The following is a 43,920-nucleotide window of genomic DNA, read 5'->3' as shown; positions in this document are numbered from 1 at the left end:
GGAGTCAGGAGTCAGGAGTCAGGAGTCAGGAGTCAGGAGTCAGGAGTCAGGAGTCAGGAGTCAGGAGTCAGGAGTCAGGAGTCAGGAGTCAGGAGTCAGGAGTCAGGAGTCAGGAGTCAGGAGTCAGAATAAAGATAAATATTTCCTGTTCCCTGTTAAGAGTTCCCTGTTCCCTGTTCCCTGTTCCCTGTTCCTAATAACTAATTTGCAAAGTAACAGATGCTTGTACTTCTTGTTCACCACCGACTATGGGGGTGGAAGCATCGGCGAGGTTTGCTTTAGCAATTTCAACCCGTTGTAACATTGGTGGTGGGGGCGCACTTGCCCCATTAATTTGAATACTCACTATTTCTTTTGGTTGAAAACCCAAGGTGTCAAGAACTGCATCGGCTTGTTGTTGGGCATCCTGGGTAGCTTTTTTTAATGCTTGTTTTTGGGCGTTGCTAATAGCTTCATCTGTGGCGACAAAACTAATACCATTAATTTGGGTTGCTCCGGTTTTGACTGCTTCATCTAATAATGTACCGACTTTATCGGTGGGAAAGCGAAAACTCACGGTGTTGCTGGCTGCATAACCTGTAATTCTTTGGACGTTGTTGGTATAACTATAAACTGGGTTTAGCCGCACTCCTGTGGTTTCTAATTTCTCGACATTGCGGCTTTTAAGTAAGGCGACTACGGCAGATGACTTGCGGGCGGCTTCTTTTTGTACTTCTTCGGCTGTTTTTCCTTGCACTTCTACACCTAAACTAACTTGTGATAAGGTGGTAGCAATTCTTTCTACTCCACTTCCGCTAACGGTTAAGGTGCGCCATAATTTGGCTTTTTCTTCGGCTGATGCTGGTAGGGCAAATATCATACATATTAATAAGGTGGAATAAAGAATTTTTCCCAGGTTCTTGATATGAAGGGAAGAAATTGATAAGGTATTTCTAGACATAAAATGCACACTCCTCAAAAAAATCAATCAATTATCTACTGTCAACTTTTAACAGTTAACAGTTACTAAAACATCTGGGAGATTTAACTCCTATTGATAGTTTGGCATTGTCTAAATACAAGTTTGGGTTGGTTACGTTTTTGGTAACAAATTAGTTAGTTAGTTATTGTTATTCAATTCTTTTTTATATTCTCGCCACTTTGGCATAAATTGATCCATTAAAGCTTGAAATTTAGCGTTATGGGTGCGTTCTAACAGGTGGGTAATTTCATGCACTACTACATATTCTAAACAATGAATAGGTTTTTTTGCGAGTTCTAAATTTAACCAAATGCGTTTAGCTTGTATATTGCAAGTTCCCCATTTTGTTCTCATGGTTTTTATTCCCCATTCGTTAATATTTACACCTATGATTTTTTCCCATTTAGCTATTAATGGGGGAATTTGTATTTTTAATTGTTGACGATACCAATTATTTAAGACTTTTTGCCGTTGTTCTGTATTACTTCCTGTTTTAATATATAAATCAATATATGTGTTATTTCTAATTTCTATTTGTGCATTACCAGGTTTTTCAATCACGTTTAATATATAGCTTTTACCTTGAAAGTAGTGATTTTCTCCTGATAAATATGCTATTTTTTCCGGTAGGTTGGAAAATTGATTATTAGGTTGATTATTAGGTTGATTATTAGGTTGATTATTAGATTTATTAGATTGATTATTAGATTGAAACTTAATTTGATGTTTTTTAATCCATGCTAATTTTTCAATTACAAATAATCGCAAGGATTCATCATTAATATGTAAAGGTGTGGCAATTCTTACTCTTCCATCTGGGGGATAAACTGCTAGATGTAGATTTTTAATGTCTTTTCTGACGACATCTATAGTTAATTCTCCGATAGTTATTTGATAGGTTTGCATAGTTTTTAAAGGAGTAAGGAGTCGTAGGGGCGAAGCATTCGGAAAATAACCTTGTCATCAAATTAATAATTGATCGCCCGAATGCTGAACACCTGTACAGGAATCAATAGTCATAGGGCGAAGCATTCGGAAAATAATCTTGTCGTCAAATTGAGAATTGATCGCCCGAATGCTGAACACCTGTACAGGAATCAATAGTCATAGGGCGAAGCATTCGGAAAATAACCTTGTCATCAAATTGAGAATTGATCGCCCGAATGCTGAACACCCTTACAGGAGTCGGGAGTCGTAGGGGCGAAGCATTCGGAAAATAATCTTGTCATCAAATTAATAATTTATCGCCCGAATGCTTCGCCCTTACAGGAAATAATCTTGTCGTCAAATTTATCATCAATCCCCCGAATGCTGAACACCTGTACAGGAATCAATAGTCATAGGGCGAAGCATTCGGAAAATAATCTTGTCGTCAAATTGAGAATTGATCGCCCGAATGCTTCGCCCCTACAGGAAATAATCTTGTCGTCAAATTAATAAATAATCACCAATCACCCATCACCAATCACCCATCACCTTAATATTCACTTTGCTGTTTAATTATCTCAAATATACTTTCTAAATCTTCCGGTTTGATATATTTCTTAATAGCGTTTTTAATTAACCTTTCTTTCATTTTGTTTCCCCTCCAACTATCTTGTTTACTATTCCTCACTGCTGCATCTATATCTAAAGCTAATTCTTCATTTTGATCTAAATTATCATATAATGATCTTTTAGCAGGTGTATCTAAACTCTCAGGATATTGGGATGATGTACTTGGTTGTTGAATTTGTTTAGCTAGGGCGACTATTTTTTGTAAGTATTCTTGATATGCTAGAGTTTCATCTTGACGGATCGCTATTAATTCATTTAATAAAATTGATATTTTCTCAAAGTATTTGGGGTTGGTGGGTTCTTGTTCTATGATTAACTTTCGCAGATTATTTTCTATGGTTTCTGCAACAGCAGTTTGATTATTTCTAATTCCTGGAGGTAAGCTATTTACTGCACTCACTCCATTGTTAACTATTAATTCTACTAAAGTCAAATTTTCAAAGTTGGCTAAAATTTGACTTTCTTTTGCACCAATATAACTATCTATCAGGTGACGCATATCATTTTGATAAACTTTAAAATCTATTTTATCACCGCTTGCTAGTTTAATTTCTTCTGAGACAATTTGATAATGTTTGACTTCTTGTTGAATATCAAAAATTTCTCTGGTTGTATATCCTGCGGTTTCTAGTTCGTTGGCAATATTAGCATATTTTCTGACTAGGGCAGCAACACTTTTATATAATACTAATCTTCTGGGTTCGGTGGTTTGTAAATCTTCTGGGTTTTGGGTATTGCCACAAAAATATTTAATATAATCTGGGGTATCATAAGGGTATTTTACAGGTTCACAAAGGGCTTTTACTGCTTCTCTGGCGGTTTCTAGGTCATTTTTGCCTTTTTCTAATCTATCAGTTAATAAGCCGTTTATATCATCGCTGTCATATTCACTAAATGCTGCTGATGTGTAATCATAAACTGATTTTTCTAAACTTTGAAATAGGTCTTTATAATCTATAATATAACCATATTCTTTGTCTGGTGTATGTAATCGGTTGACTCGACAAACTGCTTGAAATAAATCATGATCTCTCATGGATTTATCTATATATAAATATGTTGCTGGTGGTGCATCAAAACCAGTTAATAGTTTATTGACGACTATTAATAATTTCATCTTTTCAGGATGGTGAACAAAGTCGTTTTTTACCTCTGTTTCAAATTTGTCTGGTTTTTGTCCGTTGAGCATTTTTTGATAGATTTCATATTGATGTATTTTGTCGGTTTTTCCTTCACCTGTGGTTTCTCCTTTGATGCTTTGCAGTGAACCATCATAAGATGTAATAATGGCGCATTTGCTAAAACCTGCATTTTGGAAAATTTCATAATATTTACACGCTTCGTAAATACTTCCAGCTACTAAAATGGCGTTACCTTTACTATTTTGTAATCTGTCTTTTGTGCTAAAATCTAACATGATATCTTTGACTATGATCTCTAGTCGAGATTTGGAACTGAGGATTTTTTGCATTGTTCCCCAGCGTTTTTTGAGTTCTGCTTTTGCGGTTTCTGTTAGTTGTTTGGTTTTACTTTCAAACCATTGGTCAATTTTGCTTTGAGAGGTGATATACTGCTCTACATGACGAGCTTCATAACGTAAGTCTAAAACTACTTGATCTTCTACTGCTTCGTTAAATTTATAGGTGTGAATATAGTTACCAAAAACTTCGATGCTTTTTTGTTTGTCTTGTTTTAATAATGGTGTTCCTGTAAAACCGATAAATAAAGCATTTGGTAATATTTTTTTCATGGCTTTATGTAATTTACCGGACTGGGTGCGGTGACATTCATCGACAAATACATAAAATTCTCCCTGGGGTTGGAAGTTTTGCGGGAGGTTGCGTTTTATTTGTTTGATAAATTCTTCGTAGTCTTTTGATTCGTTGTTACTGTTATTTTTCCCGAATTTATGTATTAAGGAACAAATTAATGAGGGTGTGGTATTTTGTAATTGGGTAATGAGGTCTTGACTGCTTTGGGTGCGGTAAATGTTTTCATTGACACCTAAAAAAATACTTTCAATTTGTCCATCTAGTTCTTCGCGGTCTGTAATTATTAATACTCTGGCGTTGGGGTTATATTCTCGTATCCATTTGGTTAACCAGACCATTGTTAAGCTTTTTCCGCTGCCTTGGGTGTGCCAGATAATACCACCCTCTCGACGTTTGATATACTCTTGGGCGGCTTTTATACCTAAGTATTGATGAGAGCGACAAATTTTTTTAATACCGCTATCAAATAAGGTGAAGTCGTGGATAATTTCTAGAAAGCGGTGTTTTTCGCATAGTTGCAGCAGGTGTTGATCTAAGATGTTGGTAATATTTAGGGTGTTGGTAATTTCGCTGTGGGTGTCTTCTTTCCAGGTAAGATAATATTTTTCTGGGGTTTCAATTGTTCCATAACGTAGTCCTTGGGTGTCGTTACCTGCCATGACTAGCTGTATGGTGTTAAAGAAGGGTTTAATAAATATTGATTTTTGATTGTCTAGATTTTGGCGAATTGCTTCGGAAACGGGTACGGTGCTGCGTTTTAGTTCCAGCACTGCTAAAGCGATACCGTTAATATATAAAACTATATCTGGTCGTTTGGTGTTTTCCCCTTTGATGCTGACTTCTTCAGCGATGTAAAAGCTATTTTTTAAGGGTTCTTCCCAGTTGATCAGGTAAAGGGTTTGTGTGTTTTCCCCTGCTTCGGGTTTGATTTTGATACCGTAACGTAGGAGGGTGTATATTTCTTTGTTGATGTTGTAGAGGTTTTGGGTTTTGTCGTTGGTGTGTTTGGTTAGTTCGTGAAGTGCTTTGTTGATGAGGTCTGGTGGGTATTTTTGAATGTCTCGTAAAAATGTGGTGAGTAAGTCGGTTTCTATGTTGCTGTTGTTTGCGCGGTTGTACCAGTTTCCTATGTATTGATAACCTAGTTTTTGGGTGAGTAGTGCGATGACTCGGTTCTGGGTTGCGCGTTCTGGTTGTCCGACTTCGTTCATGGTTTTTACTGTTTATTTTTTAGTATATTATTTTTCGCGCAGAGTCGCAGAGGCGCAGAGAGGGGTTTTTGTAATAGACATAGTGCAAAAAGGTATAATTATTTTATGGCATGATATCATCTAATTTAAGTTTTAATTCTGGAAATAGTGGAGAAAAAATACTCTCTCCTAAGCGATATTTTTGTTGTTGATATACTCCATTAATTAATTGACAAATTGTTAATGTCGGTTTTTTTGGGTTGCCTATAAATTGTATTCCTCCTAATGCACGAAAGTCTACTATCCAATATTCTGGTATTTCTAAAAAGGCATATTCTTCTATTTTTTTGGCATAGTCATCTTGCCAGTTTGTACTGACAACTTCCGCAACTAATTTAATGGTTTTACCGTTACAAATTATTGGTTCTTTTTGCCAAAGTGGTTCTTGACTCAGTTGGTTTTATAAGCGGGTTCTGAACCTATAGGTTCTCCTAAGTCGATCCAGTATATATCACCTTGTTTGATTACCATTCTTTTTGTTGTATTTTCCCTTGATGATGTCTCATTTTTTCTAACATGATTTGTTCTGGTTCATCTAAACCATCTGCATAAGCTTCATTGATACTTTCTAATATTTGATGTTGTTTTTGACGGTGCAAATATTCCTCTATTGCAATAGCAAACAATTTACTGCGGGGTATTTTCATTGCTGTTGCTAATTCATTGACTTGATCATATAATGATTGTTCTATGGAAATGGCTGTTTTAATGCTGGTCATTTGGTTATACCTTTTGTATGATGTAGGGTATAACTTTATTTTACTGTGTTTTTATAATTTTGGCAATCAAGAAATTAATCAACAGATATTGTCAGGGTTTAGCATTGCTAAAACCCTACGGAAAATGTGGGTTTTCTACTATATGGGTTTCGCGCAAAGGTGCAAAGTCGCTAAGGAAGATCATATAATTATCAATTGTCAATTATCAATTATCAATTATTCTCGTTTTTCCTGTTAGTAGTTGTTGCATCATTCCCTGTTTGATGTTTTTGTATTTTTCTCTTTTCTTCTCTAATGCTTTTATTTCTTTATCCATTTCTGTAACGATATTTTTGTTTTTGATATACTCTAAAGCATCTGATAAAATACAACTATTCAATAATTTCTTCATATTCGTTGGTGTCTTCTACTTGGTTCATTTCTGCAAAAACATCTGCTAAGGTTTGGTTATCTAACCATTGATGACGTTCTTTGGTATAGTCTCCTTTTCCTGGACTTAGATATTGAATAAATCTAATTGTATCAGCTACTCCTAAAGATTTGATTAAAGCATCATAACCTTGTTTGATAATTTCATTGTGAGTTTTCATCATTATTTTCCTCTAGTTGTATTACTTCTGCTAACCATTGCACTGGGTTATTAATTCTAACATTCACTATAAGTAAATACGCGGTTGGTTTTGATCGTCAAAAGGACGATTTAAACAACAAACATCTAAATATATTTTATATTTTTTGTTCATATTTATCTATCCTCTAAATTTATTTTTAATCTCGTTTTTCCTGTTAGTAGTTGTTGCATCATTCCCTGTTTGATGTTTTTGTATTTTTCTCTTTTCTTTTCTAATGCTTCTATTTCTTCATCCATTTCTGTTAATATTTTGGCGATCGCTTTTTGTTCTGTAAGAGATGGTAAATGGATAAAAATTGAATAAAAATCATTGTGGTTCAAATCGGGAATTGTACTTGTTCCTGCTTTTGCAAGAATGATTTTTTGCGTTTTGTCTAAACGTAAGTAAGCTATTAAATAATTCTTGTCTAAAATTTTTCTATCAAAATTGATTTTAAAAAAGTTATTATGAAATACACCACTTACACCTGATACAACTATTCCCGTATTACCTGTTCTTGTCATTAAAACATCATCTTCATTACAACAAACGGAAGATGAATAATCATTAATATATTCTATATCTTTACCATTATTCAGAAATTGAATAGTAATATATTTTTTAGAGTTGGGTAATGGTTGCTTTAATCGCTGTTCAATTGCAATTTGTAACCCCTGATTTACAAAAGAAACATCTTTAAAAGTCTTCACCTCCCACTCACCACTAAAACCAGGTAAGCGTTTTTTACCTGTGAGTAATTCTTGCATTGTTCCCTGTTTGATGTTACGCTTTTTGGTGATGAGTTTATCTATTGCTGTAATTAGGTTATCTACATCACTAAGAGATTGAGCGATCGCTTTTTGTTCAGCAAGTGGGGGAAGGGTGATTTCAATACCTTTCAGTATTGCAGTATTAAGTGATGCCATTGTTTGACCAACTGCAACACTTCTAATTCTCTGTTTTGTTGATTCTTGAAGGAAATGATAACTCAAATATGCAGGAGCAATATTTTTATTATTAATTCTAATTCTTAGTAACCGACTAGAGAACAACCACCCATCTTCCAAATTTCTAATTAATGAATTTCTATCAACAGAACCTACACGACTAAAAACAATATCACCAGTTTTTAGAATATAAGAACTTAATCTATTTTTATCATAATCAGAAACCATTGGTAGATTTTTATGTACTACCCCCTTATCACTCAAATGTTCAACTGTAATAATGGGTGTACCATCATCAACATAATCTTTTTCGTGCAGAGATGAACCGAATGGTCCAGTTTTGACATCAGCAATATCCCCCAATCTCTTAACATCCCAATCTTCAGGAATAACCCCAACCTCAGAAACCTTAAAACCATCAGGAATACTCATAAAACCCCCCAAAAAACAAACAAAAAATCAAATCAATCTGCATTTATCCGCGTTCATCAGCGTTCCATTTATTGAAATAGTCGGGTCTAAAACCTTGCCTTTAAAGGCGAAAAGTTTTTTGATCGGGGTATATATAAATCCCCGTTACAAAAACGGCCTCCTGCCTCCTGCCTTCGTTATCCATCACCAAACAAACCCCATCTGTTGTAAATGCTGATCAACCAAACTCGTCAACTTATCCACCTCATCACTCAACTCTAATAAAGGAGTATCATAACGTTCACCTAACTCCTTAATTCTCTGCGTCAACCGTTGGGAAATACGATCCATTTCTGCATTTATCCCTTGTTTTAAAATCCCCATCCATTTATCATCCACCACCAAACTCTTAACTTCCTCCTCCGTCAACTCCCTATATTTCTTTAACACCTTATGATGTAATTCTTGGGTAGCGTCTTTAATTTTCTTATTCAAAATTGCTTCCGACTCGATCAATTGTAAATAGGATTTTAACACCTGCAACTCTTCCTTATCTGCAAATAAAGGATTTTTTTGGATTTCCTTAATTCTCACATTAATATTAGTCTTAGTAATTTTCCCACTGTCATTAGTCACTTCTTCTAATAAACCTTCCTCTCCTCCATATTCTTCTTGCATTTCTTCCTGTTGTCTGATTATATCATCTTTCTGATTTTCCAACTGTGCTATTTTACTTTGTTCCTGAGGAAAATAATTATTAATGATTAAATCTTCCGGTATCAATTCACAAACATAATCCATAATTGTACCTTTTTTATTGGTGATGGGTGTAAGTTCCGCTTTCCAACCATCTTCAACTATCATATACACATCATCCCCCATGACTTCCAACCAATAAGTTAACAGATATTGATAAACGTCATACTTATCTATTAAATTTTGTCCTGTAAATGCTGCAAGTAAATTCTCACCTAATTTATAGATAATTTCCCTGGGTTTATCTCCTGGTTGGATAGCTTTTAATAATGGTGTATGTTGTTTTTCCCAAGTTGTAAAAACCTGCTCTATTTTCTGACTATATTGGATAAATTCAGGATGATGAAAAATACAATTTTTAACTTCATTTGCAGCAATTTTTAACTGTTGATATCCGGGGTTTTCGGTTGGTGCAAATAATTCTTGTTGTAAGTTGGGGTAAACTTGCCAAAATTCCCCTAATGCTTGAATATCTTTCTCTGGTATTCCTCCCAATAAATGCGCTGCAATATCTTGAATGTCTTCCGCTTCTTGGGAGTCTATATAACGGGGAATATTCAAGTTAAAATCATTATCGGCAATTTCTGTTAACGACACCATGCGGGAATATTTAGCAATTTCTAATTGCTTATTAAACACATCCACAATTTTATGTATATCCTGTTCCCGCAAACGGTTTTTATTACCATCTTTGACAAATCCTTTACTAGCATCTATCATAAAAATGCCGGCAGATTTACCCGCGTTTTCTTTATCTATGACAATAATACAAGCTGGTATTCCTGTACCATAAAAAAGGTTAGGAGGTAAGCCGATTATACCTTTGATTATACCTTGATTAATGATTTTTTTTCTAATATCTGCCTCTGCATTACCCCGAAATAACACCCCATGAGGTAAAATTATCGCTCCTTTTCCCTGGGGTTTTAAGGAGGCAATTAAGTGTAATAAAAAAGCATAATCGCCGTTTTTTGCGGGAGGTATTCCATAATCTGAAAATCGTTGAAATTCATCTTTTTCTGGGTTAATTCCTGTACTCCAAGCTTTTGCCGAAAATGGAGGGTTAGCGACTGCAAAATCAAAGGTTTTTAAACTACCATCGCTATTTTTAAAGTGGGGAGTTGATAAGGTATTATCTTGTTTAATTTCTGCGGTAGGATGTCCATGTAATATCATATTCATCCGCGCTAGGGAGTAGGTAGCGTTATCCATTTCTTGCCCGAAAATGCTGATTTTAATCTCTGTTTCATCAGCAGCTTTTAATAATAATGAACCACTCCCACAGGTAGGATCATATATACTTTGTTGGGGACTGGTAACGCTGTTAATTCCAATGACTTTAGCAATGACGCGGGAAACTTCCGCAGGGGTGTAAAATTGTCCTTTACTTTTTCCTGACTGGGTGGCAAAGTTCCGCATTAAATATTCATAAGCATCGCCTAAAATATCATCTCCATCGGCGCGGTTTTTGCTAAAATTTAAGGCAGAATTTTCAAAGATGGCGACTAAGTTAGTTAGTCGTTCTTTCATTTCTTGGCCTTTTCCCAGTTTATCAGGATCGTTAAAATCGGCATCATTAAATATATTACCTAAGTCGTTAGCTTCGGCGAGATTTTGAATAATTAAATTGATTTTTTCGCCAATATCTTTTTTACCTTTTAAGTTCACAATATCCTGAAAACTGCCGCCTTGAGGTATTTCTATAAGTGCATCTTCAACGTCTGCATATTTATCAGATACGTATTTAACAAATAATAATACTAAAACATAGTTTTTATATTGGGAAGCATCCATACCCCCCCGCAGTTCATCGCAACTTTTCCATAAAGAACTGTAAAGTTCACTTTTCTTAATTGCCATTTTGTGTATCCTGGAGATGCCCGAATGAAAGAGTTGTTAGGAATTATGTTTTCATAATTGTATTCATTATATAGTATTATTAATTGATTTGTAAAGTCTGATTATTAACCCAATGTTTAACCCAATTTTTAACCCAATGTTTAAACCAATTTTTCACAGCTTTTCTAATTGCCCTTCTACCTTCGTTTCTATTTTCTTCTATCAATTTTGGTAATTCTCTAATTGGTAAACCAGGAAAAACTAAACTTGTTTCTGATTATATATATTCACCATTTTCTAAGAGATAAATCTTTAATTTTCCAGCATCATAACACCAAATTTCTGGTACTACCAAGCGGGCATAAATAGGAAAGCGATTTAAGGATTTACTGGTAAGCTGTTGTGCATTTAATTTGCATAAGTTTAACATTTTGTAGCTTTTCTACCAAATAGTTTTAATAGTGGTTAAAGCTTGAATCCTCAAATCACGAGTAACTAAAGGAATACCCAAAGAAAACGCCGTAGCTGCAATAATTCTATCAGGCATATCAGGAACTGTTACCCGATCAATTTGTCGAATTGCACCTGAAATATTACGATCCAAAGGTACAAGTATAATACCTACATTGGGATCATCCAAAGCATTTAAAATTCGTGTTAATACCTCTTCTGCAAAGCGTCCCTTCTCAACTAAATAAGCAATTTCTATAACCGTAATAGCTGAGATATAAATAGGATTACCTGTATTAACTGCTTGTTCTAATGCTGTTAATGCAGCTTCTGATAATCTCTGTAAATCAAAAACGTACCAAATTAAAGTATGTGTATCTGCAACCACTGATGTCATTAAATTATATCCCTTGGAAAATTACCCCACATTTCTTGACGCGCTTGATAAATATCTTCTTCACTAATATCTACTTTTAAATCAGCACATAATCCTCTAACATTCTGTAAAGGAGTTTTAAGAGTCATTTTTTGAGACAAAAATTCCGCAAAATCTAATAATTGCTGTTGTTTATCAACAGGTAAATGGCGTAACTTTTCTAACACAGATTGCTCAATATTCATTGAAAAATCTCCTGAATTTACTACATAGTATCACCTTACATCTTTGATTGTCGAGGCAATACCTCAGCCTAATAAATTAAAATACTGTTATAAAATTAAGGTGGGTTGAAAGGAGTGCTGCGATCGTACACAACATAAGTTATGTGTATTACCTGGAGATAAAATTTAAGGACAAATAATTTGGCAGCACAGCAATTTGGCAAGACAGACAACAATTTGTCAACGCAGACAAATTATTTGGCAAACGACAACAGAATAAATGGAGAATAGGAGACTCGAACCCCTGACCTCTGCGGTGCGATCGCAGCACTCTACCAACTGAGCTAATTCCCCTTGATCACATCCTATTTTAACACTCGGTCTTTATATTGTTCACATCTTGCTGCAAAAAAATTTCCTGTACCCGTTCTAATTCCAACTCTGTCAAATAGTCAACTGTCCAGTTAGCTTGACGCTGCAACATATGAAATGGGTAAGTATTGGCAACTCCTACAACTTGCATCTGAGCGCGTTTGGCTGCTTGAATACCCGCCGGAGTGTCTTCAATAGCTAAACATTCCTGACTTTGCAAATTTAAATCTGGATATACTTGATTTAATTTTTCTACAGCCAGCAAATAACCTTCTGGTTGGGGTTTACTGGTGGTGATGTCATCACCTGCGACGATAACCGTAAAATATTCAACCAGTTTAGCACGTTCCAGCACCAGTTGGATTTCTTGACGCAAAGCACCGCTAACTAAACCGAGTTTCAGGTTTTGCGATCGCACCTGAAAAATTAAATCTTCTATTCCCGAATACAAAGGCAATTTTTCCAGTTTTTCCAGTTCTTGTACATAAGCTTGGGCTTTACGTTGCAGCAATTCCATTAAATACTCTTCTGTAACCACTCTACCACGATTTTTGAGCAAATCTTGAAAACAAGCGCGATCGCTCCTTCCCAAACAACCTTGACGCTCATGCAGCTTTTGCGGTTGCAAATTTTCCTGCACTAGAATTTCATCTATTAATTTTAAATGAATTGGCTCATCTTTGATAATGACACCATTGAAATCGAATAAAACTACCTTTAAACTCATGCAAATACGCCAATGCCATAATAATTAAGATCCTCAACAATAATTATGATGTATTTTGGCGTGCATGACCAGCCCAGATACCGGGTAAAATTCCCAAATTTGATGGACTTTGTGCGTGAAAGGATAATCTATTCTCCCGACTTTTGTAGGGTTTAGCAATGCTAAACCCCTACGACTCCTTACCTTTATTCTTGATCTGGTCTAACACTTAAATATCTATCTTTGCGAATAGTATTGATCACAGTTTGAATGTAACTTTCTGCTGCTCCCAAAGTTTTTAATAAATGATTTCCTAACTCTAAAGCTGCTTCAAATTCAGGTTGTACAACTTCCTTCGCACCCATTTGGGTTAAAATATCAATTTCCTTGTTATTATGTGAACGAGCAATGACATCTAAATGGGGTGCAATAGTCAAAGCATTTTTTAAAAGTAAACGGGTACTAGCAGCGTCAGGAAGGGCGATCGCTAAAGCTTTAGCAGTGGCTAAATGTGCTTTTTCTAATACTAATTCTGAATCTGCATCACCAAAAATATAAGGTATTTGACGCATTCTTAATCTTTGTACAGATGCTTCGCTATTTTCAATAACTAAAACTGGATATCCTTCAGTTTGTAAGATATTAACAACTACTTGCCCTACTCTACCATAACCTGCTACCACTACATGATCAGTCATTATTTCTGGCATAGATATAGTTTTGGGTGCAGAAAATCTTTGTAAGAAATTCGCTAGTACGGGATTTTGATTTAAATTATCAGCAATAAAAGGAGCAACTTTAAGTGAGAATGGTGTAAGAATGAGTGTAATTGCTGTTGTTCCTAATAATAAAGAATAGGTTTGTTGAGATATCAATTCTAACTGCAAACCTACCAAAGCTAATACAAAAGAAAATTCACCTATTTGGTTAATTCCCAAACTGACTATAATTGCATTTTTGAGAGAATAACCAAATTTTAAAACAATTCCGAAAATAATTACGGCTTTACCCAACATGACTAAAGCCACAAGTTCTAAAATTATAGCAAAATTGCTGATGAGAATAGCCGGATCAATCAACATTCCAATAGAGGCAAAAAACAAACTAGCAAAGGTATCTCGCAAAGGTAAAATTTTCGCTAATGCCTGGTCAGCATAATCAATTTCTGATATCATTAAACCAGCAACAAACGCCCCCATAGCAATAGAAAGACCCAATTTTGCAGTTATTACAGCAACTCCTAAACATAAAGCAATTACAACTAATAAAAATAACTCATTGCTTTCTGTAGCGGCAATATTGCTTAACACACGAGGCACTACCCAGCGACTAAATATAATTGCAACTCCAACAAATATTGTAATTTTAACTAAAGCCAAACTGAGAGCTACTGCAATATTTTCTGGTTGTTGTAAAGCTGGAATTATTGCCAACATCACACCCAAAGCTAAATCTTGAGCGATTAAAATTGCCAGCATAATTTGCCCATGTACTGTATTAACTTCACCCTTTTCTGTGAGGGTTTTTAATACTATTGCTGTGGAAGAAAGAGATAAAACCGCACCTAAAAAGATGCCTTTTGTAATGCTAGAAGCCCAACCTGTTAAGAGGGTGACTATTGTTACTAGAGCAATTGTTAAACCGATTTGTAATAAACTACCTTTAATAGCAATTTCTTTCACTCGTCTGAGTTCTGCTAAAGAAAATTCTACACCCAGCGCAAACAGCAGAAAGGCAACTCCAATTTCTGCTAAAGATTTAATTTCATTCACATTACTTAATAACTTAAACCCAAAAGGTCCAATAGCAAAACCACTAACTAAATAACCCAGTATCACAGGTTGACGCAACCGATGGGCAAAAAATCCTCCTAAAGCAGTAGCGACTAACACTGTTGTGATATCCAAAATTAAACTATGTTCTGTTGGCATCTTTTTTTTGAATTTATTTATATTGTTATCAACTGATGTCACTTACTTTCAGAGTAGCTTGAATTGATAACAGTAAACAGGTAAACAGATCCCCAACTTCTTCAAGAAGTCGGGGATCTATATCCAGGAATATAAAAAAACTTGGAATATAAAAAAACTTGGAATATAAAAAACTCCAAGTCTGAAATTAAGATTTATTGGTTTTTGGTTTTGAGATTTTTTCCTTACAGTGTCAAAGATTGGGGGTTGGTTTCAATCAATTTTGCTAAATCTTGCAAGAATGCAGCCGCATGAGCGCCGTAAATAATACGATGGTCACAGGTGATGTTAACCTTCATTTGTTGACGCACACCAAATAAACCATCTGCGGTAGCGACAACTTGGGGACGAGCAGCAGCGATCGCTAAAATTGAACCTTGTCCTGGTGGTAAAATCGCATCAAAGGTATCGACACCAAACATTCCCAAATTAGACAGAGTAAATGTACCGCTATTATATTCCTCTGGTTGTAGTTGTTTCGCTCTCGCTCTGTCTACCAAAGATTTCCAGTTGCGTGACAGAGAATAGATATCTACCTGATCGGCGTTTTGTAACACTGGTGTAATCAAACCACCATCATCCATTGCCACAGCGACAGAAACATTGATATTGGAATGATAAACAATACCTTGATCTGAATAACTGGCGTTAAGTAAAGGATGTTTTTGTAATGTCACCGCTACAGCTTTCGCTAATAGCGCCGTCATGGTGACACCTTTAGATTTAATTTGTTTGTAAAGTTTATCTAATCCATCCGTGGTAATGGTGTAACCAACATGGAATATAGGTACAGACAGGCTGGCCATCATATTGCGTACCACCGCATTTTGCAGAGTAGTTAATGGTACGACTTGACCAGGAACGGCAGCAACAACTGGGGCGGGTGCAGGTGTTGGTTTTGCCGGAGCAGCGGCAGCGGGGGCGGGTGCAATAGGAGTAATAACCGGGGTAGTAGGTGGCTGAACTTTACCAACAGCAACTTCTATATCTTCGGCGACAATGCGACCGTAAGGACCACTACCTTTAAGGTTATTTAAATCAACTCTTAATTCTTTCGCCAACTTGCGAGCGCGGGGCGAAGCTACTAACCGTCCTTCCCGATGGTTTGAGCCATTTTGAGAAGCTGTTGCAGGTGCGGCTACAGTTGCAGCAGCGGCCACAGGTACGGGCGCGGGTGCGGATGCGGGTACTGGTTCAGCTACAGCACTACCACCACCAGCCATCGCCTTAGCGGCTTCTATTTCTGCTTCTGTTTCGGCAACGTAAGCGATCGCCGCACCAACAGGGGCAGTTTCACCAGCTTGGACAATGATATGGGCAAGAAATCCTTCATAGAAAGTTTCCACATCCATATCAGCCTTATCTGACTCGACAACCACCACTGTTTCGCCTTTTTCCACTTTATCCCCCGGCGACTTCACCCAAGAGACTATCTTTCCCTCAGTCATGGTGGAACTCAGCGCCGGCATAAATACTTCATGAATGCTCATAATGGTGGTTTCAGAATCAATAATTTTATGGACTTTAACAAATGTCGCCAGATCGAATTGTATCTTGCTACGAGGATTTTAGAGCAAATGATTGGGGACTGGGGACTGGGGACTGGTGACTGGGGACTGGTGACTGGTGACTGGGGACTGGTGACTGGTGACTGGGGACTGGGGACTGGGGACTGGTGACTGGGGACTGGTGACTGGTGACTGGGGACTGGGGACTGGTGACTGGGGACTGGGGACTGGGGACTGGGGACTGGGGACTGGGGACTGGTGACTGGGGACTGGGGACTGGTGACTGGGGACTGGGGACTGGTGACTGGGGACTGGGGACTGGGGACTGGGGACTGGGTAAGAATTTTCCCAATCACCAATTACCAATTACCAATTACCAATTACCAATTACCAATTATCAATTACCAATTACCAATTACCAATTACCAAACCTAAACTAAAAATTTTTTTAATTATGCGTCAGATGGTAAAATCATGCTATACTCATAGATGTGTGTTTGTCCAAATGCTAAAAATAGGTTGCTCAAGCTACAATCATAACAGAGAGTTAAGCTTAAAGCCTACTTAAACAGAAGACAAATCTAACACAACAAGCGCCTTTGGCCGATTGGGGAGGCAACGAACTCATAATTCGTCTTCAGGCTGGTTCGATTCCAGCAGGGCGCATTTAATGAAAACCTATACATAATAAGCTTTTTGGATTATTTCAGCTTCTACTCTGTGCTGATTTCACTCATTTTTTACCTATTAGCTAATAAGTGCGGTTTTTGGACTTGCTACTTATGGAGTTTTTAAAGTAAGCTGTTGTGCATTTAATTTGTATAAGTGGAACAGGCAAGATGCGTGTTCCACAAGAGTTCAGAATATTAGGATTATACAATTTAGCTGTGTAACAGCTTATTAGATAATTCTCAATTTTAGGACTTACGCAAGATGTGACTGAAAACCTTATTCTTGGGTAGGGGTAATTCATGAATTACCCCTACTTTCGTTTCCTTTTGCGTAAGTCCTGAATTTAAAGAAACTCCCATGCAAGTTTTTGAACGCATGGAAACAAAAGTTTTGGAAATGGACTCTTCTACAGAGGTTTTATCTATTGCTATTCATCCAGAATGTAAAACTATTGCTAGTTGTAGTAAAGACGGAATTATCAAACTTTGGAATTGACAAACTGGGGAAATTTTAGGAGTTGATGAAAATGCTCATGGTGAAGATGTAAAAATTGCCTACCGAAAATTAGCGAGATTATATCATCCTGATATTAACAATACGGATACGGCTAAAGCTGCAATGCAAGTAATTAATCAAGCTTATCAACATTTTCAGAGGCTTGTTAATGTTAACAGGGGTTGATTAATCTGATTTAAAAATTCAAGGGTAATATAGGGTAATATGTAGTTAATGTGACAGAATTTACGAAAAATAGCAGCATGAAATATTATGATTCATGTCTGGTAGATTTTTGGTGAATTTAGCAGCGTGAGCTAGTTATTTGTGATTTGGTTTGATGATTGGGTTATAATGTCGAAATTTTCCAGAAAATTGACATTTTAAATTTTTTAATGATCTATATTGCATATTGGGAAAAAACGTTATAAATTGTTAAGTTAAAGGGGAATAATTTAACCAGCAGTTGCAAACAGTCAATCATTGTCAAGTAAATATACTGTAAGGGGTTGGAACTTCATTATTACGATCCTAAAACAGCATGAGGGGTATGTTTTTGTTTGTAAAAGCACTATCCTAGATTTTTTTATGGGATAATGCGGAATCTCAAAATATATCTTGTATATTTTGCTGTAATTTTTCTGATGAATATTTTTTGTATTGTTTGATGTGAATAGCTAGAACACCGATTCATTAATCGTCAGGGAGAAGGGAAAAAGTGTGCATTTTTTGGGATTTCAAGAGATGGCAAAGAAATTTTCAAATCTTCTCCTGACTCCTGACTCCTGACTCCTGACTCCTGACTCCTATGCCCTCACGGAAAGACTTTCTCAGCAACCCCTAATTATGACCTAATTAATTTGCTGATAATCAGTAATTGTAACTGATTTTGTTTGAGGATTGCTACTAATGATTGTTATTTGCTATTGCTCAAGTTATATGCTGCTGAACATAGCAAATACTCATGAGAAATAAAGCCGCATTCACCACAAATTCACTATCTTAATGGAGTTATTCTGGCGATGCAACTAAATGAATTAACCACAAGGGAAACCACAAGTGAAACTACAAGTAAAACTACAAGTGAAACTATAGAAAAAGAGGCGTGGCAGGCACTAGAAAATTCAATACTTTACTATCAAGGTCGTCCTGTTGGTACTTTAGCGGCGTATGATCCATCTGTAGAAGCATTAAACTATGATCAATGTTTTATCAGAGATTTTGTTTCTTCAGCGTTGATTTTTCTGATTAAAGGCAAAACAAATATTGTTAAAAACTTCCTGGAAGAAACATTAAAATTACAGCCTAAAGAAAAGGCGTTGGATGCTTATAAACCGGGTAGGGGTTTAATTCCAGCCAGCTTTAAAGTTGTGACTATTAATGGGGAAGAACATTTAGAAGCTGATTTTGGAGAACACGCGATCGCTAGAGTCACACCTGTTGATTCTTGTTTATGGTGGTTGATTTTATTACGTGCCTATGTAGTCGCTACTAATGATTATACTCTAGCTTATCAACCGGAATTTCAAACAGGTATCCGGTTAATTATGGAAATCTGTTTGGCAAATCGTTTTGATATGTACCCCACTCTATTAGTTCCTGATGGTGCGTGTATGATTGATAGACGCATGGGAATTTATGGACATCCTTTAGAAATTCAAGTGCTATTTTTTGCGGCTTTGCGTGTAGCCCGTGAGTTATTAATTTGTCAAGGTAATCAAGATATTGTTGAAGCAATTGATAATAGATTACCTTTGTTATGTGGACATATTCGCAAACACTACTGGATAGATCTGAATCGTTTGAATGCCATTTATCGCTTTAAAAGTGAAGAATATGGGAAAACAGCGGTGAATTTATTCAATATTTATGCTGATTCCTTACCTTACTATGAACTAGATAAATGGCTACCGAAAAAAGGCGGTTATTTTGCTGGTAATGTCGGACCATCTCAATTAGATACTCGCTTTTTTACCCTGGGAAATTTAATGGCTGTAATTTGTGATTTATCCACAGAAGAACAGTCACAAGCAATTATGAATTTAATTGAAAAAAGATGGGATGATTTGGTAGGAGATATGCCCATGAAAATCTGTTTCCCAGCTTTAGAGAATGAAGAATATAGAGTGGTGACAGGATGCGATCCGAAAAATATACCTTGGTCCTATCATAATGCCGGAAGTTGGCCTGTTTTAATGTGGATGTTAGCCGCAGCAGCAGTGAAAACTAATAAAACTGGTATGGCTAGAAAAGCAATAGAAATTGCTAAAGCGCGATTGAGTGAAGATGAATGGCCAGAATATTATGATGGTAAAAAAGGTAGATTAATTGGTAAACAAGCGCGGAAATATCAAACTTGGACAATAGCAGGATATTTATTAGGGAAAGAACTCATAGATAATCCTGATTTCTTGCCATTAGTTAGTTTTGATAAATTACCCCCAGAAACAATTTCTAGGGCTTGTGAATTTGAAGTGGGTAGTATAGATTCTTTGATGAATTTATAAATCGTAGGGTGGGTTAGCGTCTGTGTTACCCACCTTTATTTGTAGATCCCCCTAAATCCCCAAAAAGGGGACTTTGATTAATTTCCCCCCTTAATAAGGGAGGTAAGGGGGGATCTCGATTAATTTGGATACTTCTGAGATATCCTTTCAGCCATTGGCAGAAATTATCATGATATAAACTGTAAACAGAAACATTAGATTTAATTTCTACATTTAAAAACTCAAACCAAGCTTCTAAAATTTCCTCTACATCAAATTCATCAGCATCTAATAAATTAGCAATATCTGTCACTGATATGGGTTGTGTTTGTTCGGCTAAAACTTGCAAAACAGCTAGGGGTAAATCTTGATTTTCCCAATCTAGCATTTTGGCTAAATGTTGTTGATAGTAGGTTTCTAATGCTGGTGGGAATGATGTTTGTATTTGTTGGGTTTGGGTATAGAAACCGTCAGCAATAGCGGTTAAGATTGCGCTGATGTATTTAAAGTTATTGGCGTTTTCGTTGATTTTGTGGGTATTTAACCAAGATTTTAGATCCCCCCCAACCCCCGTTAAAAAGGGGGGAGAATTTAGGGTTGTTTGAATATAATTTTGTATATCTTGTTTGTTTTCCTCTGGATAATCTGCTAAATTCAAACTTTGTACTGGTGCTTCAATTAATAAACCAGAATTACTTGATAAAAACGGACGACGGGTAAGGAGAAAATACACTCCTTGGGGGAGGTAGCGGGGAAGATAAAAAATATTTGTTCCTGGTGGTTGTAAGTTGCGGTTGATGCAGTTTAACCCGTCAATGGCAATAATTAATTTTTGGTTTGTTTGATGTAATTGATTTGTCTGTAATAAATTATCGCTGATTTGTTGTAGTAACAATGATAAAAACCAACTTCCTTCTGTAGCGTTATCCGGTAAATTTGGCAGGGATAGATTTTGAAACTTGGCGATAATTTGACAACATATATATATTAAAAATTCCGCAGCGTGATTTTTCCCCTCTAACTCCGCGTTGTAATAAATCACTTGGTAATTTTTGGGAGGATTTTTTTGAGCATATTTAGCAATTATGGCACTTTTACCGCTACCCGGTGGTCCGATAATTGTGAAATAACCCCGGTTATAGCGGTTCAGAAAATTATTAATAGCAGTAAAAACAAACTCACGACCGATAAAATTCGTGCTTTTGGTGTTAATAACTGCCGTGAATTGTTGCTGAGTATCCAGGTAATTATTAACCGTTGGTGGTCTGGGGGTGGAGTTCATAAATTTATTCTCCCTCATTTTCCAACTTTAGAAAATGCACCATTCCCCCAGCGTCACCGGCAACAATTGTTAACGTATCTGTGAATTTAGTAGGGGGTGCAACCGCACAGGAAAGAAAGTTACTGTCACCTGTGAAAGTAGCTATTTCTTCCCCGGTCTGTAAATTCCACACCTTGACAGTATTGTCCCAAGAACCAGAAATCACCCGTTGATTGTCTGCTGTCACTGCGACTGCGTATACCGAACTACTATGACCTTCAAGGGTGAACTGTACTTCCCTGGTCTGTAAATTCCACACCTTGACAGTATCGTCAGATGAACCAGAAATCACCCGTTGATTGTCTGCTGTGACTGCGACTGCGTATACCGAACTACTATGACCTTCAAGGGTGAACTGTTCTTCCCCGGTCTGTAAATTCCACACCTTGACAGTTTTGTCAGATGAACCAGAAATCACCCGTTGATTGTCTGCTGTCACTGCTACTGCGTTTACCCTATCACTATGACCTTTAAAGGTGAACTGTACTTCCCCGGTCTGTAAATTCCACACCTTGACAGTATTGTCCCAAGAACCAGAAATCACCCGTTGATTGTCTGCTGTGACTGCTACTGCGTTTACCCTATCACTATGACCTTCAAGGGTGAACAGTTCTTCCCCGGTCTGTAAATTCCACACCTTGACAGTTTTGTACCAAGAACCAGAAATCACCCGTTGATTGTCTGCTGTGACTGCGACTGCGTATACCGAACTACTATGACCTTTAAAGGTGAACTGTACTTCCCCGGTCTGTAAATTCCACACCTTGACAGTATTGTCATCAGAACCAGAAATCACCCGTTGATTGTCTGCTGTGACTGCTACTGCTGTTACCCAACCACTATGACCTTTAAGGGTGAACTGTACTTCCCCGGTCTGTAAATTCCACACCTTGACAGTATTGTCCCAAGAACCAGAAATCACCCGTTGATTGTCTGCTGTGACTGCGACTGCGTTTACCCAATTACTATGACCTTCAAGGGTGAACTGTACTTCCCCGGTCTGTAAATTCCACACCTTGACAGTATTGTCCCAAGAACCAGAAATCACCCGTTGATTGTCTGCTGTCACTGCAACTGCGTTTACCCTATCACTATGACCTTTAAAGGTGAACTGTACTTCCCCGGTCTGTAAATTCCACACCTTGACAGTATTGTCATCAGAACCAGAAATCACCCGTTGATTGTCTGCTGTCACTGCAACTGCGTTTACCGAACTACTATGACCTTTAAGGGTGAACTGTTCTTCCCCGGTCTGTAAATTCCACACCTTGACAGTTTTGTCAGATGAACCAGAAATCACCCGTTGATTGTCTGCTGTCACTGCTACTGCGTTTACCCTATCACTATGACCTTTAAAGGTGAACTGTACTTCCCCGGTCTGTAAATTCCACACCTTGACAGTATTGTCCCAAGAACCAGAAATCACCCGTTGATTGTCTGCTGTCACTGCTACTGCGTTTACCGAACGACTATGACCTTCAAGGGTGAACTGTTCTTCCCCGGTCTGTAAATTCCACACCTTGACAGTATTGTCAGATGAACCAGAAATCACCCGTTGATTGTCTGCTGTGACTGCAACTGCGTTTACCGAACGACTATGACCTGAGAGAGTGCGGAGTAAGCTTCCTCCTGCTTGGGTGAGACTGGGAGTGAGGGGACGCAACCAAGGGTGAGGGTGGTTTGTTTGTGCTTGGTTTAATAGGGTTTGAATTTCTGGGGTGTGGATAGCTTGTAACCTTCCCCATAATTGACTGGGTAATTGTTGTTTGTCTTGGGTGACTATGTGTGCAGACAGTCGCAAAGCACTTTGAATATATTTTAAGGTTTTGGTTTGGTCTGGGTGGGTTTTGGTTTGGGTATCATCCAGTAAATCATAATCTTCTATTAATGCTTGGATGCCAAATTCAGGATGATTGATTTTGGCGGATATGAATTGATAATTTGTGAGGGTTTGGAAATATTTTTCATACTGACCAGAATTAACCAAACTATAAGGATATCTAGCCAGACGAATTTTTTGTTTATGTAATTTTTGGGCAGAGGATTTTTTTTCAATTTGTTTCATTGTCATCCTCATCCTGTTCTAAATAATCCGCAATGCGCTGATTTACTTCTTTAAATAACTTGCGGGTTGCTTGTAGTTCTCTTTTTGCTTTCAAGAAATCTAAGAAACTAGCATGATAGATACTGTAACAAATATCTCCATCTATATTTGATGTTCTTAAATATTCAATCCATTCATCTAAAACATCCTGTACAACATATTCATCTTGATGGAGAATATTAAAAATCATCTCACAGGGAATTGGTGTGGCAATTTCCACTAAGGTAAACAGAATCATTACTTTCATTTCTTTAGATGAATCATTCATTTTCATCCTGTCCCAATGAGTTTGATAATAATTCTGTAAACCTTGTGGTAATTGAGTTAAATTCACATCATCATAATCACCCTCTGCTATTGCTGGTAACACATAGCGCAAATACATAAAATTATTTTCGCTCTTGTCTGCTAACTTCTGCACAAAATCATCAGGGGTGATTTTTCTGTTGGATATCCAATTTTGTAAGCCATTTTTATGTTCTGGGTAATTTTCTAAACAAAAGCGAATATATTCTTGAATATCCTTTGCGTTTTCTGCATCATACTTTTTGTCAGTCAAATCTAATTCTTCTTGTGTTACACCTTCTGTATAAAGTCGTTTTTTACTAGGTTCATAGCGTCGTCGTGTCAGCAAGAAGTAAACATTATCTGGTAGGGTTTTGGGTAAATATAAAATATTTTCTGCTCCTGGTTTTTGGTCTACTTCATCCAGTGCATCCACGACAATGATTAATTTTTCATTGGTGCTTAGTTTTTCCGTAGCTTTTTCCAGTAATGTTGATAAATCAGCGTTTTCAACATTTGTGATTTGATAGCGGTTAATTAGTTGTTTACGAATACTTTCCAGGAATAATTCAGGACGGTTACGACCATCTACCAAGACGTTAAAATAGCAGATTGCGTTATTTTCAGAAACGTATTTTGCAGCGATGGTACTTTTGCCCATTCCCGCATCACCGATAACTGTAAAATAGCCTTTTTTATTGGTGTTGGTGAAGTTTTGAAAGGCAGCAAATACAAATCCGCGACCGCAGAAGGATTGGGTTTTTTCGGTGATTAGTGATTGAAATTCTGGTTGATATTCATATTTTTTATTATCTGAATATATTAATTTATTGACTTGTTGATCACGTACAACTTCCGCTGGTGTCCTAGTGCGTTTAGCTACGCTGATAAAAACTTGACAAAATTCCTCAAATTCTTGACGAATGTTAATATTGTTTGATTTTAGCTCTCGTATTTTATCTCCCAAGATATTCCACTCTAGAAAATGTTCTACTTCTTGGGGAAAAATCAAGGGATGATCAGAATTAAAATTTTTCCAAAAAGCTTGTTGAATTTCTTGTTCTCTAAAAAGTTCTAGAACCAACTCAGGTTTACCCACTCCATACTCAACTAAAGCATAATTGTAAACGCTAACAGCATCTTTTGGCGGTTGTAACGGATCAAAACCTAATTCCTTTTTAATTTTGATCACAATTTCACTTCGTTCTGCTGACTGGATAGCTAGGGGAGCAGCACTAGAAGCAATTCTAACGATCGCACTAATTACTGAGTTAATGTCCATTTTAGCGATAATATGGCAGAAATTCACACCTACACTCTATCTTAACAGTAGATGACGAGATTTAGCTTAAACAGGGTAATCATAAATAAAGCGATCGCTCATTCGTTGTCTTAAAAAACAGAACTTACACAAAATCTCCTCAAACCCTATTTTTTCTGTGTCGCGCTAGTTGCTACAAGTCGGGAAACCGCCCAATGAACTGGTTTCTCTGTGTCTCTGTGGTTCGTTTCTATCAAACTTCAAAAAATCTGTTTTCAACTCCTTGGGCTGATCCTGACAGCTATAATGACTACTCTGAGTCAAATTCTCATTACCTTCCATGTCTAACCCCCGTCAAGTTGCATTTACCGCCCTCAAAGAAGTACACAAAGGAGCTTATACTGATGTCGCCCTCGACCGTGTATTACAAAAGTATCAATTACCGGACAATGACCGTCGGTTAATGACAGAATTAGTCTATGGTAGTGTGAGAAGACAACGCACTTTAGACGCTATTATTAATCAACTTGGTACTAAAAAATCTCACCAACAACCACCAGACCTGCGGACAATTTTACATCTGGGTTTATATCAACTCCGTTATCAGGAAAAAATCCCCGCTTCCGCTGCTGTCCACACCACGGTAGAACTAGCAAAAACAAATGGGTTTTCTGGTTTAACTGGTTTTGTGAATGGGTTTTTACGGCAATATTTACGACTTGCAGAAACTTCATCAGAACCTTTAAAATTACCAGAAAATCCCGTAGAAAGATTAGGAATTTTATATAGTTTCCCCAATTGGATCATTGAAGTTTGGTTAAAACAATTGAGTTTTGAGGAAACAGAAAAACTCTGTCAATGGATGAATCAAACCCCGACTATTGATTTAAGAGTTAATATTCTTAAAAGTGACTTAGAAAAAGTAGAATTAACTTTTAAAGATGCTGGTATTTTAGTCAGAAAAATTCCCCATTTACCCCAAGGTTTAAGATTAATTAGTAGTACGGGTGCAATTCAAAATTTACCAGGTTTTCAAGATGGTTGGTGGTGTGTACAAGATAGTAGCGCCCAGTTAGTAGGTCATTTGCTTGATCCCCAACCCGGTGAGGTGATCATTGATGTTTGTGCAGCACCAGGGGGAAAAACTACCCATATTGCAGAGTTAATGGGGGATGAGGGTAAAATTTACGCTTGTGATAAAACTGCTTCTCGTTTACGCAAACTTACTGAAAATGCCAAACGTCTGAATTTACAATCTATCGAAATCTGCACGGGGGATAGTCGCACTTTTACCCAATTTCATAACATCGCTGACCGTGTATTATTAGATGCTCCTTGTTCCGGTTTGGGAACTATGCACCGTCACGCTGATGCGCGTTGGCGACAAACTCCCGCATCTGTCCATGAATTAGCTCAAATCCAACAAGAGTTAATATCACATACTGCAAATTTTGTCAAGCCTGGAGGGATTTTAGTTTATGCTACTTGTACATTACACCCAGAGGAAAATGAAGAAGTAATTACAAACTTTTTAGAAAAAAATTCCCATTGGCAAATTGAACATCCTAGCTTTGATTTTGTTGATGTTTCTCCCTCTGGGTGGTTGAAGGTATGGCCTCATCAACAAGATATGGATGGTTTTTTCATGGTGCGTTTAAGAAAAACCAAGGATTCCGAGTGAATACTGCTAGGGATTGTACCATTTGATGAAAGACCGAATCTACTGGAGGAGGCAACAATGGTTAGTAATTCTCATGTTAAAAATCTAGTTAAAATTCTGATTGGAGCAGCTTGGATTGATGGTAGAATCCAGCCGGAGGAAAGACAATATCTGCGGGAAATAGCTCAAGCTAAGGGTTTAGCTACTGACCCAGAGATTAAGCCTTGGCTGTATGAATTAGTACCAGTTAAACCAAATCAATGTTATGAATGGGTGAGAGAATATTTGGGCGATCGCCCCAGTTTACAAGAATGTGAAACTCTGATTGAAGCTATCAGTGGATTGATTTACAGTGATGGTGAAGTAGCCATTGAAGAAGCTAAACTACTGACTAGATTGGAGGAGTTGAGTAAATCTCATGATTCTACTCAACCAATTTACAACCCACTGTTAAAACAAATTCAAAAGCTTTACCGCCGCTGGGTGGATGTGCAGAATTAGGGACTGGGGACTGGGGACTGGGGACTGGTGACTGGGGACTGGTGACTGGGGACTGGGGACTGGGGACTGGTGACTGGGGACTGGGGACTGGGGACTGGGGACTGGTGACTGGGGACTGGTGACTGGTGACTGGGCATTGAGCATTGGGCATTGGGCATTGGGTTATTAACTTCGCCCTGCTCCCTGCTCCCTGCTCCCTGCTCCCTGCTCCCTGCTCCCTGCCTCCTATGACTCTTTATCCACCTTGGGAACAAAATCAGGACGTTCTTTGCTTTCCCAACCTGCGGGACGTTTGGAGTTGTACCAAGCGATTGAACCGATAGTAACGGCAGCAATAAAACCAACTACATACACTAAAGTAAAAGCTAATGGAAAATGATTACCTGCTGCTGCGGGTGCTGCTGTTTCCAGTAATAATGTCATGACTATATTATCCTATTGTTTGTAACACTTCTTTACAAAGTATAAAACGAGTTGACCATCTACATCTGCCACTGGGGGAAATATTACTCACCAGGGGAGGAAGAAGAAGAACCTGGTTTCAGGCGTTCTCTCCAAGAAGGTTTGGATGGGGAAGATCCAGAGGAATTATTGTTTACAGGAGGAGCAGAATTTGAATCTTGTCTGCGGTTTCGTCTTCTAGAACGAGATGATTCTGCACCAGAATTGTTCCCTGATTGGGAATCAAAGCGCCTCCGTCTTCTGGGAGTGGACTCTTCTTGTTGTCGATAACGTCGTCTACGTCTTGAAGTGTAGTTTGATTGCTGTTCTACTTGAGTATAATAGCTTCTGCGTCTGCGTCTGCGTCTGGTTGATGAATCACCATCATCCTGATCTGATTGTTGATCATTAGATGCTACAGATGCAACGGAAGTATTAACAATTTTTTTCGGTTTGATCGGTTGAGCTTTGATCGTACCTTTGCGATTTTCTAATTTGGGACGTGCAGGAAACTTTTCTACTGGCATTCCTTCAACGGCTTTTTCCATAAATTCATGCCAGGTATAAGCGGCGCTGGTGCTGCTACCATTGGTAGGGCGGTTATTATCATTACCTAGCCAAACTCCTGCCACTACTTGGGGAATATAGCCAATAAACCATAAATCACGGGCTTCATCTGATGTTCCTGTTTTCCCTGCTACCTGTCTATCATTTAATTGGGCAGCAGCACCAGTACCATTTGTGACTACATTGCGTAGCATCCACGTCATAATGGCGGCACTATCGGCATCTAAAGCCCGTTGAGGTTGGACATCAGCAGACCAAATCACATCACCCTGACGGTTGAGGATGCGACGAATTCCATGCGCTTCTGTATGTAAACCTTGGGTAGCAAAAGAACCATAAGCACTGGTTAATTCTAGGAGATTGACTTCGTTAGAACCAAGTGCTAAAGAGTAGGTAGGCTTGAGTTCCGATTTAATCCCCATATCCTGTGCTAGTTTAATGGTTGGCTCATATCCCACATCTATTAATACCCTTACTGCAATTGTATTAATAGAACGGGTAAGAGAATCTTTGAGATTCATTGAGCCATAGAATTTTTCACTGTAGTTTTTTGGTTCATAACCATCTACTACTAATGGTGCATCCATATAGCCATCGTAGGGACTCTTACCTGTAGCGATCGCCGCAGCATAGACAAAACCTTTAAATGTTGATCCTGGTTGTCTTTGCGCTTGAGTTACACGATTAAACTGGTTTTCGCTAAAGTCCTTACCTCCTACCATTGCTTGAATTTCCCCATTGCGGGGATCAATAGCTACTAAAGCGGCTTCTTTAAAATTTGCCCAACTACCTTGAGTTCTGAGAACTTTAGCCACTGCTGCTTCTGCTGCCTTTTGCCAGGTCGGGTTTAAACTGGTTTCTACTACTAACCCTCCTGCTGCTAACACATCAGGCTTAACATATTTTGGTAATTCCTGCTGAATGTAGGAAGTAAAGTAAGGAAACTCAACTTGAAAGCGTCTCGGTAAATTGCTATTAACTGTGAGTGGTTCTTGAATAGCGGCTTGCTGTTGTTCTGGTGTAATTACGCCATCTTCCAACATCCTTTTTAACACTTGATTTCGCCTTGCCATAGCTGCTTGAGGATTTTTATTTGGGGCGTAAGTGTTGGGAGCAGGAGCAAGTCCGGCAATGGTGGCCATTTCTGATAAAGTCAGTTGATCCACGGATTTATTAAAATAGACCCAAGCCGCATCTGCTACACCATAAGCACCAGAACCCAAATAGACTAAATTTAGGTAACGCTCTAAAATTTGGTCTTTACTGAGTTCTTGTTCCATTTTCTGAGCCAGACGCACTTCCTTGAGTTTGCGCCAGATGGTGCGCTCTTGGGTGAGAAAGAGTATTCTTGCTACTTGTTGGGTGATGGTACTACCACCTTCCACCACATCTTGCGATCGCAAATTATTCACAACTGCTCTAAGAATACCTTGAGCATCTATCCCATTGTGCTGTTGAAATCTTCTGTCTTCTGAAGCGATAAAAGCGTTTTTTAAGTTCTCTGGGATTTGTTCTAGCTTTAGCTGTTCCCTAGTGGCTTCTCCTTGCTGTTGGAGAACAGTTCCATCACTGGCTTGAATAGTAAGTGTTTGCTCTCGTATTACCGCATTCAGTTGTGATTTATCCGGTAAAGAACTGTCTATTACACTAATCCCATAATTACAGGCAATGATCCCGCCACCTAAACCGACTACACCTAAGCCAGTCCAAAACCAGAACCGACGATAAAAAGGTTTATCGCTCCTAACAATACTGGCAACCATCCCAGATGATAAACTCGTCATCTGGTTAAGTAACTGCCTTGCCTGCACCAGCATAGTTGGCCGTAGGTTTTCAGGTGTGGACTCCTCGTTTGTGGACTCCTCGTTTTTATGATGATTCCCAAGTGGCAAGAGCAGTTTCTCCTCAGAGCTACTTCAGTTTATTATTGATGCCGAAAGGCTAGGGTTGTTGCGCTCATAGCGTTAGAACATCATACCTTATAAATAATCAATTAATTCAGGTAAAATTGATTTATTTGCCAAACCGTTATTTCCATTGGCTTTGGCAGATGATTAAATAATTTCAGGGAGATCAAGACTTATTACCAAATAGGAGAAAGTTGGTAGCTGATGCAGCAAAACTGATCCCCTGCCTCCTAGCAAGAGCATTCAGCAGCAAAAGAATGTCTAAAAAATTCGCCAGAAGTGCGATCGCTCTCGGCAGTAATATGGGTGATCCCCAAAGAACTTTAGCAGCCGCTTTAGAGACTTTAGCCCAAACCCCTGGTATTATTCTCGAAGCAAAATCCAGTTGGTATAGAACCAAAGCCGTAGGACCGCCACAGCCAGATTATTTAAATGGCTGTTCCATATTGCAAGTAGAAATGTCTCCACAAGCTTTATTAACCAGCTTGTTAGCAATTGAACAAAAATTTGGTCGTGTGCGTCGAGAACATTGGGGACCGAGAACTTTAGATTTAGATTTATTGTTGTATGATGACTTAATCTTAAACGAGCCAAATCTCCAGATCCCCCATCCCCGGATGCACGAGCGAGCTTTTGTCCTAGTCCCATTGGCAGAAATTGCCCCAAATTGGAGAGAACCCCTATCTGGTTGTACAATTGAGAATCTGCTGCAAGAAGTAGACCGTTCTGATGTACATTTAGTTAAGTAGGGGTTGCTGAGAAAGTCTTTCCGTGAGGGCATAGGAGTCAGGAGTCAGGAGTCAGGAGTCAGGAGGAGATTTGAAAATTTCTTTGCCATCTCTTGAAATCCCAAAAAATGCACACTTTTTCCGGTATACCCTTCAAAACCCTTGCACTTTTTTCTGTTTATCAGCCTCTAACCTTTGATATATCAAGGTTTTAGGTTTATTCAGCAAACCCTAAGTATGAATAACCGACTATTAAATTACCATCCTTGGCAGCAGAAACACCCTGATTTCCCAAGCATCCCCCGTATATATTCTGAGTATTTGCAGACAATAGAATTGGACTATGCCACTAGGTAGAGAATTACCACAGCTACTCAAGCAACGTTTGTTTCATAAAGGGCGCAAATTTGATTTTGAAGTGAATCGTTTGCGTTTACCTAATAAATCTGAAGGAGAATGGGAGTGTATTCGTCATCCCGGTGGCGCTCTGGCTCTTCCTGTTACCGAAGATGGTAAACTGATTCTTGTCCGTCAATATCGTTTTGCAGTTCAAGGTAGGTTGTTAGAATTTCCCGCAGGAACGGTAGAACCTAATGAAGAACCTTTGGAAACAGTGAAAAGGGAAATACAAGAAGAAACAGGCTACCGCGCTCATAAGTGGGATAAACTAGGAGAGTTTTTCTTAGCTCCTGGCTATTCTGATGAAATTATCTATGCTTTTTTGGCTAGAGATTTGGAAAAGCTGGAAACTCCGCCACAGCAAGAAGAAGATGAAGATATCGAAACTGTATTTTTGACTCCTGAAGAACTAGAAACAGCTATTCGTGAAGGACAACCTGTAGATGCGAAAACTATAGCCAGCTTTTTCCTAGCTCGTTCTTTGTTGATGTAATGGTGATATGCTGCTAGAAAAGGCACTTGGTGATGCCTACGGTACAGGTGATGTCTTTTGTGTAGAAATTAAATGCAAGGTTTTTGAGTTCCCACCTCGTAAAGTCTTGCACTTTTTTAACTTCCAGCAGGCTAAGACCCTTTACTTGTAATATTTTCACATTTATTCAGCAAACCCTAATTAATAATTAAAAAGGGTTTTAAGCTGTTGTGCATTTAATTTGTATAAGTGGAACAGGCATCTTGCCTGTTAAACAAGAGTTCAGAACATTAGGATTATACAATTTAGCTGTGTAACAGCTTATTCCCCTGTGGTGTATCCTACAGGCAATGTTTAAGTCCCTGAGTAAAGTATAAATTTAATTAGGGGTTGCTGAGAAAGTCTTTCCGTGAGGGCATAGGAGTCAGGAGTCAGGAGTCAGGAGTCAGGAGAAGATTTGAAAATTTCTTTGCCATCTCTTGAAATCCCAAAAAATGCACACTTTTTCCGGTATACCCTTCAAAACCCTTGCACTAATTTCTGTGTTTATCAGCCTCTAACCTTTGATATATCAAGGTTTTAGGTTTATTCAGCAAACCCTAATTATGAATTATCAATTATGAATTATCAATTATGAATTATTTATCCCAGCTATGATGGAAACCAGGTTTAGTGGAAACGTCCAAAAACATGGTCTCGCAGGCGATAATCAAAGTTATGGGTGATAAGTTTCTTGGTAGGGGCAAATTCTAGTAACTGCCCAATATGATTTTCATTGTAGTAAAATAAAGCTGTGAAATCTGATAAACGAGAAACTTGTTGGATGTTGTGAGAGACAAATACAATTGTTAATTCAGAACGCAAACATTCGATAAGTTCCTCAATTTTTATCGTAGAAATGGGATCAAGTCCTGCACAAAGTTCATCCATAAGGAGGACTTGCGGTTTAACTGCTAAAGCACGGGCAATACACAACCTTTGTTGTTGTCCAAAGGATAATTCTAAAGCCGATTTATGAAGTTTATTTTTGAGTTCTTCCCAGAGTTCGGCAGCTTTTAGTGCTAACTCGACAATTTCATCTAATTCTGCTTTGGGATGCCATCCGATTAATTTTACTCCATAGGTTACATTATCATAAATGCTCATGGGAAAAAGATTTGGTTTACCATAAATTAAAGTAATTTGACGACGTAGGCGATTTAAGTTGACACGACGACCATAAATATTTTGACTAAAAAATTCAACGTTTCCTTCAACTTGTATTTCTCCTTCTAGTTCAATCATGCGATTGAGAGATTTCAAAAATGTGGACTTACCACAACCGCTAGGTCCCATAATCGCGGTAATTTTATTTTGGGGAATATCCATTGAGACATCTTCAATGATTTTTTGAATTCCGTAATAAAAGCTGAAATTTTTAACTCGGATGGCAGGAATTATTTTACTCATAGGAAATAGGAAATAGGAAATAGGAAATAGGAAATAGGAAATAGGAAATAGGAAATAGGGATTTATGTTGTGAATCAATCTAAAATCTAAAATCTAAAATCTAAAATCTAAAATCTAAAATTGAATGATTGAGAAACATAATAAATAGGTGTGCGTCAAATAAGCTGGTAATCTCACATCTGTTATGATTCTCAATCAGGTCAGGTGAGTAATGATAATCTTAGGCCATAATCAGGGTTACAGTCTAGGATGTTAACTGGGATGTTAGCAAGAAGATGCTGGTACAAGATATGACGGGTAAATTTTCTAGACTATTTTCAACAGGACAAGAAAAAAGTGAGTTGTTTATGGTAAGACGCTTGAGTTTTATAGTTACTACTATTATTGTCTGGCATCTGTGCAGTTTTGTCACACTGGCACAAAATAAAAAACCAGAACAAATGAGGTGGTTTCCTCCGAGTCCTTTGGAAATGACTACACCTGATCCTCTGGTAAGGAGTTCATGGAAAAAACAACCGTTAACTACTGACGAACTGCAACAGTTGAAAACTGCACTGGATGAGTTAAACCAAGAAGCGATAACTACTTTTCAAAGGGGAGATAAAACCGCTGCTTTTGATATTTGGAATAGAGAATTACGACTGCTGCGCTTTTTAGGTTCTTTAGCCCAGGTGCAAGCTTTATCAAGGGTGGGGGCGATCGCTTGGCAGGAAAATGAGCGTGAACAGGTAATGTATATTACTCAGCAGTTGCAAGAGATTGAAAAACAGATGTTAAAGGAGAAAAGTACAGATTTACAATTATGGCGATCGCTTGGTGAAGCTTACCAAAATGTGCGTATTCCCAAATTAGCTGTAGGTGCTTACGAGCAGATTTTAACATTGGTGAGACAACAAAAAGATGTTAATACTGAATTAGCAACTTTAAATACTCTGGGGGAATTACATTTAAGTTGGTTTGATTATTCTCAAGCTGCTAAAACTTACGAAGAATTGCTCAATTTGGCTATTAATAGAGGTGATAGAAACAATGAATTAGCATATTTGCAACAACTAGCTTATATTTATGAACAGGGTAAACAACCCCGACAAGCGATCAATGTTTTGAATAAGTTAGCGGCAATTTATAATAGAAATAAGAATCTTACTCAAGTTCCGGCTTTAAAAATCAAAATAGCAGAAAATTATCAATCTTTGGTCAGAGAAAATCCCAATTTTCTGCAAGAAGCTTTTAATAATTATCAAGAAGCTTATGTTATTGCTTGGAAATTAGAACAGTATGTGGCGGCGAGTGAAGCTTTGCAAAAGTTAATTAGGTTGTATCGTTCCCAAAATCAAATTAATGAAGCTTTGCAAGCTAGTAGGATTTTGTTGGAAACGGAAACATTAGCAACCAATTTGTATGGTTTGATGCAAACTTATGATCAAATGGGAGAAATGTATTTAGAAAAGAAAGAAGATGGAAAAGCATTAGCAGCGTTTGAAAAAGGGTTAGAAATAGCCAGACAACTGAAACATCAAGAGACATATTTTGCCCAGAAGATTGAAACATTGTCAAAAAAGAATTTGTAAAAAGTAGTCGTGCAAAATAAATTTTATATTTGGGAGAGGGAACAGAGAACAGTGAACAGGTAAGGAATACAGACATTAGACATCTCCAGAAAAGAAATTATGGAACCTATTTATGGGGGCAGGTCGAAGCTTATGGGATATCTAGATGTCTGATTTTTCCGTTAAATTATCGCCCATAAGCTTCGCCCCTACAACTTATGACAAATTAATACATTCTATTTTGGAGAGGTCTATTCCCAGTCTCCGACTGGGAACGAGATAACGAGATAACAAGGTATTACTCCTGTTTATGGGGGCAGGTCGAAGCATTTGGGATATCTAGATGTCTGATTTTTCTGTTAAATTATCGCCCATAAGCTTCGCCCCTACAACTTATGACAAATTAATACATTCTATTTTGGAGAGGTCTATTCCCAGTCGGAGACTGGGAACGAGATAACGAGATAACAAGGTATTACTCCTGTTTATGGGGGCAGGGCGAAGCTTATGGGATATCTAGATGTCTGATTTTTCCGTTAAATTATCGCTCATAAGCTTCGCCCCTACAACTTATGACAAATTAATACATTCTATTTTGGAGAGGTCTATTCCCAGTCGGAGACTGGGAACGAGATAACGAGATAACAAGGTATTACTCCTGTTTATGGGGGCAGGTCGAAGCATTTGGGATATCTAGATGTCTGATTTTTCTGTTAAATTATCGCTCAAATGCTTCGCCCCTACAACTTATGACAAATTAATACATTCTATTTTGGAGAGGTCTATTCCCAGTTGGAGACTGGGAACGAGATAACGAGATAAACGAGATAACAAGGTATTACTCCTGACTCCTGACTCCTGACTCCTATGCCCTCACGGAAAGACTTTCTCAGCAACCCCTATTTATGGGGGCAGGTCGAAGCTTATGGGATATCTAGATGTCTGATTTTTCCGTTAAATTATCGCTCATAAGCTTCGCCCCTACAACTTATGACAAATTAATACATTCTATTTTGGAGAGGTCTATTCCCAGTCGGAGACTGGGAACGAGATAACGAGATAAACGAGATAACGAGGTATTACTCCTGACTCCTGACTCCTGACTCCTGACTCCTTTGATAAGTATCCACAGCCACACGCAAATTACCTTTATGCACTGCTAAAAGTTCCTCACCTGCGGTTTTATCTAAATTTGTCCAGTGCATTAATAAAGCCAACTTCACCCATTTACCACTACGTTCTAATAAGAAACCTGCGGCTTCTCGACTTAAACCGGTTAAATCTTGTAAAATTCTTAAAGCGCGATCGCGTAATTTTTGATTTGTTACCGCAACATCCACCATTCTATTACCGTAAACTTTCCCTAATTTCACCATCACGCTGGTAGAAAGGATATTTAAAGCTAATTTTGTCGCAGTTCCAGCTTTCAACCGAGTTGAACCAGCTAATATTTCTGGTCCTGTTAACAAGCGAATATCAATATCTGCATCAAAGGGAACTTGTTCTGCGGGAACACAGGCGATAAAAACTGTTAAAGCTCCCCTTTGACGTGCTGCTTTTAATGCACCTTGAACATAGGGAGTAGTTCCCCCAGCAGTGATACCGACGACTACATCCAGTTGATTAATTTTGTGTTGGGCGATCGCACTTTCACCATCTTCCGCTAAATCTTCTAAACCCTCAGAACTGCGTAACAACGCCCCCGCACCACCAGCAATAATACCCTGTACCAACTCTGGAGATGTGCAAAAAGTAGGTGGACATTCAGCCGCATCTAACACCCCTAACCGTCCACTTGTTCCCGCACCGATGTAAAATAAACGTCCACCTTGATGTAAACGTTCAGCCGTCTTTTCAATAGCTGCGGCTAACTGAACCTTTGCACCGGCAACAGCAACTACCGCTTTTTGGTCTTCAGTATTAAATAATTCTACCAATTCCAAAGAATTTAGTTGGTCTAAATTCAGACTATTAGGATTTACTTGTTCTGTGAGTAGATGTCCGCGTTCTTGTAAATTTGTCATTTCTCAGTTATCAGTTATCCGTTATCCGTTATCAGTCAATACTACTCGGTTAGGTTACAAAATAATTGATATTGTAATTTCGGTTACGAGATAACGCAACCCACGGGAAATTTTTTTCCCCTTTAAAGGGGAGGTTTTAAACCTTAAATGAAACAATTGTCAATTGTCAATTATCAATTATCAATTAATTACCTATTCATTCATATTTTTCAGTGTTGCTACTGCTGAAGGTGAAATCTGGTTCAGATAACGGAAAACCCAATACTTGAATATAGTATCTAGAATTACTGGGAATGTAGCAATAAATAGGAAAATAGCATTTCTATCTGCGGCAATACCCAAATGACTAGCAATACTTTCTAAAATCACTTCCCAACCGTGAGGAGAATGGAAACCTACAAAAATATCTGTGAATAAAATAATGATAAATGCTTTGGCACTATCACTTAAACCATAAATAATTTCATTCAGCAGATTTTTAATAGCTATCACCCCTTTTTTATTGATGACTACCACAACTGCAAAAGCAAATAAACCTAATAAATCCGCAAAAACATTTGCCACTGCACTATTACTTTTATGTTTAAATTCTTCTGCTAATTCTTCTGCTTTGAGTGAAATTTTTTCTTCCATAGCTTCGACAGAAATTTGAGGAGAATGTTTCAATAAATTGTCAAATTTTAATTCTTCCTCAAAAGACTGCAATTGTTTTAGTGCTTCCTCTTTCATTTCCCAGTTCAGAAAAATAGGTGTACTTTCAACACTGCGAAAATGTTCTACAGCAGGAAGTATGAAAAACTTTTTAGACAATTCTTGAGTTAACAAGGGAATGAGAATTAATAACAACAAACAGTTAATAGCTCGTTTGGTAATTTTTCTCGATGCTTGAAAATTCCGCAATACCTCCTGTTCAGAACTTGGACTCATATCATTGGTAATTTTACGAAATGTTCTACCAATGGATCTGGGAAAAATACCAGTTTTTTTGGTGACTGGTTCAATATTTTCTAAACTGAGTTTTGATGTTAGTTGAGAGGAATTTTTTGGTGGTTGTTGGTGAGATTCTAACTTGGTAAGAGTTGGTTTTTGAGAATAAGCTACAACATTAGAATTAGATAATTCTAAATCCTCATTTTTGTATCTGGAGAGAACTTCATCAATTAATTTTAGTTTATCCAAAAAAGCGTAATTAGAGTTTTTGATAAAAAATCGACTCACTTTAAATTCTACAACTCTGATTTTAATAATCTTTAAATATTTTTCCACATCTGTCTGAAAACAATCTAAAACATTTTGACTGTAATCACCTGACTGACTAGATACTTTATCCCCTGCAAAATGTTCTAATTCAATATCTTTAATTTTTAAAGCCATTTTATATGCTTGTTCTAATGCTCTTTCTGGTGTGCGTAAAAACCATTGACTCCCTATATTTAGGTGATCTGAAAAATCTGAATTTACGTAATTTTTCATTTTGATAGTAGATGGCTAAATGTTTCCTAAAAAATCAAATAATGAGGTAGATAAACTTTGAATTAATTGATAAAAATTGATTTTTAAATCCAAAGTTTATGTATTTATCAACTTTAACTTTTCTACCTCATCAAAAAATAAATATTAAATAAATATTTTCTCAATTAACCTGCTTTTAAACAAGCTAAAGGATCGGGAACGGGGAAAGCGTCAGAACTTAAAGGCACAAACTTACTATCATTAGCATTGTAAGCAAAAATTTGTCCTGTTTCTATTTCATAAACCCAAGCATGGAGAGATATTTTACCACCATGTAATTTAGAACGAATCACAGGATAGGTTTCTAAATTTTCAATTTGAGTTAAAACATTTTCTTCTACAGCTATTTTTAGCAATGTTTCCCCATCATAGTTTTGATAGTTTTCTCGCAAAAGACGACGGGTAGACTCGGCATTGCGTTTTAACCAATCATAAACTAAAGGCATTTCATCAGATAAATTATTTAATTGTAGGAGTGCTTTCATACTACCACAGTGAGAATGACCACAAACAATAATATGCTTAATATTTAAAGCAGAAACAGCATATTCAATTCCCGCACCTTCACTGCTATTAGGACTTCCATGAGTGGGAATAATATTACCCAAATTCCGAATAATAAACAGTTCTCCTGGTTTAGTTTGTGTTAATAAATTCGGATCAATGCGAGAATCAGAACAAGTAATAAAGAGAATTTCAGGAGTTTGTCCTTGAGATAATTGGCGGAACATTTCCTGATGAATTGTGAAATAGTTAGTTTGAAATTCGTTCAGTCCTTTGATAATTCTTTTCATTGGCATTGTAGAATTCATGTGATTTTCGTTTTAGTGTTTTTATTCTTTTGGTATCTGCAACATCCTAGAAATTTAATAATCTACTTATTGATCAAAAATTCTGATTCCTGACTCCTTAATTATTTAGTGATTAACCCATTTTGCATCAGTTACTAAACACACACCTCCGATTTTTTTCAGCAGAGGGGTGATTTTTTCCACTAAATTATCTAATTGTTTTTGATTGGTACAAACTGTCATAATGTAACTATTACTAAATTCATAGTCAATATCGGAAGATACTAAACCTCGATCACCTTTACCAGAGGTATCTTTAATAATTGTATATCCAGAAACAGAGACGATTTCTAAAATGTTCAGAGCATCTTCAATGTGAGATGTATCAATAACAATCTCTACTTTTTGGACTTCTTGCATAATAGGGATTGATAAATTTAGACTTGTTAGATTGGGGGAAAAGTTATCTGATATCAGAGAATTACTCGTGGTAATTAAACAAATACCACCAATGGTTTTGAGGATGGGTAAAATATCTCTGAGCAGGTATTCAAATTGTATTTGATTGGTGCAAATAGTAGAAATATAACTATTGCTAAATTCTCGCCCCAAATCGTTATAACAAATCCCCCTATCCCCTTTACCGGAAGAATTTTCTATTAATGTATATCCAGGAACTTTCACAGAATTAAGGATATCTATAACTTCTCTTTGTTCCAGGGTGCTGACAATGATTTCTACTCGGTTAACGAGTTCCATAAATAACACCTAGACTAATACCTATTGGACAGAAAACAGCAATTTCTGATGTTTGTAATTTCATGTTTGTGAATCTATGGTCAAAAGACTAATGATCTATACACCAACAAGTTTTAAAATTTGTAAGTAAAGAGGAATTCCCACAATAATATTAAAGGGGAATGTTAAAGCTAAAGCCATAGAAACATAAAGACTAGGATTAGATTCGGGAACAGTTAATCTCATCGCTGCCGGTACGGCAATATAAGAAGCACTGGCACATAAAACCGCAAATAAAAGTCCATTTCCTTCTCCCATTCCCAAGACTTTTGCAATCAAAATTCCTAAGATAGCATTGACAACAGGAATGAAAACAGAAAAACCAATTAAGAAAGAACCGGTTTTACTTAAATCTTTAATTCTTCTGGCTGCTACTAATCCCATATCAAGTAAAAAGAAAGTCAGCGCACCGTAGAAAATTCCTTGAGTAAATGGTTGTAATTTTTCCCAACCTTTTTCTCCTGTTAATAGTCCAACTAGCAAACTACCAACTAACAGAAACACTGAGCCATTTAAAAAAGCTTCGTGCATCACTTTTCCCCAAGAAAATCCTTCTTCACCTTCTGTCTTGGGTGCAAATGCTCTCACCAGAATTAAGCCGATAATAATAGCTGGAGATTCCATTAAAGCTAATGCTGCTACCATGTGTCCCCCATAGGGAATGTGCAGTTTTTCTAGAAAAGAACTAGCGGTAATAAAGGTGACTGCACTAATAGAACCGTAGGTAGCAGCGATAGCAGCTGCATTGTAATGATCAAGCTTGATTCTGAGAATAAAAAAGGTGTATACTGGTACGATAGAAGCCATGACAATAGCAACTATCAGCGTCATTGCTATTTGCGAGTTAATGCCACTTTCTGCTAGTTCATGTCCGCCTTTAAAACCAATGGATAACAGCAAATACAGTGAAAATAATTTTGGTAAGGGTTGGGGAATTTCTAAATCTGATTTTAAAAAAACCGCCAGCATTCCCAAAAAGAAGAACAACACAGGGGGATTGAGAATGTTAAAAAGAATTAAACTGCCATCCATTGATTTTTTCTTTCCTCAGCATTAGAAAACTTTATGAACTACCCTCTAAATTAGTCCACAAATTTTAAGAAAAGCATGAGAAGAAATTAAGAATTTTCTTAGAATTAAGTTGGCAGTATCAAAATGGTAATTCTACAGTGAATGTGGTGAATTGATGGGGGTTACTGGTGACATAAATTTTACCACCGTGTAAGCGAACAATTTCATGGGCGATCGCTAAACCTAATCCTGATCCACCTGTATACCGTGAGCGATCGCTTTCTGCACGATAAAAACGCTCAAACAAATGGGGTAAATGTTCCGCTGCAATTACTTTACCCGTATTAGTGATAGTTACTTTCACCTGTTCATTTTCACGATATGTTTCTACACTAATCTTACCTTCCGGGGATGTGTACTTAATGGCGTTATCTAGTAAATTTAAAAACAAACTGGTTAAGTGATCAGAATTGCCAGTAATGTAAAGTAAGGGTTTTATACTTGCACAGATGGTAATATTTTTATCTGCTGCTAAAAGCTGAATTTGCTCAATGAGAACTTCTAGTAACTCGCTTAAATCAACATTTGTCAAAGTCCATTGATATTCAGATTCACTTTGATCCAAACGAGTGAGAAAAAGCAAACCATTAGCAAGACGAATCAAACGATCAACTTCCCGTTGTAATTCTTGTAAGGTATGATGATATTCTTCTGGTGTACGCTCTCTACTTAAAGTTACACCCAGTCTGCCTTTAATCACTGTTAAAGGTGTGCGTAACTCATGAGAAGCATCGGCTGTAAATCTGCGTTCATGCTCAAATGCAGCTTGCAAGCGATCTAACATCCCATCCAAGGTGATAGCTAATCTTCCCACTTCATCTGTTGAACCTTGATAACCGATGCGCTGGGTGAAATCATTAGGACTTATTGCCTGGGCAGTGCGAATAATGCGACCAATAGGACGTAACGCTTGATCCGCTAAAAATAAACCTCCACAAGCTGCAATTAAGAGAATTAAAGGAAAACTCAAAAGCATCAAAGTCAGCAGATGTTCTGAAGCTTCAGAAATAGGATCTAGAGATTGGGCAACTTGTAACCAACCAGCAGTGGAAGATAAAGATAATGGTTGAGTATAAACTCGCCAAATCTTGCCGTATTCAGTAACACTGGTATAACCCATTTTTACGGGCATCATCGGTGGTATGGTTTTGTAACTACCGATACCATCCCAAATTTCACCTTGGGGAGAAACCAAACGCACGGAAAAACCAGCATTAGTTAACTTACGGGTAATAGTTTCAGACTGTTGTTTGATCTTCAAAGTAGGATGACCATTTACCTGAATCACTTCAGCAAAAGTTTCCGAAGCTGCAACCTGCAAAGCTGTATCTAATTGACCAAGTAAACTATGTTTTAATTGAATATATAAATAGGTATCGAAAACTACTAGCGTACAGCCCAAAAGCAGTATGTACCATGTTGTTAGACGAGTTCTAATTGTACTTTGATTAAATCGTTGAGAAAACATACAGCAGGAGTCAGGATTTCAAGGAGTCAGGAGTCAGGAGTCAGGAGGTAAATATTTTTCCCCAATCACCAATCCCCAGTCACCTATCACCTATTCCCTTGAGACAATATCCTACTCCTCTAACTGTATGCAGTAGTGGCTGATCAGAACCCCGATCTATTTTCCGTCTCAAATAACCAACATATACATCTACAACATTAGAATCACTATAAAAATCAAAATCCCAAACGTGTTCACCTATTTGTGTACGGGTAACTACTGTATTGGAATTACGCAATAAATACTCTAAAAGTTTAAACTCTAAGGGGCTAAGTTCAATGAAACGTCCTCCACGCTGAACTTCCCTTGTGACTACATCCATAGTTAAATCACTAACCTGTAAAATGGTGTTAAATTGTAATGGTGGGCGACGTTGCAAAGCTCGTAACCGTGCCAGTAATTCTGAAAATGCAAATGGCTTGACTAAATAATCATCTGCACCATGATCTAATCCTTTTACCCGATCTTCTACAGTATCCCGTGCTGTTAAAAGTAAGACTGGAGTTTTAATTTTTTGCTGGCGAAATTCTCCTAGTAGCTTTAACCCATCAATTTTGGGTAGCATAATATCTAAGATGATAATGTCATACTCAGCAGCAAAGATGTATTCCTTACCTTCTTCACCATCATGAGCCACATCAACAGCGTAACTCATCTCTCTGAGTCCTTGACTGATAAATTGGGCTATTCCTGGTTCATCTTCAACTAGCAAAATTCGCATATAGCAATCTAGCAATCCTATTTTAGTTGAGAATTTATTGGTGAGGTAAGGGAACAGGTGACTGGTGACTGATGACTGGTGACTGGTAACTGGTGACTGGGTAACATTGTTAACTCATTCCCTATTCCCTATTCCCTATTCCCTACTTTCCCAACAACTAATGACTAATGACTACTTACAATAACCCTTCTAGTCGGCGACGGAAGCTGTCTAGTTCAGAATCAGACATTTGCTGTTCTTCTGACTGAGAACTATAGTTATCATAGTTATTTTGAGTTTGACCTTCTGGTTTCCAATCAGTTTCTTCTACGTTCTGTTCTGGAGGTGTCACCACGGTATTACTATTTTCTGGCACAAGTTCCCAGCCAAAACCCGCACTTTTGCAAAAGTCTATGATATCCTGCTCTTCCATTCCCTCAACCGTCGGTGTGGGGAAATCTTGCGCTTCTAACATTAAAGCAAAGCGGGTGGCATCATCTTCTGATTCAAACATCATGATTGTATTGCGATCGCCCACCCGAATCGAGTGAATCCCTTCATTATCAGTTCCCGCATTGAATAGTAGTACAAAAACACGCATCTTTAATCCTTTAATCCTTTGACTTGACGTTTATATTATTTCTATTAAAGTTCGAGATTGTGCCGATACAAAAAAGCTAACTAATGCTAACAAAAGTTGGCTTTTTCTTCCTGTTTCACCCTAGCAGTGTCGGCACTATCTAGTCCACAGGCTAACACGATCAATCTGACCGCTTCTTGTTTTAAATTA

Annotated in this window: 38 protein-coding genes, 2 tRNA genes and 1 pseudogene; 9 read left to right on the top strand and 32 right to left on the bottom strand. The window is 37.6% G+C overall.

All coding sequences use genetic code 11. The features are described from left to right. Nucleotides 1-193: 193 nt before the first annotated feature. The 17 genes and pseudogenes from H6F45_RS21060 to H6F45_RS20980 all read right to left on the bottom strand — a co-directional run bounded on the left by H6F45_RS21060 (nt 194) and on the right by H6F45_RS20980 (nt 16,788). Nucleotides 194-940, bottom strand: coding sequence for an SIMPL domain-containing protein (locus tag H6F45_RS21060; RefSeq protein ID WP_096568019.1), 747 nt, complete (start codon nt 938-940; stop codon nt 194-196). 159 nt (nt 941-1,099) lie between these two features. Continuing rightward, nucleotides 1,100-1,867 (bottom strand): SprT family zinc-dependent metalloprotease, encoded by a 768-nt coding sequence (locus tag H6F45_RS21055; RefSeq protein WP_190348300.1) that lies wholly within the window; start codon nt 1,865-1,867, stop codon nt 1,100-1,102. Nucleotides 1,868-2,438: 571 nt separating this feature from the next. Next, nucleotides 2,439-5,501 (bottom strand): HsdR family type I site-specific deoxyribonuclease, encoded by a 3,063-nt coding sequence (locus H6F45_RS21050; RefSeq protein ID WP_190348299.1) that lies wholly within the window; start codon nt 5,499-5,501, stop codon nt 2,439-2,441. Nucleotides 5,502-5,604: 103 nt separating this feature from the next. Next, a pseudogene (locus tag H6F45_RS21045) lies at nt 5,605-5,937 on the bottom strand (Uma2 family endonuclease); the annotation flags it as partial. Between the two features lie 67 nt (nt 5,938-6,004). After that, complete coding sequence (locus tag H6F45_RS21040; protein WP_190348298.1) at nt 6,005-6,259, bottom strand: ribbon-helix-helix protein, CopG family; 255 nt, start codon at nt 6,257-6,259, stop codon at nt 6,005-6,007. Nucleotides 6,260-6,464: 205 nt separating this feature from the next. Then, nucleotides 6,465-6,650 carry a hypothetical protein gene (locus tag H6F45_RS21035; RefSeq protein WP_190348297.1) on the bottom strand — a complete coding sequence of 62 codons (186 nt, stop codon included), beginning with the start codon at nt 6,648-6,650 and terminating at the stop codon, nt 6,465-6,467. Continuing rightward, nucleotides 6,631-6,849 (bottom strand): hypothetical protein, encoded by a 219-nt coding sequence (locus H6F45_RS21030; RefSeq protein ID WP_190348304.1) that lies wholly within the window; start codon nt 6,847-6,849, stop codon nt 6,631-6,633. The genes H6F45_RS21035 and H6F45_RS21030 overlap by 20 nt, the downstream gene beginning before the upstream one ends. 155 nt (nt 6,850-7,004) lie before the next feature. After that, complete coding sequence (locus tag H6F45_RS21025) at nt 7,005-8,249, bottom strand: restriction endonuclease subunit S (RefSeq protein WP_190348296.1); 1,245 nt, start codon at nt 8,247-8,249, stop codon at nt 7,005-7,007. Nucleotides 8,250-8,432: 183 nt separating this feature from the next. Then, on the bottom strand, nt 8,433-10,844 hold the full coding sequence (locus H6F45_RS21020) for a type I restriction-modification system subunit M (protein WP_190348295.1): 2,412 nt from the start codon (nt 10,842-10,844) through the stop codon (nt 8,433-8,435). Nucleotides 10,845-11,100: 256 nt separating this feature from the next. Next, nucleotides 11,101-11,253: a hypothetical protein gene (locus tag H6F45_RS21015; RefSeq protein WP_190348294.1), complete on the bottom strand. Its 153-nt coding sequence runs from the start codon at nt 11,251-11,253 to the stop codon at nt 11,101-11,103. A gap of 12 nt (nt 11,254-11,265) precedes the next feature. Continuing rightward, the gene (locus tag H6F45_RS21010) at nt 11,266-11,670 is read right to left on the bottom strand and encodes a type II toxin-antitoxin system VapC family toxin (RefSeq protein ID WP_071188134.1); all 405 of its coding nucleotides are present in this window, start codon (nt 11,668-11,670) and stop codon (nt 11,266-11,268) included. After that, nucleotides 11,670-11,894, bottom strand: coding sequence for a DUF2281 domain-containing protein (locus H6F45_RS21005; protein WP_137669239.1), 225 nt, complete (start codon nt 11,892-11,894; stop codon nt 11,670-11,672). The genes H6F45_RS21010 and H6F45_RS21005 overlap by 1 nt, the downstream gene beginning before the upstream one ends. Nucleotides 11,895-12,154: 260 nt before the next feature. Then, nucleotides 12,155-12,227 (bottom strand) — tRNA-Ala (locus tag H6F45_RS21000). A 16-nt stretch (nt 12,228-12,243) separates the two neighbouring features. Continuing rightward, nucleotides 12,244-12,972, bottom strand: a complete 729-nt coding sequence (locus H6F45_RS20995; RefSeq protein ID WP_190348293.1) for an HAD family phosphatase — start codon at nt 12,970-12,972, stop codon at nt 12,244-12,246. A gap of 185 nt (nt 12,973-13,157) precedes the next feature. Further along, nucleotides 13,158-14,882 carry a cation:proton antiporter gene (locus H6F45_RS20990; RefSeq protein ID WP_137669237.1) on the bottom strand — a complete coding sequence of 575 codons (1,725 nt, stop codon included), beginning with the start codon at nt 14,880-14,882 and terminating at the stop codon, nt 13,158-13,160. A 224-nt stretch (nt 14,883-15,106) separates the two neighbouring features. Further along, entirely contained in the window at nt 15,107-16,411 is a 1,305-nt protein-coding gene (locus H6F45_RS20985) for a dihydrolipoamide acetyltransferase family protein (RefSeq protein ID WP_190348292.1), read from the bottom strand. Then, a complete protein-coding gene (locus H6F45_RS20980) occupies nt 16,408-16,788 on the bottom strand; it encodes a hypothetical protein (protein WP_190348291.1) in 381 nt (126 codons plus the stop codon). Before H6F45_RS20980 ends, H6F45_RS20985 begins: the two co-directional genes overlap by 4 nt. Nucleotides 16,789-17,022: 234 nt before the next feature. Here H6F45_RS20980 and H6F45_RS20975 point away from each other — a divergent pair. The 4 genes from H6F45_RS20975 to H6F45_RS20965 all read left to right on the top strand — a co-directional run bounded on the left by H6F45_RS20975 (nt 17,023) and on the right by H6F45_RS20965 (nt 20,103). Beyond that, nucleotides 17,023-17,095 (top strand) — tRNA-Ile (locus tag H6F45_RS20975). A gap of 363 nt (nt 17,096-17,458) precedes the next feature. Continuing rightward, nucleotides 17,459-17,596 carry a WD40 repeat domain-containing protein gene (locus tag H6F45_RS26730; protein ID WP_242052690.1) on the top strand — a complete coding sequence of 46 codons (138 nt, stop codon included), beginning with the start codon at nt 17,459-17,461 and terminating at the stop codon, nt 17,594-17,596. Between the two features lie 12 nt (nt 17,597-17,608). Next, nucleotides 17,609-17,782: a J domain-containing protein gene (locus tag H6F45_RS26725; protein ID WP_272110106.1), complete on the top strand. Its 174-nt coding sequence runs from the start codon at nt 17,609-17,611 to the stop codon at nt 17,780-17,782. Between the two features lie 836 nt (nt 17,783-18,618). Then, complete coding sequence (locus H6F45_RS20965; RefSeq protein WP_199301874.1) at nt 18,619-20,103, top strand: glycoside hydrolase 100 family protein; 1,485 nt, start codon at nt 18,619-18,621, stop codon at nt 20,101-20,103. A gap of 25 nt (nt 20,104-20,128) precedes the next feature. Here H6F45_RS20965 and H6F45_RS20960 read toward each other — a convergent pair whose 3' ends face one another. The 3 genes from H6F45_RS20960 to H6F45_RS20950 are packed head-to-tail and all read right to left on the bottom strand — an operon-like array spanning nt 20,129 to nt 25,074. Then, nucleotides 20,129-21,364, bottom strand: coding sequence for an ATP-binding protein (locus tag H6F45_RS20960; protein WP_242052689.1), 1,236 nt, complete (start codon nt 21,362-21,364; stop codon nt 20,129-20,131). Nucleotides 21,365-21,368: 4 nt separating this feature from the next. Beyond that, nucleotides 21,369-23,468: a WD40 repeat domain-containing protein gene (locus H6F45_RS20955; protein WP_190348290.1), complete on the bottom strand. Its 2,100-nt coding sequence runs from the start codon at nt 23,466-23,468 to the stop codon at nt 21,369-21,371. Further along, nucleotides 23,455-25,074, bottom strand: a complete 1,620-nt coding sequence (locus tag H6F45_RS20950) for an AAA family ATPase (protein WP_190348289.1) — start codon at nt 25,072-25,074, stop codon at nt 23,455-23,457. Before H6F45_RS20950 ends, H6F45_RS20955 begins: the two co-directional genes overlap by 14 nt. A gap of 319 nt (nt 25,075-25,393) precedes the next feature. Here H6F45_RS20950 and H6F45_RS20945 point away from each other — a divergent pair, with 319 nt between their 5' ends. Then, the gene (locus tag H6F45_RS20945) at nt 25,394-26,734 is read left to right on the top strand and encodes a 16S rRNA (cytosine(967)-C(5))-methyltransferase (RefSeq protein ID WP_190348288.1); all 1,341 of its coding nucleotides are present in this window, start codon (nt 25,394-25,396) and stop codon (nt 26,732-26,734) included. A 57-nt stretch (nt 26,735-26,791) separates the two neighbouring features. Further along, nucleotides 26,792-27,214, top strand: coding sequence for a TerB family tellurite resistance protein (locus H6F45_RS20940; protein ID WP_096565705.1), 423 nt, complete (start codon nt 26,792-26,794; stop codon nt 27,212-27,214). On the opposite strand, the gene H6F45_RS20935 is transcribed toward H6F45_RS20940, so the two are convergent. The 3 genes from H6F45_RS20935 to H6F45_RS20925 all read right to left on the bottom strand — a co-directional run bounded on the left by H6F45_RS20935 (nt 27,138) and on the right by H6F45_RS20925 (nt 30,039). Further along, a complete protein-coding gene (locus tag H6F45_RS20935) occupies nt 27,138-27,365 on the bottom strand; it encodes a hypothetical protein (protein ID WP_190348287.1) in 228 nt (75 codons plus the stop codon). The two genes, H6F45_RS20940 and H6F45_RS20935, sit on opposite strands and share 77 nt — an antisense overlap. A gap of 74 nt (nt 27,366-27,439) precedes the next feature. Further along, nucleotides 27,440-27,637: a hypothetical protein gene (locus H6F45_RS20930; protein ID WP_096565707.1), complete on the bottom strand. Its 198-nt coding sequence runs from the start codon at nt 27,635-27,637 to the stop codon at nt 27,440-27,442. Between the two features lie 83 nt (nt 27,638-27,720). Continuing rightward, nucleotides 27,721-30,039, bottom strand: coding sequence for a penicillin-binding protein 1A (locus tag H6F45_RS20925; RefSeq protein ID WP_190348302.1), 2,319 nt, complete (start codon nt 30,037-30,039; stop codon nt 27,721-27,723). Between the two features lie 347 nt (nt 30,040-30,386). Here H6F45_RS20925 and folK point away from each other — a divergent pair, with 347 nt between their 5' ends. Next, nucleotides 30,387-30,878, top strand: coding sequence for a 2-amino-4-hydroxy-6-hydroxymethyldihydropteridine diphosphokinase (folK, locus tag H6F45_RS20920; RefSeq protein WP_137669590.1), 492 nt, complete (start codon nt 30,387-30,389; stop codon nt 30,876-30,878). Between the two features lie 322 nt (nt 30,879-31,200). Further along, nucleotides 31,201-31,749 (top strand): NUDIX hydrolase, encoded by a 549-nt coding sequence (locus H6F45_RS20915; protein WP_096565713.1) that lies wholly within the window; start codon nt 31,201-31,203, stop codon nt 31,747-31,749. A gap of 648 nt (nt 31,750-32,397) precedes the next feature. On the opposite strand, the gene H6F45_RS20910 is transcribed toward H6F45_RS20915, so the two are convergent. After that, complete coding sequence (locus H6F45_RS20910; protein ID WP_190348286.1) at nt 32,398-33,177, bottom strand: phosphate ABC transporter ATP-binding protein; 780 nt, start codon at nt 33,175-33,177, stop codon at nt 32,398-32,400. 347 nt (nt 33,178-33,524) lie between these two features. Between H6F45_RS20910 and H6F45_RS20905 the strand changes: the two genes are divergently transcribed. Then, entirely contained in the window at nt 33,525-34,748 is a 1,224-nt protein-coding gene (locus tag H6F45_RS20905) for a hypothetical protein (RefSeq protein WP_190348301.1), read from the top strand. Nucleotides 34,749-35,806: 1,058 nt separating this feature from the next. On the opposite strand, the gene murQ is transcribed toward H6F45_RS20905, so the two are convergent. From murQ to H6F45_RS20865, 8 genes are all read right to left on the bottom strand, one after another. Next, a complete protein-coding gene (murQ, locus tag H6F45_RS20900) occupies nt 35,807-36,751 on the bottom strand; it encodes an N-acetylmuramic acid 6-phosphate etherase (RefSeq protein WP_190348285.1) in 945 nt (314 codons plus the stop codon). Between the two features lie 192 nt (nt 36,752-36,943). Then, nucleotides 36,944-38,224, bottom strand: a complete 1,281-nt coding sequence (locus H6F45_RS20895) for a proton extrusion protein PcxA (protein WP_190348284.1) — start codon at nt 38,222-38,224, stop codon at nt 36,944-36,946. Between the two features lie 164 nt (nt 38,225-38,388). Continuing rightward, the gene (locus H6F45_RS20890; protein WP_096572566.1) at nt 38,389-39,063 is read right to left on the bottom strand and encodes a carbonic anhydrase; all 675 of its coding nucleotides are present in this window, start codon (nt 39,061-39,063) and stop codon (nt 38,389-38,391) included. Between the two features lie 117 nt (nt 39,064-39,180). Next, nucleotides 39,181-39,813, bottom strand: coding sequence for a hypothetical protein (locus H6F45_RS26255; RefSeq protein WP_199301872.1), 633 nt, complete (start codon nt 39,811-39,813; stop codon nt 39,181-39,183). 96 nt (nt 39,814-39,909) lie between these two features. Beyond that, the gene (locus tag H6F45_RS20880; protein WP_096565720.1) at nt 39,910-40,884 is read right to left on the bottom strand and encodes a sodium-dependent bicarbonate transport family permease; all 975 of its coding nucleotides are present in this window, start codon (nt 40,882-40,884) and stop codon (nt 39,910-39,912) included. A 118-nt stretch (nt 40,885-41,002) separates the two neighbouring features. Then, complete coding sequence (locus H6F45_RS20875) at nt 41,003-42,391, bottom strand: ATP-binding protein (RefSeq protein ID WP_096565722.1); 1,389 nt, start codon at nt 42,389-42,391, stop codon at nt 41,003-41,005. Between the two features lie 79 nt (nt 42,392-42,470). Next, nucleotides 42,471-43,151, bottom strand: a complete 681-nt coding sequence (locus H6F45_RS20870) for a response regulator transcription factor (RefSeq protein ID WP_096565724.1) — start codon at nt 43,149-43,151, stop codon at nt 42,471-42,473. Between the two features lie 175 nt (nt 43,152-43,326). Next, nucleotides 43,327-43,731, bottom strand: coding sequence for a DUF3110 domain-containing protein (locus H6F45_RS20865; protein WP_190348283.1), 405 nt, complete (start codon nt 43,729-43,731; stop codon nt 43,327-43,329). Nucleotides 43,732-43,920: the final 189 nt, after the last annotated feature.

The sequence above is a fragment of the Sphaerospermopsis sp. FACHB-1194 genome (assembly GCF_014696235.1).
Lineage (GTDB): Bacteria > Cyanobacteriota > Cyanobacteriia > Cyanobacteriales > Nostocaceae > Sphaerospermopsis > Sphaerospermopsis kisseleviana.
The sequence above is the reverse complement of the archived record's forward strand: the minus strand, read 5'-3'. Positions and strand labels throughout refer to the sequence as shown.

What these genes read in the sequence shown, in the direction of transcription:
- H6F45_RS21050 (WP_190348299.1), bottom strand. Translation starts at nt 5,501, where the DNA reads ATGAACGAAGTCGGACAACCAGAACGCGCAACCCAGAACCGAGTCATC.
- H6F45_RS20940 (WP_096565705.1), top strand. Translation starts at nt 26,792, where the DNA reads ATGGTTAGTAATTCTCATGTTAAAAATCTAGTTAAAATTCTGATTGGA.
- H6F45_RS20995 (WP_190348293.1), bottom strand. Translation starts at nt 12,972, where the DNA reads ATGAGTTTAAAGGTAGTTTTATTCGATTTCAATGGTGTCATTATCAAA.
- H6F45_RS20880 (WP_096565720.1), bottom strand. Translation starts at nt 40,884, where the DNA reads ATGGATGGCAGTTTAATTCTTTTTAACATTCTCAATCCCCCTGTGTTG.
- H6F45_RS20915 (WP_096565713.1), top strand. Translation starts at nt 31,201, where the DNA reads ATGCCACTAGGTAGAGAATTACCACAGCTACTCAAGCAACGTTTGTTT.
- H6F45_RS20910 (WP_190348286.1), bottom strand. Translation starts at nt 33,177, where the DNA reads ATGAGTAAAATAATTCCTGCCATCCGAGTTAAAAATTTCAGCTTTTAT.
- H6F45_RS20990 (WP_137669237.1), bottom strand. Translation starts at nt 14,882, where the DNA reads ATGCCAACAGAACATAGTTTAATTTTGGATATCACAACAGTGTTAGTC.
- H6F45_RS20950 (WP_190348289.1), bottom strand. Translation starts at nt 25,074, where the DNA reads ATGGACATTAACTCAGTAATTAGTGCGATCGTTAGAATTGCTTCTAGT.
- H6F45_RS26730 (WP_242052690.1), top strand. Translation starts at nt 17,459, where the DNA reads ATGCAAGTTTTTGAACGCATGGAAACAAAAGTTTTGGAAATGGACTCT.
- H6F45_RS20935 (WP_190348287.1), bottom strand. Translation starts at nt 27,365, where the DNA reads ATGCCCAATGCTCAATGCCCAGTCACCAGTCACCAGTCCCCAGTCACC.
- H6F45_RS20865 (WP_190348283.1), bottom strand. Translation starts at nt 43,731, where the DNA reads ATGCGTGTTTTTGTACTACTATTCAATGCGGGAACTGATAATGAAGGG.
- H6F45_RS26255 (WP_199301872.1), bottom strand. Translation starts at nt 39,813, where the DNA reads ATGGAACTCGTTAACCGAGTAGAAATCATTGTCAGCACCCTGGAACAA.
- H6F45_RS20905 (WP_190348301.1), top strand. Translation starts at nt 33,525, where the DNA reads ATGGTAAGACGCTTGAGTTTTATAGTTACTACTATTATTGTCTGGCAT.
- H6F45_RS21030 (WP_190348304.1), bottom strand. Translation starts at nt 6,849, where the DNA reads ATGAAAACTCACAATGAAATTATCAAACAAGGTTATGATGCTTTAATC.
- H6F45_RS20945 (WP_190348288.1), top strand. Translation starts at nt 25,394, where the DNA reads ATGTCTAACCCCCGTCAAGTTGCATTTACCGCCCTCAAAGAAGTACAC.
- H6F45_RS21005 (WP_137669239.1), bottom strand. Translation starts at nt 11,894, where the DNA reads ATGAATATTGAGCAATCTGTGTTAGAAAAGTTACGCCATTTACCTGTT.
- H6F45_RS20985 (WP_190348292.1), bottom strand. Translation starts at nt 16,411, where the DNA reads ATGAGCATTCATGAAGTATTTATGCCGGCGCTGAGTTCCACCATGACT.
- H6F45_RS21010 (WP_071188134.1), bottom strand. Translation starts at nt 11,670, where the DNA reads ATGACATCAGTGGTTGCAGATACACATACTTTAATTTGGTACGTTTTT.
- H6F45_RS20955 (WP_190348290.1), bottom strand. Translation starts at nt 23,468, where the DNA reads ATGAAACAAATTGAAAAAAAATCCTCTGCCCAAAAATTACATAAACAA.
- H6F45_RS20930 (WP_096565707.1), bottom strand. Translation starts at nt 27,637, where the DNA reads ATGACATTATTACTGGAAACAGCAGCACCCGCAGCAGCAGGTAATCAT.
- murQ (WP_190348285.1), bottom strand. Translation starts at nt 36,751, where the DNA reads ATGACAAATTTACAAGAACGCGGACATCTACTCACAGAACAAGTAAAT.
- H6F45_RS20890 (WP_096572566.1), bottom strand. Translation starts at nt 39,063, where the DNA reads ATGCCAATGAAAAGAATTATCAAAGGACTGAACGAATTTCAAACTAAC.
- H6F45_RS20895 (WP_190348284.1), bottom strand. Translation starts at nt 38,224, where the DNA reads ATGAAAAATTACGTAAATTCAGATTTTTCAGATCACCTAAATATAGGG.
- H6F45_RS20870 (WP_096565724.1), bottom strand. Translation starts at nt 43,151, where the DNA reads ATGCGAATTTTGCTAGTTGAAGATGAACCAGGAATAGCCCAATTTATC.
- H6F45_RS21015 (WP_190348294.1), bottom strand. Translation starts at nt 11,253, where the DNA reads ATGTTAAACTTATGCAAATTAAATGCACAACAGCTTACCAGTAAATCC.
- H6F45_RS21035 (WP_190348297.1), bottom strand. Translation starts at nt 6,650, where the DNA reads ATGAAGAAATTATTGAATAGTTGTATTTTATCAGATGCTTTAGAGTAT.
- H6F45_RS21055 (WP_190348300.1), bottom strand. Translation starts at nt 1,867, where the DNA reads ATGCAAACCTATCAAATAACTATCGGAGAATTAACTATAGATGTCGTC.
- H6F45_RS20960 (WP_242052689.1), bottom strand. Translation starts at nt 21,364, where the DNA reads ATGAACTCCACCCCCAGACCACCAACGGTTAATAATTACCTGGATACT.
- H6F45_RS20925 (WP_190348302.1), bottom strand. Translation starts at nt 30,039, where the DNA reads ATGCTGGTGCAGGCAAGGCAGTTACTTAACCAGATGACGAGTTTATCA.
- H6F45_RS21060 (WP_096568019.1), bottom strand. Translation starts at nt 940, where the DNA reads ATGTCTAGAAATACCTTATCAATTTCTTCCCTTCATATCAAGAACCTG.
- H6F45_RS20875 (WP_096565722.1), bottom strand. Translation starts at nt 42,391, where the DNA reads ATGTTTTCTCAACGATTTAATCAAAGTACAATTAGAACTCGTCTAACA.
- H6F45_RS20965 (WP_199301874.1), top strand. Translation starts at nt 18,619, where the DNA reads ATGCAACTAAATGAATTAACCACAAGGGAAACCACAAGTGAAACTACA.
- folK (WP_137669590.1), top strand. Translation starts at nt 30,387, where the DNA reads ATGTCTAAAAAATTCGCCAGAAGTGCGATCGCTCTCGGCAGTAATATG.
- H6F45_RS21040 (WP_190348298.1), bottom strand. Translation starts at nt 6,259, where the DNA reads ATGACCAGCATTAAAACAGCCATTTCCATAGAACAATCATTATATGAT.
- H6F45_RS21020 (WP_190348295.1), bottom strand. Translation starts at nt 10,844, where the DNA reads ATGGCAATTAAGAAAAGTGAACTTTACAGTTCTTTATGGAAAAGTTGC.
- H6F45_RS21025 (WP_190348296.1), bottom strand. Translation starts at nt 8,249, where the DNA reads ATGAGTATTCCTGATGGTTTTAAGGTTTCTGAGGTTGGGGTTATTCCT.